At 55.4% G+C, this 52,650-nt stretch carries 72 protein-coding genes and 1 pseudogene (1 of these 73 only partly in view); 48 read left to right on the top strand and 25 right to left on the bottom strand.

What is annotated here, in order from left to right; genetic code table 11:
- The 3 genes from nusB to CAGGBEG34_RS04395 form a co-directional block, all read left to right on the top strand.
- On the top strand, positions 1-340 hold a 340-nt coding region (nusB, locus tag CAGGBEG34_RS04385; RefSeq protein ID WP_042688118.1), incomplete at its 5' end, for a transcription antitermination factor NusB.
- A 4-nt stretch (positions 341-344) separates the two neighbouring features.
- Positions 345-794, top strand: coding sequence for a DciA family protein (locus CAGGBEG34_RS04390; RefSeq protein ID WP_006682622.1), 450 nt, complete (start codon positions 345-347; stop codon positions 792-794).
- A complete protein-coding gene (locus tag CAGGBEG34_RS04395; RefSeq protein WP_006682623.1) occupies positions 791-1,438 on the top strand; it encodes a methylated-DNA--[protein]-cysteine S-methyltransferase in 648 nt (215 codons plus the stop codon). Before CAGGBEG34_RS04390 ends, CAGGBEG34_RS04395 begins: the two co-directional genes overlap by 4 nt.
- Positions 1,439-1,470: 32 nt before the next feature.
- Here CAGGBEG34_RS04395 and CAGGBEG34_RS04400 read toward each other — a convergent pair whose 3' ends face one another.
- Entirely contained in the window at positions 1,471-2,556 is a 1,086-nt protein-coding gene (locus CAGGBEG34_RS04400) for an EscU/YscU/HrcU family type III secretion system export apparatus switch protein (RefSeq protein WP_006682624.1), read from the bottom strand.
- 72 nt (positions 2,557-2,628) lie between these two features.
- Between CAGGBEG34_RS04400 and lptM the strand changes: the two genes are divergently transcribed.
- Positions 2,629-2,760, top strand: coding sequence for an LPS translocon maturation chaperone LptM (gene lptM, locus CAGGBEG34_RS12160; protein ID WP_102033274.1), 132 nt, complete (start codon positions 2,629-2,631; stop codon positions 2,758-2,760).
- Here lptM and galU read toward each other — a convergent pair.
- The 3 genes from galU to CAGGBEG34_RS04420 all read right to left on the bottom strand — a co-directional run bounded on the left by galU (position 2,711) and on the right by CAGGBEG34_RS04420 (position 7,849).
- Positions 2,711-3,586, bottom strand: a complete 876-nt coding sequence (gene galU / locus CAGGBEG34_RS04405) for a UTP--glucose-1-phosphate uridylyltransferase GalU (protein ID WP_006682625.1) — start codon at positions 3,584-3,586, stop codon at positions 2,711-2,713. The genes lptM and galU overlap by 50 nt on opposite strands.
- 304 nt (positions 3,587-3,890) lie before the next feature.
- Entirely contained in the window at positions 3,891-6,890 is a 3,000-nt protein-coding gene (locus CAGGBEG34_RS04415) for a valine--tRNA ligase (RefSeq protein ID WP_006682626.1), read from the bottom strand.
- 68 nt (positions 6,891-6,958) lie between these two features.
- Positions 6,959-7,849 carry a LuxR family transcriptional regulator gene (locus tag CAGGBEG34_RS04420; RefSeq protein ID WP_006682627.1) on the bottom strand — a complete coding sequence of 297 codons (891 nt, stop codon included), beginning with the start codon at positions 7,847-7,849 and terminating at the stop codon, positions 6,959-6,961.
- A 372-nt stretch (positions 7,850-8,221) separates the two neighbouring features.
- On the opposite strand from CAGGBEG34_RS04420, the gene rplC reads away from it, so the two are divergent.
- From rplC to rpsQ, 10 genes are all read left to right on the top strand, one after another.
- Entirely contained in the window at positions 8,222-8,896 is a 675-nt protein-coding gene (gene rplC / locus CAGGBEG34_RS04425; protein WP_006682628.1) for a 50S ribosomal protein L3, read from the top strand.
- Entirely contained in the window at positions 8,896-9,525 is a 630-nt protein-coding gene (rplD, locus tag CAGGBEG34_RS04430; RefSeq protein WP_006682629.1) for a 50S ribosomal protein L4, read from the top strand. The genes rplC and rplD overlap by 1 nt, the downstream gene beginning before the upstream one ends.
- Positions 9,522-9,833 (top strand): 50S ribosomal protein L23, encoded by a 312-nt coding sequence (rplW, locus tag CAGGBEG34_RS04435; RefSeq protein ID WP_006682630.1) that lies wholly within the window; start codon positions 9,522-9,524, stop codon positions 9,831-9,833. The genes rplD and rplW overlap by 4 nt, the downstream gene beginning before the upstream one ends.
- Positions 9,834-9,837: 4 nt before the next feature.
- A complete protein-coding gene (rplB, locus tag CAGGBEG34_RS04440; RefSeq protein ID WP_006682631.1) occupies positions 9,838-10,668 on the top strand; it encodes a 50S ribosomal protein L2 in 831 nt (276 codons plus the stop codon).
- Positions 10,669-10,690: 22 nt separating this feature from the next.
- A complete protein-coding gene (gene rpsS, locus CAGGBEG34_RS04445) occupies positions 10,691-10,966 on the top strand; it encodes a 30S ribosomal protein S19 (RefSeq protein WP_006682632.1) in 276 nt (91 codons plus the stop codon).
- Positions 10,967-10,974: 8 nt separating this feature from the next.
- Positions 10,975-11,304, top strand: a complete 330-nt coding sequence (gene rplV / locus CAGGBEG34_RS04450; RefSeq protein WP_006682633.1) for a 50S ribosomal protein L22 — start codon at positions 10,975-10,977, stop codon at positions 11,302-11,304.
- A gap of 9 nt (positions 11,305-11,313) precedes the next feature.
- Positions 11,314-12,129 (top strand): 30S ribosomal protein S3, encoded by an 816-nt coding sequence (gene rpsC, locus CAGGBEG34_RS04455; RefSeq protein WP_006682634.1) that lies wholly within the window; start codon positions 11,314-11,316, stop codon positions 12,127-12,129.
- A 22-nt stretch (positions 12,130-12,151) separates the two neighbouring features.
- On the top strand, positions 12,152-12,568 hold the full coding sequence (rplP, locus tag CAGGBEG34_RS04460) for a 50S ribosomal protein L16 (RefSeq protein WP_006682635.1): 417 nt from the start codon (positions 12,152-12,154) through the stop codon (positions 12,566-12,568).
- Between the two features lie 85 nt (positions 12,569-12,653).
- Positions 12,654-12,854 (top strand): 50S ribosomal protein L29, encoded by a 201-nt coding sequence (gene rpmC, locus CAGGBEG34_RS04465; RefSeq protein ID WP_042688134.1) that lies wholly within the window; start codon positions 12,654-12,656, stop codon positions 12,852-12,854.
- A gap of 10 nt (positions 12,855-12,864) precedes the next feature.
- Entirely contained in the window at positions 12,865-13,125 is a 261-nt protein-coding gene (rpsQ, locus tag CAGGBEG34_RS04470; protein WP_006682636.1) for a 30S ribosomal protein S17, read from the top strand.
- Positions 13,126-13,421: 296 nt separating this feature from the next.
- On the opposite strand, the gene CAGGBEG34_RS11940 is transcribed toward rpsQ, so the two are convergent.
- Positions 13,422-13,547, bottom strand: a complete 126-nt coding sequence (locus CAGGBEG34_RS11940; RefSeq protein WP_275226128.1) for a hypothetical protein — start codon at positions 13,545-13,547, stop codon at positions 13,422-13,424.
- A gap of 38 nt (positions 13,548-13,585) precedes the next feature.
- Between CAGGBEG34_RS11940 and rplN the strand changes: the two genes are divergently transcribed.
- The 22 genes from rplN (at position 13,586) to tilS (ending at position 26,549) form a co-directional block, all read left to right on the top strand.
- Complete coding sequence (gene rplN, locus CAGGBEG34_RS04475) at positions 13,586-13,951, top strand: 50S ribosomal protein L14 (RefSeq protein ID WP_006682637.1); 366 nt, start codon at positions 13,586-13,588, stop codon at positions 13,949-13,951.
- Between the two features lie 12 nt (positions 13,952-13,963).
- Positions 13,964-14,272: a 50S ribosomal protein L24 gene (gene rplX / locus CAGGBEG34_RS04480; protein WP_006682638.1), complete on the top strand. Its 309-nt coding sequence runs from the start codon at positions 13,964-13,966 to the stop codon at positions 14,270-14,272.
- 16 nt (positions 14,273-14,288) lie between these two features.
- Positions 14,289-14,831: a 50S ribosomal protein L5 gene (rplE, locus tag CAGGBEG34_RS04485; protein WP_006682639.1), complete on the top strand. Its 543-nt coding sequence runs from the start codon at positions 14,289-14,291 to the stop codon at positions 14,829-14,831.
- Entirely contained in the window at positions 14,831-15,136 is a 306-nt protein-coding gene (rpsN, locus tag CAGGBEG34_RS04490) for a 30S ribosomal protein S14 (RefSeq protein ID WP_006682640.1), read from the top strand. Before rplE ends, rpsN begins: the two co-directional genes overlap by 1 nt.
- 25 nt (positions 15,137-15,161) lie before the next feature.
- Complete coding sequence (gene rpsH / locus CAGGBEG34_RS04495; protein ID WP_006682641.1) at positions 15,162-15,557, top strand: 30S ribosomal protein S8; 396 nt, start codon at positions 15,162-15,164, stop codon at positions 15,555-15,557.
- Between the two features lie 12 nt (positions 15,558-15,569).
- Positions 15,570-16,106, top strand: a complete 537-nt coding sequence (gene rplF, locus CAGGBEG34_RS04500; RefSeq protein WP_006682642.1) for a 50S ribosomal protein L6 — start codon at positions 15,570-15,572, stop codon at positions 16,104-16,106.
- 7 nt (positions 16,107-16,113) lie between these two features.
- Positions 16,114-16,470: a 50S ribosomal protein L18 gene (gene rplR / locus CAGGBEG34_RS04505; RefSeq protein WP_006682643.1), complete on the top strand. Its 357-nt coding sequence runs from the start codon at positions 16,114-16,116 to the stop codon at positions 16,468-16,470.
- A gap of 14 nt (positions 16,471-16,484) precedes the next feature.
- On the top strand, positions 16,485-17,003 hold the full coding sequence (rpsE, locus tag CAGGBEG34_RS04510; RefSeq protein ID WP_006682644.1) for a 30S ribosomal protein S5: 519 nt from the start codon (positions 16,485-16,487) through the stop codon (positions 17,001-17,003).
- Between the two features lie 8 nt (positions 17,004-17,011).
- Positions 17,012-17,194, top strand: a complete 183-nt coding sequence (rpmD, locus tag CAGGBEG34_RS04515) for a 50S ribosomal protein L30 (protein WP_006682645.1) — start codon at positions 17,012-17,014, stop codon at positions 17,192-17,194.
- Between the two features lie 17 nt (positions 17,195-17,211).
- Positions 17,212-17,649, top strand: coding sequence for a 50S ribosomal protein L15 (rplO, locus tag CAGGBEG34_RS04520; RefSeq protein ID WP_006682646.1), 438 nt, complete (start codon positions 17,212-17,214; stop codon positions 17,647-17,649).
- 12 nt (positions 17,650-17,661) lie between these two features.
- On the top strand, positions 17,662-18,996 hold the full coding sequence (secY, locus tag CAGGBEG34_RS04525) for a preprotein translocase subunit SecY (protein ID WP_042688122.1): 1,335 nt from the start codon (positions 17,662-17,664) through the stop codon (positions 18,994-18,996).
- A 9-nt stretch (positions 18,997-19,005) separates the two neighbouring features.
- Positions 19,006-19,227: a translation initiation factor IF-1 gene (gene infA, locus CAGGBEG34_RS04530; RefSeq protein ID WP_006682648.1), complete on the top strand. Its 222-nt coding sequence runs from the start codon at positions 19,006-19,008 to the stop codon at positions 19,225-19,227.
- A 52-nt stretch (positions 19,228-19,279) separates the two neighbouring features.
- The gene (gene rpmJ / locus CAGGBEG34_RS10085) at positions 19,280-19,396 is read left to right on the top strand and encodes a 50S ribosomal protein L36 (RefSeq protein WP_006682649.1); all 117 of its coding nucleotides are present in this window, start codon (positions 19,280-19,282) and stop codon (positions 19,394-19,396) included.
- Positions 19,397-19,440: 44 nt separating this feature from the next.
- Positions 19,441-19,806, top strand: coding sequence for a 30S ribosomal protein S13 (rpsM, locus tag CAGGBEG34_RS04535; RefSeq protein WP_006682650.1), 366 nt, complete (start codon positions 19,441-19,443; stop codon positions 19,804-19,806).
- A 30-nt stretch (positions 19,807-19,836) separates the two neighbouring features.
- On the top strand, positions 19,837-20,238 hold the full coding sequence (gene rpsK / locus CAGGBEG34_RS04540; RefSeq protein WP_006682651.1) for a 30S ribosomal protein S11: 402 nt from the start codon (positions 19,837-19,839) through the stop codon (positions 20,236-20,238).
- Between the two features lie 15 nt (positions 20,239-20,253).
- A complete protein-coding gene (gene rpsD, locus CAGGBEG34_RS04545; RefSeq protein ID WP_006682652.1) occupies positions 20,254-20,877 on the top strand; it encodes a 30S ribosomal protein S4 in 624 nt (207 codons plus the stop codon).
- A 6-nt stretch (positions 20,878-20,883) separates the two neighbouring features.
- Positions 20,884-21,915 (top strand): DNA-directed RNA polymerase subunit alpha, encoded by a 1,032-nt coding sequence (locus tag CAGGBEG34_RS04550; RefSeq protein WP_006682653.1) that lies wholly within the window; start codon positions 20,884-20,886, stop codon positions 21,913-21,915.
- Between the two features lie 39 nt (positions 21,916-21,954).
- Positions 21,955-22,347 carry a 50S ribosomal protein L17 gene (gene rplQ / locus CAGGBEG34_RS04555; protein ID WP_006682654.1) on the top strand — a complete coding sequence of 131 codons (393 nt, stop codon included), beginning with the start codon at positions 21,955-21,957 and terminating at the stop codon, positions 22,345-22,347.
- Complete coding sequence (cysS, locus tag CAGGBEG34_RS04560) at positions 22,316-23,740, top strand: cysteine--tRNA ligase (RefSeq protein ID WP_006682655.1); 1,425 nt, start codon at positions 22,316-22,318, stop codon at positions 23,738-23,740. The genes rplQ and cysS overlap by 32 nt, the downstream gene beginning before the upstream one ends.
- Entirely contained in the window at positions 23,701-24,438 is a 738-nt protein-coding gene (locus CAGGBEG34_RS04565; protein WP_042688123.1) for a DNA-3-methyladenine glycosylase family protein, read from the top strand. Before cysS ends, CAGGBEG34_RS04565 begins: the two co-directional genes overlap by 40 nt.
- A gap of 151 nt (positions 24,439-24,589) precedes the next feature.
- A complete protein-coding gene (locus CAGGBEG34_RS04570; protein WP_006682657.1) occupies positions 24,590-25,573 on the top strand; it encodes an acetyl-CoA carboxylase carboxyltransferase subunit alpha in 984 nt (327 codons plus the stop codon).
- Positions 25,527-26,549 (top strand): tRNA lysidine(34) synthetase TilS, encoded by a 1,023-nt coding sequence (gene tilS / locus CAGGBEG34_RS04575; protein ID WP_042688136.1) that lies wholly within the window; start codon positions 25,527-25,529, stop codon positions 26,547-26,549. The genes CAGGBEG34_RS04570 and tilS overlap by 47 nt, the downstream gene beginning before the upstream one ends.
- A 189-nt stretch (positions 26,550-26,738) precedes the next feature.
- On the opposite strand, the gene CAGGBEG34_RS04580 is transcribed toward tilS, so the two are convergent.
- On the bottom strand, positions 26,739-27,989 hold the full coding sequence (locus CAGGBEG34_RS04580; protein WP_006682658.1) for an aspartate kinase: 1,251 nt from the start codon (positions 27,987-27,989) through the stop codon (positions 26,739-26,741).
- Between the two features lie 406 nt (positions 27,990-28,395).
- On the opposite strand from CAGGBEG34_RS04580, the gene CAGGBEG34_RS04585 reads away from it, so the two are divergent.
- Positions 28,396-29,184 carry a GNAT family N-acetyltransferase gene (locus CAGGBEG34_RS04585; protein WP_158641795.1) on the top strand — a complete coding sequence of 263 codons (789 nt, stop codon included), beginning with the start codon at positions 28,396-28,398 and terminating at the stop codon, positions 29,182-29,184.
- 91 nt (positions 29,185-29,275) lie between these two features.
- On the opposite strand, the gene CAGGBEG34_RS04590 is transcribed toward CAGGBEG34_RS04585, so the two are convergent.
- Positions 29,276-29,824 carry a peroxiredoxin gene (locus CAGGBEG34_RS04590; protein ID WP_006682660.1) on the bottom strand — a complete coding sequence of 183 codons (549 nt, stop codon included), beginning with the start codon at positions 29,822-29,824 and terminating at the stop codon, positions 29,276-29,278.
- Positions 29,825-29,828: 4 nt separating this feature from the next.
- Between CAGGBEG34_RS04590 and CAGGBEG34_RS11000 the strand changes: the two genes are divergently transcribed.
- From CAGGBEG34_RS11000 to CAGGBEG34_RS04620, 7 genes are all read left to right on the top strand, one after another.
- On the top strand, positions 29,829-30,002 hold the full coding sequence (locus CAGGBEG34_RS11000; protein ID WP_158641796.1) for a hypothetical protein: 174 nt from the start codon (positions 29,829-29,831) through the stop codon (positions 30,000-30,002).
- On the top strand, positions 29,978-30,565 hold the full coding sequence (gene rsmD, locus CAGGBEG34_RS04595) for a 16S rRNA (guanine(966)-N(2))-methyltransferase RsmD (protein ID WP_042688124.1): 588 nt from the start codon (positions 29,978-29,980) through the stop codon (positions 30,563-30,565). The genes CAGGBEG34_RS11000 and rsmD overlap by 25 nt, the downstream gene beginning before the upstream one ends.
- Positions 30,566-30,567: 2 nt before the next feature.
- On the top strand, positions 30,568-31,071 hold the full coding sequence (gene coaD / locus CAGGBEG34_RS04600) for a pantetheine-phosphate adenylyltransferase (protein ID WP_006682662.1): 504 nt from the start codon (positions 30,568-30,570) through the stop codon (positions 31,069-31,071).
- A 101-nt stretch (positions 31,072-31,172) separates the two neighbouring features.
- The gene (locus CAGGBEG34_RS10090) at positions 31,173-31,439 is read left to right on the top strand and encodes a YfhL family 4Fe-4S dicluster ferredoxin (protein ID WP_042688125.1); all 267 of its coding nucleotides are present in this window, start codon (positions 31,173-31,175) and stop codon (positions 31,437-31,439) included.
- A 192-nt stretch (positions 31,440-31,631) separates the two neighbouring features.
- Positions 31,632-33,410: a collagen-like triple helix repeat-containing protein gene (locus CAGGBEG34_RS09635; RefSeq protein ID WP_238984977.1), complete on the top strand. Its 1,779-nt coding sequence runs from the start codon at positions 31,632-31,634 to the stop codon at positions 33,408-33,410.
- 19 nt (positions 33,411-33,429) lie between these two features.
- On the top strand, positions 33,430-33,915 hold the full coding sequence (locus CAGGBEG34_RS04615) for a hypothetical protein (protein ID WP_006682664.1): 486 nt from the start codon (positions 33,430-33,432) through the stop codon (positions 33,913-33,915).
- A 5-nt stretch (positions 33,916-33,920) separates the two neighbouring features.
- Positions 33,921-34,718: a pyridoxine 5'-phosphate synthase gene (locus CAGGBEG34_RS04620; protein ID WP_275226131.1), complete on the top strand. Its 798-nt coding sequence runs from the start codon at positions 33,921-33,923 to the stop codon at positions 34,716-34,718.
- Between the two features lie 5 nt (positions 34,719-34,723).
- Here CAGGBEG34_RS04620 and phoU read toward each other — a convergent pair whose 3' ends face one another.
- From phoU to rpmB, 17 genes and pseudogenes are all read right to left on the bottom strand, one after another.
- A complete protein-coding gene (gene phoU / locus CAGGBEG34_RS04625; RefSeq protein ID WP_006682666.1) occupies positions 34,724-35,431 on the bottom strand; it encodes a phosphate signaling complex protein PhoU in 708 nt (235 codons plus the stop codon).
- Between the two features lie 10 nt (positions 35,432-35,441).
- Positions 35,442-36,227 (bottom strand): phosphate ABC transporter ATP-binding protein PstB, encoded by a 786-nt coding sequence (gene pstB / locus CAGGBEG34_RS04630; RefSeq protein ID WP_006682667.1) that lies wholly within the window; start codon positions 36,225-36,227, stop codon positions 35,442-35,444.
- 1 nt (position 36,228) lies between these two features.
- Positions 36,229-37,095, bottom strand: a complete 867-nt coding sequence (gene pstA / locus CAGGBEG34_RS04635; protein ID WP_006682668.1) for a phosphate ABC transporter permease PstA — start codon at positions 37,093-37,095, stop codon at positions 36,229-36,231.
- Between the two features lie 89 nt (positions 37,096-37,184).
- Entirely contained in the window at positions 37,185-38,156 is a 972-nt protein-coding gene (pstC, locus tag CAGGBEG34_RS04640; RefSeq protein WP_006682669.1) for a phosphate ABC transporter permease PstC, read from the bottom strand.
- Between the two features lie 3 nt (positions 38,157-38,159).
- Complete coding sequence (pstS, locus tag CAGGBEG34_RS04645; RefSeq protein ID WP_006682670.1) at positions 38,160-39,176, bottom strand: phosphate ABC transporter substrate-binding protein PstS; 1,017 nt, start codon at positions 39,174-39,176, stop codon at positions 38,160-38,162.
- A 30-nt stretch (positions 39,177-39,206) separates the two neighbouring features.
- Positions 39,207-40,550 carry a phosphoglucosamine mutase gene (gene glmM, locus CAGGBEG34_RS04650; protein WP_006682671.1) on the bottom strand — a complete coding sequence of 448 codons (1,344 nt, stop codon included), beginning with the start codon at positions 40,548-40,550 and terminating at the stop codon, positions 39,207-39,209.
- Complete coding sequence (gene folP / locus CAGGBEG34_RS04655; RefSeq protein WP_081463745.1) at positions 40,547-41,329, bottom strand: dihydropteroate synthase; 783 nt, start codon at positions 41,327-41,329, stop codon at positions 40,547-40,549. Before folP ends, glmM begins: the two co-directional genes overlap by 4 nt.
- A 161-nt stretch (positions 41,330-41,490) precedes the next feature.
- A complete protein-coding gene (gene ftsH / locus CAGGBEG34_RS04660; protein WP_006682673.1) occupies positions 41,491-43,407 on the bottom strand; it encodes an ATP-dependent zinc metalloprotease FtsH in 1,917 nt (638 codons plus the stop codon).
- A gap of 92 nt (positions 43,408-43,499) precedes the next feature.
- Positions 43,500-44,129 (bottom strand): RlmE family RNA methyltransferase, encoded by a 630-nt coding sequence (locus CAGGBEG34_RS04665; RefSeq protein WP_238984975.1) that lies wholly within the window; start codon positions 44,127-44,129, stop codon positions 43,500-43,502.
- Between the two features lie 94 nt (positions 44,130-44,223).
- Positions 44,224-45,084, bottom strand: a complete 861-nt coding sequence (locus tag CAGGBEG34_RS04670; RefSeq protein WP_006682675.1) for a peptidoglycan DD-metalloendopeptidase family protein — start codon at positions 45,082-45,084, stop codon at positions 44,224-44,226.
- A gap of 6 nt (positions 45,085-45,090) precedes the next feature.
- A pseudogene (locus tag CAGGBEG34_RS04675) lies at positions 45,091-45,747 on the bottom strand (protein-L-isoaspartate(D-aspartate) O-methyltransferase); the annotation flags it as partial.
- A gap of 45 nt (positions 45,748-45,792) precedes the next feature.
- Positions 45,793-46,551: a 5'/3'-nucleotidase SurE gene (surE, locus tag CAGGBEG34_RS04680; protein ID WP_006682677.1), complete on the bottom strand. Its 759-nt coding sequence runs from the start codon at positions 46,549-46,551 to the stop codon at positions 45,793-45,795.
- A gap of 6 nt (positions 46,552-46,557) precedes the next feature.
- Positions 46,558-46,911: a c-type cytochrome gene (locus CAGGBEG34_RS04685; RefSeq protein WP_006682678.1), complete on the bottom strand. Its 354-nt coding sequence runs from the start codon at positions 46,909-46,911 to the stop codon at positions 46,558-46,560.
- Positions 46,912-46,920: 9 nt separating this feature from the next.
- A complete protein-coding gene (locus CAGGBEG34_RS04690) occupies positions 46,921-47,301 on the bottom strand; it encodes a c-type cytochrome (protein WP_081463746.1) in 381 nt (126 codons plus the stop codon).
- Positions 47,302-47,349: 48 nt separating this feature from the next.
- Positions 47,350-47,868 carry a DNA-deoxyinosine glycosylase gene (locus CAGGBEG34_RS04695; protein WP_006682680.1) on the bottom strand — a complete coding sequence of 173 codons (519 nt, stop codon included), beginning with the start codon at positions 47,866-47,868 and terminating at the stop codon, positions 47,350-47,352.
- Positions 47,869-47,907: 39 nt separating this feature from the next.
- Positions 47,908-48,081: a 50S ribosomal protein L33 gene (gene rpmG, locus CAGGBEG34_RS04700; RefSeq protein WP_006682681.1), complete on the bottom strand. Its 174-nt coding sequence runs from the start codon at positions 48,079-48,081 to the stop codon at positions 47,908-47,910.
- Between the two features lie 10 nt (positions 48,082-48,091).
- The gene (gene rpmB / locus CAGGBEG34_RS04705) at positions 48,092-48,325 is read right to left on the bottom strand and encodes a 50S ribosomal protein L28 (RefSeq protein ID WP_006682682.1); all 234 of its coding nucleotides are present in this window, start codon (positions 48,323-48,325) and stop codon (positions 48,092-48,094) included.
- 212 nt (positions 48,326-48,537) lie between these two features.
- Here rpmB and tatC point away from each other — a divergent pair, with 212 nt between their 5' ends.
- Entirely contained in the window at positions 48,538-49,272 is a 735-nt protein-coding gene (gene tatC / locus CAGGBEG34_RS04710) for a twin-arginine translocase subunit TatC (RefSeq protein ID WP_006682683.1), read from the top strand.
- Positions 49,273-49,281: 9 nt separating this feature from the next.
- On the opposite strand, the gene CAGGBEG34_RS04715 is transcribed toward tatC, so the two are convergent.
- Positions 49,282-50,490, bottom strand: a complete 1,209-nt coding sequence (locus CAGGBEG34_RS04715; RefSeq protein WP_006682684.1) for a trypsin-like peptidase domain-containing protein — start codon at positions 50,488-50,490, stop codon at positions 49,282-49,284.
- Between the two features lie 48 nt (positions 50,491-50,538).
- On the opposite strand from CAGGBEG34_RS04715, the gene CAGGBEG34_RS04720 reads away from it, so the two are divergent.
- The 3 genes from CAGGBEG34_RS04720 to CAGGBEG34_RS04730 all read left to right on the top strand — a co-directional run.
- Entirely contained in the window at positions 50,539-51,285 is a 747-nt protein-coding gene (locus CAGGBEG34_RS04720) for a Nif3-like dinuclear metal center hexameric protein (RefSeq protein WP_006682685.1), read from the top strand.
- Positions 51,286-51,532: 247 nt separating this feature from the next.
- Entirely contained in the window at positions 51,533-52,153 is a 621-nt protein-coding gene (petA, locus tag CAGGBEG34_RS04725; RefSeq protein WP_006682686.1) for a ubiquinol-cytochrome c reductase iron-sulfur subunit, read from the top strand.
- On the top strand, positions 52,154-52,650 hold the 5' end (the start) of the coding sequence (locus CAGGBEG34_RS04730) for a cytochrome b (RefSeq protein WP_006682687.1). 895 nt of this gene lie beyond the right edge of the window; only the first 497 of its 1,392 coding nucleotides appear in the window; its start codon is at positions 52,154-52,156; its stop codon lies beyond the right edge, outside the window.

Genomic DNA, 52,650 nt, shown 5'->3' on the forward strand with positions numbered 1-52,650 from the left:
TGAAATCAGCCGGTGCATGCAGAATGCCCCTGGCTTTGGCAAAGCGGACGGAGCGCACTTTAATGCCCTGCTCTCTGGCATTCTCCAGAATGGCCAATCCCTGGACAGGCAAATCGCGCCAAATCTGGATCGGGCCATTGATGCGCTCTCGCCCGTCGAGCACGCAATATTGTTGATTGGCGCCTATGAACTGATACACTACCCGGATATTCCCTACCGGGTCGTCATTAATGAGGCGGTTGAACTGGGCAAAACCTTTGGCAGCGCGGAGGGATATAAATACGTGAATGGGGTGCTGGATAAGCTGGCTGCGCGCGTGCGCGGCTGCGAAAAGCGATGACTGTATGCAATCTCTGACCGCCCTGCTTGAGCGCGATACCGCATTTGCCCGGCTCGCGCCGGGCGTTGAACAAATGGCGCAGCTGGCAGCGGATGTGTCCCGTCTGCTTCCAGACGGCCTTGCGCCCCATATTTTTGCTGGTCCGGTTCGGGAAGGGACGCTAACTCTGTTTGCAGCGCATGGCGCGCTTGCCGCGCGGCTGCGCCATCTTGAGCCTCATCTGGCGCAGAACCTGCAACGGCGCGGCTGGGCCATTCACGCGCTCAGAATCCGGATTCGCCAGCGCGCGCCCGTGGTTCCACCCGCGCCTAAAACAGCGCGCATTTCGCCCGCCGGCCTCTCTTGTCTGGATCAACTGCGCCGGCAACTCGCGCCTTCGCCGCTGCAGATGGCGTTGGCCCGCTTTATTGACCGTCATCTTCCACTCCTTACTCACTCATCCCCAGAATCATGACCGCTTCCATACATTCTGCGCCGCTTGTTTTTTCCGCTGAATTCACGCCATTGGGTTGGATAGGGGCGGTTGCAACGGGACAAGGCCTATGCTGGGTTGCCTTCGGCGCGGATCCACTTTCGCTGCGCGCGCACGCGCGACGCACATTTCAGCCCACGGCTTTAATAGAGGACGCTCAGGCGATTGAGTCATTGATGACGCCAATCCGTTCGTATCTGCATATGCAATCCAGAACGCTGGAAGTGCCTTTCGATACCCGTGCGAGCGCTTTTTGCGAGACAGTCTGGGGGGCGCTGCGCCGTATTCCCTATGGACAGACGCGCAGCTATACGGAGATTGCCGCAGCGATAGGCGCGCCGCGGGCCGTGCGCGCGGTCGCGAACGCCTGCGCGAAAAATCCGCTCGCGCTGATTACGCCCTGCCATCGCGTGATTCAGAAGAATGGCCGACTGGGCGGCTATCGTTGGGGCGTGGCGCGCAAAGCCGCGCTTCTAGCGCTTGAGAACAGGGGCAACACTCACGCGCGCGCTCAGAACCTGTTTACGATCTTACTGCGCACCCGTGATACAGGGTCGGGCGGTGCTCGGAATCCTCACATATATCAAATATGCTCCGCTTCCTGCGCTCCGTCCTTCCCTGTCTGACGGGCGCTCGTGACAGATCGTAAACAGGTTCTTCAGGCGCTCGCATCTTTGGCCGCTTCTTCTTCCACATCAGCCTCTTCTTCCTCTTCGTCCAGCATAATCAGATTGAGCACCTCGGCCACCGGCTCAAACAGTGGCTCAGGAATGGTCTCATCGACTTTGGCATCCCGCATCAGCTGCTGCGCGAGCGGGATATTGGCGACAATCGGTACCTGATACTGCTGTGCAATGCCGATCATGCGCAGCGCGTGATGGCCGGCGCCTTTTTCGGTCACAATGGGCAATGGGGTTTCATCCTGTTTGTAATACAGGCAAACGGCAATATGCGCCGGATTGCGGACAAGCACGCTTGAGCGCGCGACGCGCGAGGGCATATCGCTGCGCTGGACTTCTTCGTGCATCGCGCGCATCCGCTGTTTGATGGCCGGATTGCGTTCAATATTCTTGAATTCCTGTTTAATCTCTTCCTTGGACATCATCAATTGCTTCATCAATTGACGATGTTCAAACAGATAATCGATTGCGCCAAGCACCGTATAAAAAGCAATTAAACTGCCGAGCAGCCAGCCGCAGAGTTTGGCTAATACGGGAATGGCGCACTGCACGCCGCAATTGGGAAGAAAGACCAGCGATCTGCCGTAACGGCTCAGAATATAAAAAAACACCAGCGAGAGCAGCACCACCTTGAACAGAATCAGGAGCAGCGAATACAGCTTTTTCATTGAAAAAAGATTCTTCGCATTGCTGGCCGGGCTCAACGCGCTGAGCTGCGGCATGAGTTTTTTGGGGATGAATACCACGCCCGTTTGCACAAAGCTGGCGAGCATGGACACCAGCACCAATGCGATGGCCAGAGAACCGATAAAGCGGATCAATAATTGAATGCACAGAAGCGCGGTCTGTGTCAGGATTTGATCAAAGGGTAGAGAAATGGAGGCGGTGGCGTGTTTGAAGATGTTTTGTACGTCTGCCATCAACTTGGGGCCTTCAAGCCGGAACCACAATGCCGATACGATCAATTGGGCGCCATCAACAATCTCGCTGCTGCGCGCAATTTGCCCTTCTTTACGCGCATCCTGGCGTTTCTTGGGGGTGGGCTGCTCGGTTTTTGCTTCCATGCTTTACTGCTTTATTATTTGAGCTGACACACTTGCACGTCTCTCCCTATGTTTACCTCCGCCGTTTTTCAGATGCGCCGCCTGTTGCTTGCGACTTCGCTTCTGCTCACCGCGTGCGGGCAGCGCGGGCCTTTGTTTTTGCCGCAGGCGCTGCCTACCCCGCAGGGAAGCGCGCCTGCAAATACGCAGCAAACTCATCCTTGACTTCCGGATGACGCAACGCGAATTCGACCGTTGCCTTTAAATAGCCGAGTTTGCTGCCGCAGTCGAAACGCATGCCTTGATAGCGATAGGCGAGCGCCTGTTCGTCGTTCATCAGAGATCGGATCGCATCGGTCAATTGCAACTCGCCGCCCGCGCCTGGGCGCAGGGTACGCAGGTGATCAAAAATGCGCGGCTTCAGAATATAGCGCCCGACCACGCCTAAATTCGACGGCGCTTCTTCCGGCGCGGGTTTTTCAATAATGCCGGACAGATTGATAATATTGTGTTCCCACTCCCGGCCTTCAATGATGCCGTATGAACGTGAATGTTCAGGCGGAATTTCCTCAACGCCAATCAGCGAGCTGTGGTAGCGGTCAAAGTGCTCAACCATCTGCTTGAGCACTGGCGGTTCTCCATCCAGCAGATCGTCGGCAAGCACAACCGCAAACGGATGATCGCCGATTAATTTCTCCGTGCACAGAACCGCATGACCGAGTCCAAGCGCTTCCGGCTGGCGGATATAGAAGCAATCAATTTCAGGCGGTTTGATATTGCGCACCAGTTTCAGGAGGTGCTCTTTACCGCGCGCTTCGAGTTCGGCCTCCACCTCATACGATTTATCAAAGTGATCTTCAATCGCGCGCTTGCTGCGACCGGTCACAAAAATCATTTCCGTAATGCCGGCTGCAATCGCTTCTTCAACCGCATATTGAATCAGCGGCTTATCGACAATCGGCAGCATTTCTTTGGGACTGGCCTTGGTCACCGGCAAAAAGCGCGTGCCAAGCCCGGCGACAGGAAAAATGGCTTTGGTTAGTTTGAACATATCGATCCGTTTCCTAAGAACCTGTTCACGATCTTACTGCGCGCCCGTGAGCCGGCGTCGGGCGGTGCTCGGAATCCTCACATATGATGTATATGCTCCGGTTCCTGCGCTGCGCCGCGCAGGGCGGAGCAGGTCTGCCTCGCTTTGCGATGGAGGCGACCCCGGAGCGGCGCACTGCCCGCCGGGTTGCCGCGCGGCCTGTGGCCCGCCTTCACGGCCCGATCCCGCTTCGCGGGTCCCTCGGGCAGCGTTCCGGCGGGCCCTCCTTGGCTGACCGGCGCTCGTCACAGATCGTGAACAGGTTCTAAATCCGCGCGCGTTGCGCAATCAGCGCATCCCGAACCGCCTCATATTCCGAGGCGCGCTTGCGTTCCTGCCCAACAATCACTTCAGGCGCTTTGGACACAAAGGCTTCATTGCTGAGTTTGACGCGGCATTTGGAAAGCTCCGCCTCGATGCGCCGGATTTCCTTGTCCAGCCGCGCGCGCTCGGCAACCGGATCAGTGTCTGCTTTCAGCGCCATCTTCAGCGCGCCGGCGAATGCAACAGGCGCGCCGGACGCGGCTTGATTCAGCGCGCTTTCATCCGCGCAGTGCCTCACATCCGAAAGACGCGCGAGCGCGCGCATATAGGGCGCGAATGCAGTCAGCAGAGCCTCGTCGCCGCTCGCAAAAAGCGGTGCGCGAGCGCCCGGCGGCAATTGTATCTCGCCTCTGAGCGTCCGGCATGCCTCAATGGCGGTTTTAAGCTGCGCGACCCATCGCTCGGCGTCCGGATCGATTTTTTCCGGCTGCGCGCGCGGATAGGGCTGCACCATAATCGAATCTAGAGCTTTTTTCAGTGGCTTGCCCTGTGTCGCTTCTGCGTTTTCGGTATTCGGGATCGCTGCGGGGTCGCATCCATCGCGCTGCACGCGACGGAACCTGCTCCGCCCGCAGCGATCCCCATACTGTCTTCGCGCTTGCTCCTTGTGCAAGCTCGTCGCAAAAAGCTCTGGACGCTCTCTACAGCGCCCCACTAGCGGCGCAACGCTTTGCCATAAGGCTTCCGTGATAAAGGGCATCAGCGGATGCGCCAAGCGCAGCGATGTTTCAAGCGCATGCAGCAAAGTATGGCGGGTGACGCGCTGCTGCGTCTGTGTTCCCGTTTGTAGTTGCACTTTGGCAAATTCAATATACCAATCGCAGTATTCATCCCAGATAAACTGATAAATCGACTGTGCAATCAGATCAAAGCGGAAATCGGCAAAGTGTTTTTCAACCGCCGCACTGACTCGTTGCAGCGTGGAGAGTATCCAGCGGTCTGCGCGGGATTGAGCGTTTTGAATGTCGCGCTCATCTTCAGAATTGCGCTCGTCGTCCGAACAATGTATGAATACAAAGCGCGCCGCATTCCAAAGTTTGTTGCAGAAATTGCGATATCCCTCGCAGCGCGCCAGATCGAAATTGATATTGCGCCCGGGCGTCGCGAGCGATGCACAAGTGAAGCGCACTGCATCGGCGCCGAACGCCGGGATGCCATTGGGGAATGTAGTGCGCGTTTCTTTGGCAATCGCCTCGCTCTGCTTCGGGTTGAATAAACCCTGGGTGCGTTTCTCAACCAGAGCATCGCGCGCAATCCCGTCGATCAAATCAATCGGATCAAGTGTATTGCCCTTCGACTTGGACATTTTCTGGCCATGCGCATCGCGCACCAGTCCATGCACATAGACAGTTCCGAAGGGGATGCGGCCCGTAAGGTGCAGGCTCATCATCGCCATCCGAGCCACCCAGAAAAAGAGAATATCGAAACCGGTGATGAGTACCGATGAAGGCAGAAAGCGCGCCAACTCAGGGGATTCGGAAGGCCAGCCCAGCGATGAAAACGGCGCCAGCGCCGATGAAAACCAGGTATCAAGCACATCTTCATCGCGCCTTAATGCGCCGGCGTATCCGTTCGCGCGCGCCTGTGCATCCGCTTCACCTTCGCTGCGCGCTACATAAATACGTCCCGCGTCGTCATACCAGGCGGGAATTTGATGGCCCCACCATAATTGTCTGGAAATGCACCAATCCTGAAGATTGTCCAGCCATTGGCAGTAAATGCGGGCCCAGTTGTCGGGAACGAACCGAATCTCGCCGCGGCGCGCCGCGTCCAACGCGACCTCCGCCATTGTTTGGCCCGGATAATGCGCGCCCGCTGGCGCGGGCGTATTGACCGCGACGAACCACTGTTGAGTCAGCATCGGCTCAATCACCGCGCCGGAACGCTCGCCGCGCGGGACGCTCAGCGTATGCGGTTGCGAGGATTCCAGCAGCCCCTGTGCGCTCAGATCGGCAAGCACCGCGCGGCGCGCGCTCGCGCAATCCAGTCCGCGATAGCGCGCGGGAGCGTTGTCGTTCAGGGTGGCGTCGGGCCTTAGAATTTCAATGCACGGCAGCGCGTGCCGCTGGCCGATCTGGTAATCGTTGAAATCGTGCGCGGGCGTGACTTTAACCGCGCCCGTCCCGAATGTGCGATCTACACAGGCGTCGGCAATGACCGGAATTTCGCGTCCGCATAACGGCAATTGCACTTTTTTTCCGATCCACCTCTGGTAACGTTCATCTTCAGGATGCACCATGACCGCGACATCGCCGAGCAACGTTTCCGGTCGTGTTGTTGCCGCCACCAAAGCTGCGCCGCCGCCATCGACGAGCGGATAACGGATATTCCAAAGCATGCCCGCTTCTTCCTGATTAACCACTTCAAGATCGGATACCGCTGTACCGAGTTTCGGGTCCCAGTTCACTAAGCGCTTGCCGCGATAAATCAAGCCCTGTTCGTACAAGCGCACAAAAGCCTCGGTTACCGCTTGCGAGCGCGGCGCATCCATTGTGAAGTATTCGCGGTTCCAGTCAATCGACAGGCCCAGACGCCGCATCTGTTGCGTAATCGTCGAACCCGATGCCTTTTTCCACGCCCAGACGCGCTTGATAAACCCCTCGCGACCGAGCGCGCGGCGCGTGAGTTGCTGCACCTCCAGTTGGCGCTCGACGATCAGCTGCGTGGCAATGCCGGCATGGTCAGTGCCCGGTATCCAGAGCGTGTTTGCACCACGCATCCGGTGATAGCGCGCCAAACTGTCCATCAGCGTTTGCTCAAATGCATGCCCGATATGCAATGTCCCCGTGACATTCGGCGGCGGCAGTTGCATCGAAAAATCAGGCGCGCCGCGGGCGAAGGTTGGCCGCGCATCACCCCGCTTTTCCCTCTCGCCGCGCCATGCGTTTTCAATGGCATGCGGATCAAAGCTTTTATCGAGCGGCGCATTGGAATGAGTCATTAGAACCTTTATATTTTTTGAGCAGAGATGGCAAAGCGTTGAAATGCCCTGAATTATAGAGTCTGGCTTTAATCCTTCTCCTTTTCAGGCGCTTCAGCCGGAGTTTCTGTACGCGCCGGATGCGCAGGTTCTGTACGCTGATACGGGGCGGACGGTTGCGCGGCCATCAGTTGTGCATACCTATTGGCAGACGCGAGCATGGGCACGGTTTTTTTAGCTTTGAGCGGAACGGGCGCGCGCATGCCGTGGATGGGTCTGGGCGTAAAAGGCTGCACTTCATTGCAAAGCACAGAGAGCTTGCTGAACTGCCAGCCATTGTAGAGTGCGACGGCGGCGGCGCGATTGGTCGCGCCAAGCAATCTGAATACGCTCGCGAGATGGATTTTGACCGTGCCTTCGCTGATATTAAGCGCCCGCGCAATCATTTTGTTGGTATTGCCCATATGGACTAAACGCATAATCTGATGCTGGCGCGGTGAGAGCTGCGCCTGGGCCGCATCGGGATGACGCTCCAGTTCATCTGCAAAACGGGCGCGCCGTTCCGGCACCCGCGCCGTTTTTAAAAAGGCTGGATTCAGGATACAGGCGGGTACATAATGGCCGCCCATCAATACGAGCTCCAGCGCTCGCAGAATCACGCGCGGATCAAGACTGCGCGGGATGACGCCAAGAACGCCGGCGCAGAGCAGAGCATCGACGGTCGGTCGGGTGGCGTCGTCCGTCAGCACCGCAACCGACAGCGCAGGATATTCGCGCAACAGCGGCGACAGATCCGCGGTTTTCATCCAGTGATGTTGCCAGTCAATGACCAGCAGATCCGGCAGATCGCGCTTTAATGTGAAGTGTATTTGGCGCCAGTCTTTTGCTTCGGAGAATTTCGCACGGCGATCAATTTGACGCAACAGCGCTTTCAGTCCCTCACGCCGCTCGGATTGATCGTTCAATACAAAACACTTCACCTGAGAGCCCCCCATCATGCTGTATGCCGATAAAAAACGAGCCGCGCACACTTGAGCGCATCGGCCATGATTTATCTTGGCAAATTCATTGATCTTTTTCGCCTTCGCCAGAAGCAGTAAGAGAAACAATGGATGAATTAGGGCGCAACGTAGAAATAGAGGGGGTAAGTGCGTGAAAATGTAAACGCCGTCGAAAGACAAAGGCTTACGTCAATCGATGGGAATCAAAATGGCGCGCGGGACACAAAATTCCTGGTAGGCGCCGTCGCTCAGAATGCTTGCGATCAATAAAATATCTAGCTTATAATTTGCGGTTTTTGCATATTCCTGTACAGATAGATGGATGCTCGGCCAATCGTAGTCGAGATTGCAATGGAGAAGAACATGAGCCTTGGGCTGATAGCTCACAAAGTGGGCATGATGCGGCTTTTTACGGCGGAAGGGGAAGCCGTTCCCGTCACTGTGCTGAGCGTATCGAATAACCGCGTGACACAGATCAAGACGATCGCTTCCGACGGTTATAGCGCTGTACAGGTTGCGTTTGGAAAACGCCGCCCGTCACGTGTGACAAAGGCGCTGAAAGGTCATGTTGCGAAAGCGGGGGTCAACGCAGGCCAAGTCCTGCGGGAATTCCGCGTTGACCCTGAGCAAGTGGCCGGGTTGTCAAATGGCGCTGTGTTAGGCGCTGAGCTTTTCGAGCGTGGGCAAAAAATCGATGTACAAGGCGTGTCCATTGGAAAGGGATACGCGGGTACGATCAAGCGCCATCACTTTAACTCAGGGCGCACTTCACATGGTAACTCGCGCTCGCATCGCGTGCCCGGCTCGATTGGGCAATGTCAGGATCCAGGGCGTGTGTTCCGCGGAAAACGCATGACGGGCCATATGGGCGATAGAACAGTGACGGTTCAAAACCTTGTGATTGCAGGGATTGACGTCAAGCGTCAGTTGATTTCGGTCAAGGGCGCAGTGCCCGGCGCCAAGCAGGCTTTGGTGCGCATTACGCCAGCGGTCAAAGCGCGGCGGGCCAAGAAGGGAGTGCAATGATGCGGCTGAAGCGCTTGAGTCCGTCGGGCCTGGAAGGGAATATAACGGATCATATTGAGGTATCTGACGCGGTTTTTGATCGTGCTTATAATGAGGCGTTGATTCACCAGATTGTCGTTGCCTATCAAGCGAATGCGCGCTCTGGTACGCGCGCTCAGAAGGATCGCGGACAGGTGCGGCACTCCACAAAAAAACCGTGGCGGCAAAAAGGCACGGGCCGTGCACGCGCGGGTATGGTATCGAGTCCGCTTTGGCGCGGCGGAGGGCGTATTTTCCCAAACTCTCCAGAAGAGAATTTCTCTCAGAAAATCAACAGGAAAGTGTTCCGGGCTGGATTATGCTCAATACTTTCTCAGTTGGTCCGTGAGGATCGGCTGTTCCTGATTGAGCCGATTCAATTGGAAGCGCCTAAAACGCAGCTTCTTGCGCGGAAATTTAAAGAGATGGGACTGGATTCAGTGCTGATGATTATGGACCGTGTGGATGACAATCTGTTGCTTGCCTCGCGTAATTTGCCCCGCGTGGAAGTGGTCGAGCCGCATCATGCGGATCCGTTGTCCCTCATTCATTTCAAAAAGACGGTGATGACTCAGGCGGCGCTTGCCCGGATGGAAGGGTGGTTGTCATGAGTGCGCAAGTCAAGCACGGTCATCGTTTGCTGCAAATACTCCATTCCCCGGTGATTTCCGAAAAAGCAACATTATTGGCAGATAAGCGTTCGCAAGTCGTGTTCCGGGTGGCGCCGGATGCGAATAAACAAGAAGTGAAAGCCGCGGTTGAATGGCTGTTTAAAGTTGAAGTCAACGCGGTTCAGATTTTAAACAACAAAGGCAAAGCAAAGCGCGTCGGGCGTCTGATGGGACGCCGGAAAGATGTTAAAAAGGCCTACGTGTGCCTGAAGCCGGGGCAAGAAATTCATTTTGAGGCGGAGGCTTAACAAGATGACGCTTGTTTACGTTAAACCGACTTCTTCAGGCCGGCGCGGAATGGTGAAAGTCGTCAGCAAGAATTTGCACAAAGGCAAGCCATTCACTCCATTGTTGGGCGTGCGCCATAAAACTGCGGGACGCAACCATCATGGACGCATCACAACCCGTCACCGGGGCGGCGGGCACAAGAGGCGTTATCGCATCATCGATTTCCGGCGCAACAAGGATCATATCCCGGCCATCGTTGAGCGTCTTGAATATGATCCGAACCGGAGCGCGCATATTGCATTGCTGCGTTATGCCGATGGCGAACGGCGTTACATCATTGCGCCGAAAGGACTTGAGGCGGGCCAGTCGGTTTTATCGGGTTTGGAAGCGCCTATTCAAGTGGGGAATACGTTGCCGGTTCGTAATATTCCGGTCGGTACAACGATTCACTGTATTGAAATGCTGCCGGGCAAAGGCGCGCAAATCGCCCGTTCAGCGGGCGCATCGGCGATGCTGCTAGCCAGAGAAGGGCGTTATGCGCAATTGCGTTTGCGTTCAGGCGAGATCCGCCGCGTGCATATTGAATGCCGGGCAACCATTGGCGAAGTAGGCAATGATGAGCATAATTTACGTCAGATTGGCAAGGCGGGCGCGAATCGCTGGCGCGGTATCCGTCCGACAGTGCGGGGCGTTGCAATGAATCCAGTGGATCATCCGCATGGCGGCGGAGAAGGCAAAACAGCGGCTGGACGCGATCCGGTCAGCCCTTGGGGGACACCGACCAAAGGTTATCGTACACGCCGCAACAAATGCACAGCGGCGATGATTGTGCAACGCCGCAATAAAAAACGTTAAGGAAAACAGGCAAGGATAGTGAATGTCGCGTTCTATTAAAAAGGGTCCGTTTTGCGATCTCCATTTGTTGAAAAAAGTCGAAGCAGCGACCGCAAAGAATGATAAAAGACCCATCAAAACTTGGTCGCGCCGGTCAACGATTTTTCCAGATTTTATCGGTCTCACCATTGCGGTACATAATGGCCGTCAGCACATTCCCGTCTATATTTCAGAAAATATGGTGGGCCGTAAACTCGGCGAGTTTGTGTTGACCCGCACCTTCAAAGGTCATACTGCGGATAAAAAAGCTAAAAAATAGAGAGAACCATGAAAGTGAATGCCATTCACCGCAGCGCCCGCATTTCGGCGCAGAAAACGCGGCTTGTCGCGGATCAGATCCGGGGTTTATCAGTAGACCGCGCTTTGAATATGCTCGCGTTCTCCCCCCAAAAGGCGGCTGGAATTGTGAAGAAAGTGGTTGAATCTGCAATTGCAAACGCGGAACATAATCAGGGTGCGGACATTGATGACTTGAAAATCCAGTGTATTTGTGTCGATAAAGCAAAATCATTCAAGCGTTCGAGGGCGCGCGCCAAAGGGCGCGGTCATAGAATCGAGAAGCAGACATGTCACATTGCTGTGACGGTTGGAGATTAAAAGGTTCACATGGGACAAAAAATACATCCAACAGGTTTCCGTCTGGCGGTCAGACACAACTGGGTCTCGCGCTGGTATGCAGCAAATACGCAGTTTGCGCAGATGCTGAAAGAAGATATCAATGTGCGTGATTATCTGAGGCAGAAGCTGAAAGCGGCGTCTGTGGGTCGGATTGTGATTGAACGTCCCGCAAAAAATGCCCGGATTACGATTCATAGCGCGCGGCCAGGCATTGTCATCGGTAAAAAAGGCGAAGACATCGAGCTGCTGAAAACTGAGCTGCAGCGCAGAATGGGCATCCCGGTGCATATCAATATCGAGGAAGTGCGCAAGCCAGAAATCGATGCGCAATTGATTGCGGATTCCATTGCTCAGCAGCTTGAGCGGCGCATCATGTTTCGCCGGGCGATGAAGCGCGCGATGCAAAATGCAATGCGCCTGGGTGCGCAAGGCATCAAGATCAAGAGTTCAGGCCGGCTAAACGGCATTGAAATTGCGCGTACCGAATGGTACCGCGAAGGGCGCGTTCCTCTGCATACATTACGTTCCGATATTGATTATGCAATTTCGGAAGCCGAAACCACGTATGGCATTATTGGGATAAAGGTCTGGGTCTATAAAGGGGATGTACAGACGCAATATCGTGTGCCCCAGGCAGACAGAATGCCCGATGAGAAGCGCTCGCGGCGCGTGCCTCCAGCAGAGCGCCGTGGAAGACGCCGCAGTGAGGGCGGGGTGAATCATCGCTTGTCCTCGGCGCGCCGTCCAGCGGCGCGTAATGCAGCGGATTCCACCGCTGAAGGCGCTTCTAAATCAGCAGAATAAATACTCTTGCAAGTGAAAAGATATGCTACAACCCAAACGGAGAAAATTCCGCAAAGAACACAAAGGGCGTAACACGGGCGTTGCAAGCCGTGGTACGGCAGTGTCCTTTGGCGAATATGGCTTGAAGTCGATTGGCCGCGGCCGTTTAACCTCGCGTCAAATCGAAGCGGCGCGCCGCGCGATGACTCGCCATATTAAGCGGGGGGGGCGTATCTGGATCCGTATCTTTCCGGATAAGCCGATTTCCCGTAAGCCAGCCGAAGTGAGAATGGGAAATGGTAAGGGCAACCCAGAGTATTATGTGGCTGAAATCCAGCCCGGAAAAATGTTATATGAAATGGATGGCGTTCAGGAAACGCTGGCGCGCGAGGCATTCCGCCTGGCGGCGGCAAAGTTGCCTTTAAGAACAGTGTTTATTGCCCGGCAGTTAGGGACTTAGAGCATTTTTCAGCGGCTTGCCCTGTGTCGCTTCGCGCTCCTTGGGTAATCTCACTGAAAAATGCTCTAACTGGATACGTAATATGATGAAAACGACAGAATTGCGCGCGAAAGATCGCGCTGCGCTGAACGCCGAGTTATCGGCCCTGTTAAAAGCAAGTGTGGGCTTGCGTATGCAATTGGCGACTCAACAACTGACAAATACCAGTCAGTTGAAAAAAACGCGCCGTGCGATTGCAAGGGTGAAGACGATATTGACCGAGAAGGCAATCAGCAATGGACAGTAATATAAAAGATATGCCGCCGTCGATCAAACGGACCTTGGTTGGTGAAGTCGTCAGCAACAAAAGAAACAAGACAGTGGCCGTACTTGTGAAGCGTCGTGTAAAGCATCCTCTGTATGGAAAATACGTGGTGCGTGCGAAAAAGTACCACGCGCATGATGAGGCCAATGCATACAATGAAGGAGATCGCGTTGAGATTCAGGAAACGCGGCCATTCTCGAAGACAAAATCCTGGGTAGTGTCGCGCTTGATAGAGACAATACGGGTTGTTTGAATATGATGCAGCTTGAGAAGCGCTACTTTTCGTTTCCGACTTTCTTGCAAAAATTCAAGGGTTGTTTATAATGTTCAGTTTTTTTCATTCGCGCGCGTTTTGTGTCCCTGGAACCTGTTCACAAATTGTAGCGAGCGGGCAGCAGGCAAGGAGGGCCCGCCGGAACGCTGCCCGAGGGACCCGCGAAGCGGGATCGGTTTGTTGCGGCGGGCCAAGCCGCGCGGTAGATTCGTGAACAGGTTTTTATACCGGTTGGCAGCCGGTCAGCTAGCTAGAGCATTTTTCACTGATTTTTCCTATGTCGCTTCTGCGTTTTCGGCATTCGGGATCGCTTCGGGGTCGCATCCATCGCGCTGCGCGCGACGGAACCTGCTCCGCCCGCATCGATCCCCATACTGTCTTCGCGTTCGCTCCTCGGGCAAATCGACTGAAAAATGCTCTAGATTAACCAAACACCTTTATGATTCAAACCGAAACTGAGCTTCAAGTGGCTGATAATACCGGGGCGCGCCGCATTTTGTGTATCAAGGTTTTAGGCGGCTCAAAACGGCGCTACGCTGGGATAGGGGACGTGGTGAAAGTCACGGTCAAGGAAACTGCGCCGCGCGGGCGCGTGAAAAAAGGGGAAATTTATAATGCCTTGGTGGTACGGACGGCCAAAGGCATACGCCGCATGGATGGTTCCCTGATTAAGTTTGATCATAACGCCGCCGTATTGCTCAGTGCCAAGCTTGAGCCAGTCGGAACCCGTATTTTCGGTCCGGTGACGCGCGAGTTGCGCAATAAATATATGAAAATCGTATCACTCGCGCCTGAAGTCTTATAAAACGGTGGATTGATGAAAAGAATACGTAAAGGGGATCAGGTCATCGCGATTGCTGGCCGTGATAAATCTAAGCGCGGGGTTGTGCTGAAAGTGATGGGCGAAAGAGTCATTGTGGAAGGGCTGAATCTCGTCAAAAAGCATGTGAAACCCAATCCTGCCAAGGGAACAATCGGCGGGATAGAGCATAAGACGATGCCTATCCATATCTCCAATATTGCGCTCTTGGATGCAAATGGCAAAGCGTCGCGCGTGGGATTCAAGATTGAAGAGGGTAAAAAGCTCAGGTTTTTGAAAACAACGGGCGCGGCGCTCAATACCTGATATCGCGAGGATAGGAATGACGCGTTTGCAGCAGTTTTATAAAGAGAAAGTGGTGCCCGAACTGATTCAGAGGTTTGGTTACCGGTCTGTAATGGAAGTGCCCAGGCTGCGTAAAATCACATTGAATATGGGTTTGGGGGATGCGGTTACTGACAAGAAGATCATTGAAAATGCGGTAGCGGATTTAACGCGGATCGCCGGACAAAAACCTGTCGTGACACGTGCGCGGCGCGCGATTTCAGGTTTCAAGATTCGTCAAGGTTATCCCATCGGCGCGATGGTGACCTTGCGGGGCCGAAGGATGTTTGAATTTCTGGATCGCTTAATTAATGTTGCGCTGCCGCGTGTGCGTGATTTCCGGGGCGTGTCGCCGCGAGCGTTCGATGCGCATGGCAACTATAACTTGGGCATCCGGGAGCAGATTATTTTCCCTGAGATTGACTACGACAAAATTGATCAATTACGCGGCATGGATATCAATATCAGTATCGACACGAAAAGCGTCGAAGAAGCGGAAGCGCTTCTGAGTTGTTTTAAAGTTCCATTCAGGGCAAAGTGATGGCTAAACGCGCCCTGATTGAACGTGAAAAGAAGCGCGCCCGCCTGGTGCAAAAATATGCCGCAAAGCGCGCCGCTCTTAAAAAGATGATAGATGACCAAAGCCAGACACAGGAAGCGCGCTATCACGCGCGTCTGAAATTACAGCAATTGCCGCGCAACGCGAATCCCACCCGGCAACGTAACCGCTGCGCGCTTACGGGCCGTCCGCGCGGGACATTCCGGAAATTTGGCTTGGCGCGCAGCAAAATCCGTGAGATTGCATTCCGCGGAGAAATTCCTGGCGTAATCAAAGCGAGTTGGTAGTGCAGGCGACAAAGGAAAAATATCGATGAGTATGAGTGATCCAATTTCCGATATGTTGACACGCGTGCGCAATGCACAGATGGTCAACAAGGTATCGGTTGTGATGCCCTCTTCCAGAGTCAAGGCTGCGATTGCGCAGGTTTTAAAAGATGAGGGCTATATTGAGGATTTCTCAGTCCATACAGAGCGTTCCCATACGCAATTACAGCTATCGCTTAAATATTATGCGGGCCGGCCCGTGATTTCGCGTATCAAGCGTATCTCCCGTCCCAGCCGGCCGATCTACAAAAGCGCCCGTAATATTCCACAGCTCATGAATGGTCTGGGTACTGTGATTGTGTCGACCACAAAAGGGGTGATGACGGATCGGCACGCTCGCTCGCTTGGTATCGGCGGAGAAATCATGTGTATGGTCGAATAAAGGTTCAGGCATATGTCTCGTATAGGTAAAAAGCCGATTGCCTTGCCAAAGGATGTCGAGGTTTTAATCAAAGAAGGCGCGATTACCGTTAAGGGCGTGTTAGGCGCGCTTTCTTTGGATATCCATCCCCTGATTCAGATTGTTCATGATGATGAAGGCGCGCTGAAATTTGAAATGGCCCGCGAAGGGCGGCAGGCAAAAGCGATGTTAGGCACAACGCGAGCGCTGGTTGCAAACATGGTGCAAGGCGTGAAGCATGGATTTGAGCGCAAATTAACGCTTTCTGGGGTGGGTTTTCGTGCGCAGGTACAGGATAACCAGTTGAGTTTATCTGTGGGTTATTCTAATCCTGTGTTGCATCGGATGCCGGAGGGTATCAAAGTAGAAACGCCGGCCCAGACTGAAATCGTGGTTAAAGGCATCGATAAGCAGCAAGTCGGACAAGTCGCTGCGAATGTGCGCCGTTCCCGCCCGCCAGGACGGTATAAGGGCGAGGGCGTGCGTTACGCCAATGAGAAGGTGATTCTGAAAGAAACGAAGAAGAAATAGGGGCGTGATGGATAAAAAGCAAACTCGCATCCGGCGCGCTGCCCGTACGCGCGCCAGAATTGCCCGGTTGAATGTGCATCGGCTGTCGGTGCATCGTACAAATGCGCATCTCTATGCGCAAATATTTTCGCCCTGCGGTACTCAAGTTCTTGCCAGCGCTTCCACGCTGGAAGCAGAGGTGCGTCAGCAATTGTCTTCCAAAGGCAGCAATATAGCCGCCGCAACCTTTATTGGGCATCGCATCGCCCAGAAGGCGAAGGCCGCCGGCATTGAATCGCTTGCATTTGACCGTTCCGGTTTCCGTTATCATGGCCGTGTGCGCGCTTTGGCCGAAGCGGCGCGTGAAGCCGGTCTTAAATTTTAGGGAAAAAGTCCGTTATGGCAAGGATGCAGGCGAAAGCGCCGCTCGAAGAGCGTAATGATGGCCTTCGGGAAAAAATGATTTCAGTCAAGCGCGTGACCAAAGTGGTCAAAGGCGGGCGTATTTTAGGCTTTGCGGCGCTGACGGTCGTGGGCGATGGGGACGGGCGCATTGGTATGGGTAAAGGCAAGGCGAAAGAAGTCCCATCGGCTGTTCAGAAAGCGATGGAGCAAGCGCGCCGGAATATGTTCAAAGTGTCGTTAAGGAATGGCACATTACAGCATGAAACCCCAGGTAAACATGGGGCGACGACAGTGTTAATGGCGCCTGCCAAAGAAGGCTCCGGAATCAAAAGCGGCGGGCCGATGCGCGCTGTGTTCCACGTGATGGGATTGCGGAATGTCACGGCCAAGATTCATGGCTCAACGAACGCATATAACGTAGTTCGGGCAGCGCTGAATGGCTTGCGCAAGCAGATGACGCCTGCTGAAATTGCCGCTAAGCGTGGAAAATCCGTTGAAGAGCTTAGGGCTTAAGGTTTTTTATGTCGAATAAAACAATCCGAATCCAGCTTGTGAAAAGCCTGATTGGCACCCGCCAATCGCATCGAGCCACTGTACGGGGTCTCGGTCTGCGCCGTTTAAATTCTCAGTGTGAATTACAGGATACGGCTGAAGCGCGCGGGATGATCAATAGAGTGTCCTATTTAGTTAAAATTGTCAGCTAGAGCATTTTTATCGAAAAATGGAATTGAATACGCTAAAACCCGCGAGTGGTTCGAAATCTCCGAGGCGCCGCGTGGGGCGGGGAATAGGGAGCGGTCTTGGAAAAACAGCGGGCCGTGGCCATAAAGGGCAAAAATCGCGCGCCGGCGGTTTTCACAAGATCGGCTTTGAAGGCGGTCAAATGCCTCTGCAAAGGCGTTTGCCAAAACGGGGTTTCACTTCCCTGACAAAAAAATTTATTCAAGAAGTCCGTCTTTCCGAGCTCCAGAAATTAACAGCGGATGAAGTTGACCTCTCCCTATTAAAACAAGCGGGTATCGTCAGCGTATTAGCGCGTCAAGCCAAGATTATCGCGACGGGTGAGTTAAAGCGTAAAGTAAGCCTGAGAGGTTTGAGAATGACAAAAGGCGCGCGCATCGCAATAGAAGCGGCGGGCGGTTCAATTTCTGATTTGTAGCCGGAGAGTTTTTTGGCGACCCGTCCAAATCCTGCAAAAACAGGGCAATCCGCCCCAAAATATGGCGACCTGTTGAAGCGGGGAATATTCTTATTGCTTGCGCTGGTCGTCTACCGGATTGGCGCGCATATTCCTGTGCCAGGAATTGACCCTGATCAACTCTCCAAGCTCTTCCAGAGTCAGGCCGGTGGGATTCTGGGTATGTTTAACCTGTTTTCAGGAGGCGCCCTATCACGTTTTACGGTATTTGCATTAGGCATCATGCCCTATATCTCGGCATCGATCGTGATGCAATTGCTGACGATGGTCTCTGCGCAATTGGAAGCGCTAAAAAAGGAAGGGCAGGCGGGTCAGAGAAAGATTACGCAATATACGCGTTATTTTACGTTGGCATTGGCGACATTTCAGGCCTTCGGCATCGCTATGGCGCTGGAAAAACAGGCTGGACTCGTGATTGATCCGGGGATCATGTTCCGTTTGATGACCGTATTGACGCTTGTCACTGGCACCATGTTTTTGATGTGGCTGGGCGAGCAGATTACCGAGCGGGGCCTAGGCAATGGTATTTCAATCATTATCTTTGCGGGTATTGCGGCTGGCTTGCCCAATGCAATCGGTGGACTTTTCGAGCTGGTCCGTACCCATTCGATGAGCATTATCTCAGCTCTGTTGATTATCGTTCTGGTTGCGGCAGTCACGTATCTGGTAGTATTTATTGAGCGCGGCCAAAGAAAGATTCTTGTAAATTATGCTAAAAGACAAGTGGGCAACAAGATGTATGGCGGACAATCTTCCCATCTGCCATTGAAATTGAATATGGCGGGCGTTATCCCGCCGATTTTTGCATCATCGATTATTTTATTTCCAGCGACGATTGCGAGCTGGTTCAGCGCCGGCGCAGGCACCCGCTGGTTGCAGCATATCGCAACCCTTCTTGCGCCAGGCCAGCCTCCTTATGTGATTTTATACGCATTAGCGATTGTTTTCTTCTGTTTTTTCTATACGGCGCTGGTATTTAACAGCCGGGAAACGGCGGATAATCTGAAAAAGAGCGGCGCTTTTGTGCCAGGCATCCGGCCAGGAGAGCAGACCGCGCGCTATATCGATAAGATTTTGACACGGCTCACGCTTGCGGGCGCTATTTATATTGTGTTCGTCTGTTTGTTGCCGGAATTTCTGGTGTTGCGCTGGAATGTGCCCTTTTATTTTGGAGGCACTTCTCTGCTGATTATCGTTGTAGTGACGATGGATTTTATGGAACAGGCGCGCTCTTATCTGATGTCGCAACAATATGAATCACTGCTTCGCAAAGCGAATTTCAAGGGCGGGAAATTTCCTGTCCGTTAACTGAAGAATATGGCCAAAGACGATGTGATTCAGATGGAAGGAGAAGTGATGGCAAGCCTTCCTAATGCGATGTTCCGCGTAAAACTGGAAAATGGACATACCGTACTTGCACATATCTCAGGAAAAATGCGTATGCATTACATCCGTATTTTGGAAGGGGATAAGGTGAAAGTTGAGATGACCCCCTACGATTTGAATCGTGCCCGGATTGTGTTCCGGGCGAGAGCTTAATGCGGTTTGCCCTAGAGCGTTTTTCAGTCGATTTTTGAATGAGGAATTTAAAATGAAAGTTATGGCATCGGTAAAGCGAATTTGCCGTCATTGCAAAATTATTAAACGCAAACGTGTGGTGCGGGTGATCTGCCGTTCAGATCAGCGTCATAAACAACGTCAAGGTTGAAGTCCAGATTTTGACAGGCTCCAAGATCGCGAAGGAACCATAAAATGGCCCGTATTGCTGGCATCAATCTCCCCAACCACAAGCATACCGTCATTGGACTCACGGCCATTTACGGTATTGGCCGCCCGCGCGCCCAGAAGATTTGTATTGCTGTAGGCGTGCCTTTGACAAAAAAAATCAGAGACCTGGACGATACCGAGCTTGAAAAACTGCGTGAACAGGTTGGACGGTATCAGGTCGAAGGCGATTTGCGCCGAGTAGTGACAATGAATATTAAACGCTTGATGGATATGGGCTGTTATCGCGGCGTCAGGCACCGTCAAGGCTTGCCGGTGCGCGGACAGCGGACGCACACAAACGCGCGCACGCGCAAAGGGCCGCGGCGCGCAGCGCAAGCGCTCAAGAAATAAACAGCCATTGTTATCATCATAGGAACCATTATGGCCAGGACTTCAAATACCGCTGCTCAGCGCGCGCGCAAGAAAGTCAAGAAAAATGTTGCCGAAGGCGTGGTTCATGTCCACGCATCTTTTAACAATACCATCATTACCATCACTGACCGGTCTGGAAATGTGCTTGTATGGGCGACCTCTGGGGGGCAAGGCTTTAAAGGATCACGTAAATCAACGCCGTTCGCCGCTCAGGTCGCCGCGGAATCCGCGGGGCGCGCGGCGCTTGAGTGCGGCGTCAAGAGCCTTGAAGTCAGAATCAAAGGCCCTGGTCCGGGTCGCGAGTCTTCAGTGCGCGCATTGCATGGTTTAGGGCTGAAGATTACGACTATTTCTGATGTGACGCCGGTACCGCATAACGGATGCCGGCCGCCAAAACGCCGGCGTATTTAAAGGAGGAAAGAGGAAGTGGCACGCTATCTCGGCCCCAAAGCCAAGCTATCCCGCCGCGAGGGCACGGATCTTTTTCTGAAAAGCGCGCGCCGTCCGCTGGCGGACAAATGCAGGCTCGATAGTAAACCGGGCCCTCATGGCCGCGCATCGGGAAGCCGTTCTTCCGACTACGGCAGTCAGCTTCGTGAGAAGCAAAAGGTTAAACGGCTCTATGGCCTGCTTGAACGTCAGTTCCGCCGTTACTTTGCGCACGCAAAGCGCCGGCGCGGCAACACCGGCGAACTGCTGCTGCAGTTACTCGAATCGCGTCTTGATAATGTGGTCTATCGAATGGGTTTCGGGTCAACGCGCGCAGAAGCGCGGCAGCTTGTAAGCCATCGCGCTATTTTAGTGAATGGCCGGATTGCCAATATTGCCTCTCTCCAGGTGAAGCCAGGCGATACAGTTACGATACATGATAAGGCAAAACAGCAAACCCGTATTCAAGAAGCGGTTTCGTTGGCTGAACAGATGAATTTTCCGGGCTGGGTCACGGTCGATGCCAAGCAACTGGAAGGCATATTCAAGCAGCCCCCGCAGCGGGACGAAATTGCGGGCGATATCAATGAAAGTTTAATTGTTGAACTCTATTCACGGTAAAAATCGATGCAGAACAGTTTGCTCAAACCCAAGATTATCGCGGTTGAGTCGGTGGAAAATCACCGCGCGAAAGTGGTGATGGAACCATTTGAACGCGGTTATGGCCTGACGCTGGGGAATGCGCTGCGGCGAGTACTGTTGGCGTCAATCACAGGGTATGCGCCAACAGAAGTGATCGTAGGCGGCGTTGATCATGAATATTCAACCCTGGACAGGGTGCGGGAAGACATCATTCATTTGCTGCTGAACCTGAAAGGGGTTGTCTTCAAACTGCATGGCCGCGATGAAACCACCGTCACCCTGCGCAAGGAAGGCGAAGGCGTGGTCACGGCGCAAGATATTCAGGTCGCGCAGGACTGCGAAGTGATCAATCCCCCGCATGTGATTGCGCATCTGTCAAAAGATGGCCGGTTGGAATTGCAGATCAAGGTGGAAAAAGGGCGCGGTTACGCCGCAGGCAATATGTGTGCATACGGTCAGGAGATCAAGAAAACTGTCGGCCGGATTATACTCGACGCCTCCTTCTCGCCCGTAAAACGGGTGAATTATACGGTTGAAAATGCGCGCGTCGCGCAGCGGACCGATCTTGATAAGCTGGTGATGGATATCGAGACGAACGGCGCGATTACGCCGGAGGAAGCAATCCGCAGCGCAGCAGGCATTTTGGTCGAGCAGCTCTCTGTGTTTGCCGAGTTGGAAACGCCCGCCTCCGCGATGGAGGCGCCAGCGTATTCGCCTCAAATCAATGCGTTGTTGATGCAGCCGGTGGACGATCTTGATTTGACCATGCGGGCGGCGAACTGCCTGAAAGCCGAAAATATCTATAGCATTGGCGATTTGATCAGACGGACCGAGCATGAATTGCTGAGAACGCCAAACCTCGGCCGTAAGTCGCTGAATGAGATTAAGGAAGTATTGATGGCGCGCCATCTGAGATTGGGAATGAAACTTGAGAACTTTTCTCTGGAACAACAGGATATGGAAACAGATCAATCCCAACTTTTTTCCTCTTCCAACGATACGGCACCCATGTCGTAAGAACTGGTTATTCAACAAACGGCCCTAAGGAAGTTCATTATGCGTCACCGTCATGGTTTGCGAAAGTTGAATCGCACCAGTAGCCACCGTCTGGCCATGTTGCGTAATTTGTCCGTTTCTTTGATTGAGCATGAAGTGATTCGAACCACGTTGCCTAAAGCAAAGGAACTGCGCAGAGTGGTGGAGCCCCTGATTACGCGCGGCAAGCGTGCAACGCTCGCCAACCGCCGCCTTGCATTCGCCCGTTTGCGTCATCGTGAAGCGATGAGCAAACTGTTCAATGTATTAGGGCCGCGTTACCAGAATCGTCCGGGCGGCTATCTGCGGATTTTAAAGTGTGGTTTCCGGGCCGGTGATCACGCGCCGATGGCGCGGGTAGAACTGATGGATCGCCCCGAAGTTGAAGTCAAACCAGAAGATCAACATCTATAACACCCTGGCGCGCGAGAAGCAGCCCTTTGTTCCGTTCAGGCCGGGCGAAGTTCGCCTGTATGTCTGCGGGATCACCGTGTATGACTATTGCCATATCGGACATGGGCGTATGCTGGTCGCGTTCGATGTGGTGCAGCGCTGGCTGCGCGCGCTCGGTTATCGCGTCCTTTACGTGCGCAATATTACCGATATCGATGACAAGATTATCCGCCGCGCAGTGGAGAATGGGGAAAGGATTGCGGCGCTCACCGAACGTTTTATCCGCGCGATGCACGAAGACGCGGATGCGCTCGGCGTCGAGCGTCCTGATATCGAACCGCGCGCAACGGCCTATGTGCCGCAGATGCTCGATCTGATTGCCGCGCTGGAAAAGAACGGCTATGCCTATCAGGCAGCGGATGGCGATGTGAATTACGCGGTGCGCAAATTCGCCTCTTATGGACGCCTGTCCGGCAAAACGCTCGATGATTTGCGCCGGGCGGAACGCATCGCCGGGAATGAGGCGAAAGGCGATCCGCTCGATTTTGCATTGTGGAAGCGCGCGAAGCCGGGCGAGCCTCCGGAGGCGGTTTGGGAATCCCGCTGGGGGCGCGGGCGGCCGGGCTGGCATATTGAATGCTCGGCGATGAGCACCGCGCTGCTCGGCGAACGCTTTGATATTCACGGCGGCGGTCTGGATCTGCAATTTCCGCATCATGAAAATGAAATTGCACAGAGCGAAGGCGCAACCGGGCAGCCCTTTGTTCATCACTGGATGCATAACGGCCATGTGCACGTCGGCGATGAAAAAATGTCAAAATCGCTCGGCAACTTTTGCACAATCCGCGACGCGTTCGCCCGATTCGATGCTGAGACCGTGCGTTTTTTTATCGTGCGCGCGCATTACCGCAGCCCGCTCCATTACAGCCCCGCGCATCTCGAAGACGCGCATCGCGCGCTCACGCGTTTGTACACAGCGCTTAAAGAATCGCCGCCGGATGCAGAAGCGCTCGACTGGCAGGAACCGCACGCGCAGCGTTTTCGGGATGCGATGAACGATGATTTCAATACGCCTGAAGCCGTTGCCGTGCTGTTTGATCTGGCGGGTGCGGTGAACCGGAGCCGCAACGCGCTGCTTGCCCGTCAGTTGAAAGGGCTGGCGGGAACGCTCGGCCTGCTGACGCGCAGCCCGCACGCTTTTTTGCGCGGAGATCAATCCGGCGGCGCGGAACTGAACATCCATATGATCAACGCGCGCATCGAGGCGCGTCGGCTTGCCAAGCGCGCCAAAAACTATATTGAGGCGGACCGGATTCGCGCTGAACTGCTGGAACAGGGCGTGATTCTTGAAGACCGGCCAGACGGTTCAACCGAATGGCGGCGCGCGCCGTCTGCGCGGCAGCATACGGAATGACGAGGTTGCAAAGAGGCCATCATAGCTTTCTGGCCGCTATACCCGTTGCGGCGCGCGCGCCAAAGACCGCGCCCGCAGGCGCTCCCCCCGCCTATTGGGCGCAGGCGTGCGCAGAACTGAGTGAAAGCGACCGGATTCTGAAAAAACTGATTCCGTTGTTTGAGCCGGCGGCGGCGCATCAGCGGCGCGATCCATTTATCACGCTGGCGCGCGCGATTGTCGGTCAGCAAATATCGGTCAAGGCGGCGCACGCGATCTGGATGCGCATTGAACGCGCGTATCCGGCGCTTACCCCCGCGCAGTTGGCGCAATGCGAGCATGACAGCTTACTGCGCTGCGGTTTATCAAAGCGAAAAACGGAATATATACTCGATCTGGCGCATCATTTTTCAACCCGCGCGGTACAGGCCGATGCGTGGGAGGCGCTCGACGACGAAGCGATTATCGCCTCCCTGATGCGAATCCGCGGCATTGGCCGCTGGACGGCGGAAATGTTTTTGATTTTCAATCTGATGAGACCGGATGTGCTGCCGCTCGACGATCTTGGCCTGCTGCGCGCAATCAGTCTGAATTATTTTAGCGGCGAGCCGGTCTCGCGTAGCGAAGCGCGCGAAGTCGCTGCCAACTGGCAGCCGTGGCGGTCGGTTGCGGTGTGGTATTTATGGCGGAGTTTGGATCCGATCCCCGTCAATTATTAAAGCCTGTTCACGATCTGACTGTGCGCCCGTGATCCTGCGTCGGGCGGTGCTCGGAATCCTCACATATATCAAATATGCTCCGGTTCCTGCGCTCCGTCCTCCTTGGCTGACAGGCGCTCGTCACAGATCGTGAACAGGCTCTTAGAGCGTAATGAAAACTACCTTTCTGGATTTTGAACAGCCGGTTGCCGAGCTGGAAGCGCGCATCGACGAGCTGCGCTTTGTGCAGGATGATTCTGCCGTCGATATTTCGGACGAAATCGAGCGCTTGTCGAAAAAAAGCGCGCAGTTGACCAAAGAACTGTACGCTCGCCTTTCTCCCTGGCAGGCCGCGCAGGTGGCGCGGCATCCGCAGCGCCCCTATACGCTGGATTATATTCAAGCCATCTTTACTGACTTTCATGAACTGCACGGCGACCGCGCCTTTGCCGACGACGCTTCAATTGTTGGCGGACTGGCGCGCTTGAACGCTCAGCCGTGCATGCTGATCGGACATCAAAAGGGGCGCGATACCAAAGAGCGCGCGCAGCGCAACTTCGGTATGCCGCGCCCGGAAGGGTATCGCAAGGCCGAGCGTTTAATGCGTCTGGCTGAAAAATTCAGTCTGCCGATGTTCACGTTTATCGATACGCCGGGCGCATATCCCGGCATTGGGGCCGAAGAGCGCGGCCAATCGGAGGCGATTGGCCGCAATTTATATGTGATGACCGGGCTGAGAACGCCGATCATTGCCACTGTGATTGGCGAAGGCGGCTCTGGCGGCGCATTGGCGATTGCGGTTGCGGATAGTGTGTTGATGTTGCATTTTTCCACCTATTCGGTGATTTCTCCGGAGGGCTGCGCCTCGATTCTCTGGAAAAGCGCCGCGCAGGCGCCTCAGGCGGCGGAAGCGCTGGGATTGACAGCGCAGCGGCTGAAGACGCTGGGGCTGATCGACAAAATTGTCAGTGAACCCCTCGGCGGCGCGCATCGCGCACCCGAAGAAATGGCCGCGACTCTGCGCCGGGCGCTGACCGAGGCATTGCGTTCCCTGCAGGCTATGTCAATGGCTGATGTACTCGAACGCCGCATTGAACGCTTGATGAAGTATGGCAAGTTCAGGGAAGCGGCGCCTGGCGAGCCCTCCAGACGCTGAGCGGATTCCCGCCGCAATCCAGACGGCGCTGGATACGCTCGATGCTTCATATGCGGATTCCCCCTGCGCGATTGCTTTCAGCGGCGGACTGGATTCGACGGTGTTATTGCACGCGGCGATCTCCGCTCTTGGCCGGGCGCGCTGTATTGCATTGCATATCCATCACGGCCTGAATCCCCGCGCGGATTCTTGGTTAGCGCACTGCCGCGCGCTTGCGCAGGACTGGGGCGTGCATTATGCGGCGCGCCGCATCGATGTGGATGCATGCATCCGGCAACAGCGCGGGACGGAAGCGGCGGCGCGCGAAGCGCGCTATCCGGCATTGGCGGGACTGTGCGCGGAGCATGGCGCGCGTCTGGCGTTGCTCGGCCATCAGGCGGACGACCAGGCTGAAACAGTGCTTTTGCAATTGCTGCGCGGCGCCGGATTGCCCGGTCTGGCGGCGATGCCGCTCCAGAAAACCGAGCCAGCCAGCGGTCTGCGCTATCTCCGTCCTCTGCTCACTATTCCGCGCGCGCTGATTGAGCGCTATGCAACCCAACACCATTTGCGCTGGATTGAAGACGATTCCAATACGAGCGCGCGTTACACGCGCAATCGCGCGCGCCAATTTTTGATTCCGCCGCTCGCTGCGCACTTTCCCGCGTATCGCGCCACGCTTGCGCGCGCCGCCCGCCATGCGCAACAGGCGCAGAGACTGCTCGATGAACTGGCCCAGCTGGATTTGCAGCGGGTGACGCAGGATGATGGGGATCGCCAGACGCTCTCGCGCGCGGCGTTCAGCGCGCTGAACGCCGCGCGCGCTGTCAATTTGCTGCGCTACTGGATGCGCGCGCTCGGTTTACCGGCGGCTTCAAGCGCCAGACTTGAAGCGATGCTCAGGCAATTGCGCGATGCGCGCGCCAGCAGAATCACCGCGATGAATCATGCGGGCCGTCAGTTGCGTGTATATAAGGGGCAGATATGGTGGGAGTAATGAAGTATAGCCAAGCGCATTTAATCCGATACGGCGTCATCGCCGCTTGCCGTATTTGTATACTGTCTTCGCGGCTGCTTCCTTGTCTCAAATTAAATGCGCTTGGCTATAAACTTCTAGAGCATTTTTCAGCGGCTTGCACGGCGCAGCGATGCGCTCGCGAAAGTAGCAATCTCGCTGAAAAACGCTCTAGCCTCTTTCCAATTCAAACGCCTTATGCAACGCGCGCACCGCCAGCTCCATATATTTCTCATCAATCAGCACGGAAATCTTGATTTCAGAGGTTGAAATCATCTGGATATTGATGCCTTCTTCCGCCAATGTGCGGAACATTGTGCGGGCAACGCCTACATGCGAGCGCATGCCGACGCCGATCACGGAGACTTTTGAAACTTGCGGATCGCCGATGACCTGCCGCGCGCCGATCTGCGCTTTGACGGACGCATTCAGGATATCCATCGCGCGCGCATAATCGCTGCGCGCAACGGTAAAGGTAAAGTCCGTGCGTCCTTCAACGCTCTGGTTTTGCACAATCATATCGATGTCGATATGCGCGCGCGCCACCGGGCCGAGGATTTGGTACGCAATTCCGGGCGTATCGGGTACGCTCAGCACCGCAATACGCGCTTCATCGCGCTGGTGCGCAATGCCGGACACCACCACTTGTTCCATCGTTTGATCTTCCTCAAAAGTCATCAAGGTGCCCGAACGCATTTCGTCTTCGAGCGGCATTAAGGGGTCGCTCAGACTTGAGAGCACGCGCGTTTTCACCCGGTATTTGCCGGCGAATTCGACCGAGCGGGTTTGCAGCACTTTCGAGCCCAGGCTCGCCATTTCAAGCATTTCTTCACAAGTGATACATTCCAGCCGGCGCGCCTGATCGACGATACGCGGGTCGGCGGTGTACACGCCATCAACATCGGTATAGATCAAACACTCATCCGCCGCGAACGCCGCGGCGAGCGCGAGCGCGGAAGTGTCCGAGCCGCCGCGTCCGAGCGTCGTAATATTGTTTGCGTCATCCACGCCCTGAAACCCGGCAATCACCGCAATCCGGCCCGCTTCAAGGTCGCGCCGCACGCGCGCGCCGTCGATCTCAATAATGCGCGCTTTACTAAAGGTGCCGTCGGTTTTGATCGGCACTTGCCAGCCAGCATAACTGCATGCGCAAACGCCCAGTGCTTTCAGCGCCAGACTTAATAAGCCAATGCTGACCTGTTCGCCAGTCGCGGCGATCATATCGAGTTCGCGCGGTTCGGGCTGGGCGGAGATAGAGAATGCCAGTTCGAGCAGGCGATTCGTCTCGCCGGCCATCGCGGAGGGCACGACCATCATCTGGTGACCTGCCCGATGCCATTTGGCAATGCGCCGCGCAACATTCCGAATGCGCTCAACAGAACCCATCGAAGTGCCGCCGTATTTATGAACAATCAGCGCCATGCGGGGGATTGAAAAGAATGAAAAAATACGCAATCGGCACAATGGCACAGATATATATTATCAAGCGTGGAATCAACAGGGGTAAATAAAGGGATAGTAAGCTCAGGAAAATCACTCATAATGATTGATCTGCTCACAGGACTGTTGGCAAGCGAGATTTCTGATTCTGAATCATGGATAATTTTTAAGGAGATAGGATGTTCTCTATAAATGCAGTGTGCGACACTGGAAACAGTAACAATTTAAGGAGATCGTGATGTTGTCATCTTGTTCTTGTATCACCGATGGAGTTCGGTTTATCTATAATGAAATTCAGCATGGGGTGCAAAATTTTCGGGCTCAGAATTCAGTAAACGAAGCTCAGGAAATAGAGGCGGTTGCCACTGAGCGCTTTTATAACAAACCCATGATTACGTGGAAGGTTGTTGAAAATGCACGTGGATTTACACAGTTGCGCCCTGAAATTGAGGTTCAAATTCCAGAGGGAGAGAAATTATGGATTAAAGGATATCTTCCGGAAGATGAAGCCGACTTTGTGAAGCTCTATACGGATCAAGAGAGTATGAAGGATTACCAGAATGGCGCCTGGACGCCTCAGCGGGCGAGTGACCGATTCGATCAGTTCCTGGCACGTTTTGAAGGCCGCCGTGATACTGAAAGTGGTCAATACAATGCCTTAAGCGGATATGGCGTTTACAAAGAAGACGGCGCCTATATAGGGCATGTGAATCTGGGTGATCAGAACATACCGGACACATGGGAAGGAGAAGGGCTGGATGCGTATAGAGAACAGACATTTCTTGGCACGGGCGCAGCCGGTTTTAAAGCATACTGGGATCATGGTTACGGACAGGCGGCCGGACATGCCGTTGAGATTTGTCTGGTCTATGAGCTACTCAGCGGAAAAGCGCAGCGGGAACAGCCGAATACTCTGAAGCCGCAATACGACCGGATTCTTCTCACAGCGCACAAAGACAGTCCTGGGCGGAAAATTCTGGAAGCATTAAAGTTCGAATGTATTTCGGAGAATGCACAGGTGGGTTATCAGGAACCTCGCCATGTGTATCTTTCTCCAAAAATTGACCAGGCTTTATATGACACGCCCATTCCAGTTGCAAAATCCGGCGCGGAAAGGCAGGCAGCCAGCACTCAGACGTACTCGTATCAGTCGTTGGATAGCCTCCGCGTAGTTTGAACAGCGTATATTCTTACACTGCTGGCCGGCCTGGCGCGGCTTGGGGGAGGGGGGATTGATTGACGCCCTCACTCCCAACTTTCAATCGTCGTCACAGAGTCGCGCCGCCAATATTCCGATTGCACGGGCACAATTCGCCCGTTTGCAGACCGTCGAGAATTCGCAATATTTCTTCAGGATTGCGTCCCACATTCAGGTTGTTCACCGACACATGTTGAATAACGTTGTCGGGATCGACAATAAACGTCGCGCGCAACGCAACCCGCGCTTTTTGATCGCGCACGCCGAGCTGGTCAATCAGGCTGCCTTGACCATCGCCGAACGCGTAATGATTCAGTTTGTCCAGATCTTTATGCGCGCGCCGCCATGCCAGTTTAACGAATTCATTATCGCTGCTGCCGCCGAGCAGAACGGCGCCACGCTCGGCAAAGGCGTTCGCCAGACGGCTGAATTCAACAATTTCAGTTGGGCAGACAAAGGTAAAATCCTTGGGGTAAAAATAAATAATCTTCCACTTTCCGGGAAAAGAGTGTTCCGTAATCGTTTCAAATGCAGACTGGCCGTTCTCTTCCGGTTGGTTAAACCCCGGCTTGGCTGCAGTGACGGTAAAGGCTTCCAGCGTATCTCCGACGGTTTTCATTTTGATGACTCCAGACAATATTAAACTTAAACACAGACTGTGCTTAGTATATGCGGATTCTGAAGATGAGATCGGTTTAACGGTCAAAGGCGCGGTGCGGACGGATGATGTCCGGGGCTTAGGGGCGGAGGCCGGGATGCGCGCTGGACGGATATGGGCGCTGCTGCTGCGCAGATGAAATCATGCGTGCACATCATCGGCGGTCACTGGAAGCGGTCATTGCTGCCGGCGCCCTCGCTCTCCGGCGTGCGCCCGACTCCCGCGCGGGTGCGCGAGACCGTGTTCAACTGGCTCGGACAGCGGCTGGAAGGATATACATGCGTTGATTTATTCGCCGGCAGCGGCGCGCTGGGATTTGAAGCCGCCTCGCGCGGCGCGGCGCGCGTCACGCTCGTCGAACGGCATCCGCGCCTCGTGCGGCAACTGCGCCAAACTCAGGCAAAGCTGGATGCCCGCGCCATTGAAATTGTACGCTCTGACGCGATGCAGTTTTTAACAGCGTGCGCGCCACAGCGTTTTGATATTGTCTTTGTTGATCCCCCCTTCAATTCAGCGCTGATTGAACGCGTATTGCCGCTTTGCCGCGCACGGGCGCGGCCGGAGGGCGTGATCTATATTGAATCGCCCAAGGCGCTCCGCCTGTTTGACGCCCACTGCTTCGGAGATTGGCGCATTGACCGGCAAGGCAGGGCGGGGGCGGTGCATTATGCTTTGTTACGGCAAGAAGTGCGAAACTCCTAGAGATGATTACCGCAGTCTATCCAGGCACATTCGATCCACTCACGCGCGGTCATGAAGACCTGGTCCGGCGCGCGGCTGGAATCTTTGAGACTTTGATTGTCGGAGTGGCGGATAGCCGCAGCAAAGGGCCTTTTTTTACGCTGGATGAACGCTTGGCCATCGCGCGCGAAGCGCTCGGGCACTATCCGAATGTCAGAATTGAAAGTTTTACCGGATTGCTCAGGGATTTTGTGCGCCGTCATCGGGCGCGCGTGGTGGTGCGCGGGTTGCGCGCCGTCTCGGATTTTGAGTATGAGTTTCAGATGGCGGGGATGAACCGTTCGCTGATGCCGGATATCGAGATGATGTTTATGACGCCTTCCGATCAGTATCAGTTCATCTCTGGCGCGATCGTGCGGGAAATCGCGCAAATGGGCGGCGATGTCAGCCCATTTGTATTGCCGGCGGTCGAGCGCTGGCTGGTTGAGAAAGTGGCGCGCACACGCCAGGAGCGCGCATGCAATTAAAACGCGCAGAGGCTCTAGAGCATTTTTCAGTGAGATTGCATAAGGAGCGAGCGCAAAGCGACGCCGTGCAAGCCACTGAAAAATGCTCTAAATGGCACTAAATGGCACTAAAAATTACCGATGAATGTATCAATTGCGATGTCTGCGAGCCGGTTTGCCCCAATCAAGCCATCTCGATGGGTATCGACATTTATGTGATTGATCCGATGCGCTGCACCGAATGCGCGGGCCATTTTGATCAGCCACAGTGCCAGCAGGTCTGTCCGGTTGAGTGCATCCCGCTGGACCCGGATCATCTGGAGTCCAGCGAACAGCTCTGGAAAAAATACCGGCGCTTGAGCGCTTCCAAAGAGAAGAAAATGCCATAACGCCCTTTTGTGCGCATTCCTGCGCTTGCCCGGCGCTGTTTTTCCTTCACCCTATTTTTCAGTTCATTACCTGATGTCAAGCGGATTTGATTAGCACATAATGCAAGCGGTTTTTCTACGCCTTTATGGATAAAGCTTATGTTGATCACACGATTCGGTGGCTGCTTGCGCAAGTGCTTGATTGCGCTACTCATGATGACTATGGCGGGCTGCGACACTGGCGCGCAAGGCCCGGCGGGCGCTCAAGGTCCTAAAGGCGCTCAAGGCGCAACCGGCCCGCAAGGCCCTAAGGGAAATAAAGGAGATCAGGGAAATAAGGGAGATCAGGGGCCTGAAGGCCCCCAAGGCCCCGGGGGAGCGCCCGGGCCGGGTCAGCCTGCGCCTGGTACGCCGCCGCCTGCGCAGGTCAGCGTTTCAGGCCGTATTACCTATGATCGGGTGCCAGAAGTTGAGCGGCCCGAGGTCAAGCTCGACTATACACGAACAACGCGCCAGCCAGCGCGCGGGGTGCCGGTCGAGGCGGTTGGTGCGGGAGATAGTCTGAAGGATACGGTGCTCGTGCAGACGGTCACCGACGAGGACGGCAACTACATGCTGCAAGTGCCTTCGATGACATCGATGAAGCTGCGTGTTCCCGCGCAATTAAAAGGCACGACTCAAGAGGGCGCAAGCTGGGATTTTGCGGTGCGCAATAATGTGACGGAGGAATATAAAGCCGATCCAAAAACCGCGCCTTTATATGGGATGGAAGGCCGTGTATTCAATAGCGGCGCAGCGGATAGCGTCCGGGATTTGAATGCCGCCTCCGGCTGGGGCGGCGCGCACTATTCCGCACCGCGTACCGCGGCGCCGTTTGCGATTCTGGATACGATCTATAAGGGAATGCAGCGCATTCTCAGAATCGATCCAAAATTTAAATTCGAGCCGCTGCCTATTTTTTGGAGTACGGACAACCGGCCTACAGACGGCGACAAGGCAATAGGCGAAATTGGCACCAGCCATGTCGCGGGAGGCAAGGAAATGTATATCCTTGGCAAGGAAGATGTCGATATCGATGAATATGATGAAGGTGTAATGCTGCATGAATGGGGACACTATTTCGAGCATTTTGCGGGGCGTGCCGATAGCATTGGCGGGTCTCATGGGGGTGGAGACAATTTGGACATGCGCCTCGCATTTGGCGAAGGATTTGGAAACGCCTTTTCAAGCATGTTGAGAGATGATCCGCGGTATTTTGATATTAGCGGCCCGCGGCAAGCCCAAGGCATGGTATTTGATGTATCGAAGCTGAAGGAGCCAAATGCTTGGTATGGTGAAGCGGCAGTGCAATATGCCCTTTATCAGCTTTATTTGGCGCGTAGCATTGGCTTGCCCAAAATCTATGAAACGCTGGTGAGCGATGAATATAAGAAGGGGTCGGCATTTACCAGCATGTTTTCATTCGCGACTGAGTTACGCAAACGGCTTGATGCAACAGGCCGAGCCAGTCTGGACCAGGTTCTGTCTCAACTCAATATGGTCAGAGGCGGTCATCTGGATGCGTATGGGACGAATCAAACGACCCTGCCGCCCGGTATCGATGAAGCCGATAGAGACTTGGTCTTACCCATTTATACCTCTTTGGCACTCAATGCAGCACGCCCCCGCACCGTTTGCGCAACTAAAAAGCTGGACAAGGACAAGGACAGTTTAAATAAATTATCCAACCGCCGGCATCTGCGTTTTACTATTCCGAACCCCGGTAATTATGTGTTCACGTTTACAAATAATGCAGACAATACAGTGCGGCCCCGGTTTTCGGCATATAAGCAAGGCAAATCCCTTATAGAAGGAGTATGGATACCGCCGCTGGGCAGACCTTTGCCAGTCGAGATCAAGGAGGCTGGAGACTACGTTGCCGAAGTGACGCAATATCAGTGGGCGGAAACGGATAACCAAGACAAATGCTTCGGCATTACCTTAACCCAATGAGATGGATATGAGGCGCTCTATGAAACGGAAACTGAAAGCGGTGGCCATGTTGATTGCATGTATCAGCGGGTATACGCCGTTGACGATGGCTACCAAAATGCATGCGCCGGTGGACGTTCGCGCCCTGTCCGGCGGCCGTCTGCAGAAGGCAGGGACAACCGCGCTTGAGCTGGAATTTAAAGCGCCGCGCGGCGCGCAGGCGCTGGACGTGATGTACACTGTGGATGAAGGTGAGGGTTTAGCTCTGGAGTCTTCGGACAAGGTGAAGTTGGTGACGCAAGGAAGCGGCAGAGTGAAAGATACGGTCCGGCTGCGCGCGCTGCGTCCTGGGCGGCTTTATCTGAATGTCTTCATGACGATGAACGATCAAGGTCGCGTCGTATCGATTCCAGTTCAGATTGGTCCGGAGACGCAGCAGGTACAGCGCTCGGCGATGGGCGTTCGGGCCGCCGATTCAAAAGGTCGAGCGATAGAGATTCTGCCCGCGCAGGAGACTTCACGCTGACAAAGCTGTCTGTCAACATCAACAAGATTGCCCTGCTGCGCAATTCGCGGGGGCAGAATTTCCCGGATGTTTGTGCATTCGCCGTGCGTTGCCTGAGCCTGGGCGCGCATGGGATCACGCTGCATCCGCGTCAGGATCAAAGGCATGCCCGTTACCGGGATGTGGAGGCGCTGCAGGCGGTGTGTGAGGAGCAGGGCGGCGAATTGAATGTGGAAGGCTATCCTTCGCCGGAGTTTCTGGCAGTGGTCAAGCGCGTGCGCCCTAGCCAATGCACCTTGGTGCCAGACCGTCCGGACCAACTGACCTCAGATCATGGATGGAATCTAAGAAAGGAATCAGAGCGCCTGCGGAAAGTCATTGGAGAATTAAAGGCGTGCGGCATTCGGGTGAGTCTGTTCATCGATCATGATGAACCGGAAATTGGAATTGCCAGGGAAATGGGCGCGGACAGGATCGAGCTCTATACAGGGCCCTATGCCCAATATGATGGGACTGCGCACGGTGACGCGCTTTTCAATGGTTTTCTCCAGGCTGCAAAGACGGCCCGTCAAGCCGGCCTTGGAGTCAACGCCGGACATGATTTAAATTTACAAAATCTTTCGCGCTTTCTGGAAATTCCAGGCATTCTAGAGGTGTCGATTGGTCATGCCCTGATTGTTGAATGTATTTACTTCGGGGTTGAGCATGTCATTCGTCAATATCTCGATATAGTCTCCGTGCACAAACGGAACCACATGTGTAGTACAGTCGCGCATCCGTCTGAATTGAATGGACGGATGCGCGATTTTTGTTTGCGCCAGTGACCGCGCTAGCACAACGCTTCTTGTGCCAATTGCTCCGGGGAAATGTGGCGTACATCGGTTCCCTTGACGATATAAATCGTAAATTCAGCCAGATTCGTTGCGTGGTCGCCAATCCGTTCAATCGCTTTTGCGGCGGATAGATAATCCAGACCCGTCGAAATCATTTGCGTATCTTCTTTCATATAAGTGATGAGCGTGCGCACAAAGGCGTGAAATGCCTCATTGATCACACAATCGTCGCGCACAATCTGCGCTGTCGCCGCTGTGTCCAGATGCATAAAGGATTCCAGCGCGCGATGCAGCATCGATATGGCCATTGCACCCGCCTGTTTTAATGCGGAGCCATCCATGAGATGCGGCTGGGCACCCGCCTGTGTCAGCCGTTGCGTGCATACGGCGATTTTCTCGGCTTCGTCTCCGACGCGCTCAAGATCGGTGATGATTTTGGAAATCGCCATCAGCAACCGCAGATCCCGCGCTGCGGGCTGACGCCGGACAATGATATTGCTGCATTCCTGATCGATGTCAATTTCCAGTGTATTGATGCGTTGTTCATTCCTCATTACGCGCTGCGCAGCCTGTGCATCCAGATGGTTCAGTGCATCCATTGCATCTGTGACCTGCATTTTGACCAGACGGCCCATTTCAAGCATCTGCGCGCAGACGGATTCCAGATCGGCGTCGAATTGGCTGGAGAGGTGTTTGTCGATCATGGCAGGATTTCTAGCCGAAGCGGCCGGTAATATAATTCTCAGTTTCCTGATGCGCCGGCTTCATAAAAAGCTGCTGGGTTTCGCCAAACTCAACCAGTTCGCCAAGATATAGATAAGCCGTATAGTCTGAGCAGCGGGCCGCCTGCTGCAAATTGTGGGTCACGATCACGACGGTGTACTCATGCCCCAGTTCAGAGATTAACTCTTCTATCCGTCCGGTAGAAATCGGGTCAAGCGCTGAGCATGGCTCATCCAGCAGGAGCACTTCCGGACGAATCGCGATGGCGCGCGCAATACATAGCCGCTGTTGCTGGCCGCCCGACAGACAGATACCGCTCTGACGCAGTGTGTTCTTCACCTCATTCCACAATGCCGCCTTGGTGAGCGCCCATTCGACGCGCGCGTCCATCTCCGCGCCTGAGAGGCGTTCAAACAATTTCATGCCAAACGCGATATTGTCGTACACCGACATCGGAAACGGGGTTGGCTTCTGAAAAACCATCCCAATCCGCGCCCGCAACAAGGCAATATCCTGTTTGGGGTCTAGCAGGTTTTCCCCATCCATCCAGATCTCGCCTTCGGCGCGCTGTTCGGGGTAGAGCGTATACATTTTGTTGAAGGTGCGCAGCAGCGTGGATTTACCGCATCCTGAAGGGCCGATAAAAGCAGTGATTTTGCGCTCTGGAATGCTCAACTCGATATTCTTGAGCGCCTGCGTGCGCCCATAATAAAAATTGAGACGCCGCACCTGCAGCTTTGCTTTGACGGATGAAATCGCATGATCTTGAGCGCGCATTTCAAGTATCCGTTTTCTTTCTAAATGCTAAGCGGGCGAGCGTATTCAAGCCCAGAATGAAGAGCGTCATCAGTAGTACGCCGGCCCACGCAAGCTTTTGCCATTGCGCGTAGGGACTCATCGCAAACTGGAAGATCGTCACGGGCAGCGTTGCCATCGGCTGGCGCAGATCGGCGCTGAAAAAATGGTTGGATAACACTGTGAACAACAGCGGCGCGGTTTCTCCGGAAATGCGCGCAACTGATAGCAAGCATCCGGTCACAATGCCGCTGGCTGCGGCTTTAAGCGCAATTGCGCCGATCATTTTCCACTTCGGCGCGCCCAGTGCAAACGCGGCTTCGCGCAATGCGTCGGGCACCAGCCTGAGCATATTTTCGGTAGTGCGCACAATCATCGGGATTTGCAGAATCGCAAGCGCGATTGCGCCCGCCCAGCCGCTGAAATGTTGAAATGGCGCAACAAAGAGCGCGTACACAAACAGACCGATCACAATCGACGGCGCGCTGAGCAGAATATCGTTGATAAAGCGCACGCTTTCCGCCAGCCGGCTGCGGCGCCCATATTCAGCCAGATAAACGCTCGCCAGAATACCCAGCGGCGCGCTGATCGCTGTTGCCAGTCCGGTGAGCATCAGACTTCCGGCGATGGCATTGACCAGTCCGCCCCCGTCTGCATTTGGAGGCGGCGTGCTTGCGGTCAACAATGACGCAGACCATCCGCTGATCCCCTGTTGGATCGCGGTGATCAATATCCACGCGAGCCATAGCAGGCCGAATGCCATCGCTGCCCAAGACAGGGCGAGCGCAATGGTATTGCGCCAGCGCCGCGCGCGCACGCGCGCATTAGAGCATTTTTCAGCGGTTTGCACTGTGTCGCTTCGCGCTCGCCGTATTGCGCATACTGTCTTCGCGCTTGCTCCTTGTGCAAGCTCGCTGCAAAATGCTCTAGGGCCTGTGCTCATCGCGCATTGCGGCGCGCCATCCGCGCCGTCATCATTTTCGAGAAAGCCAGCACGGCCAGGGTAATTAAAAAGAGCATCAGCCCAAGCGTCATCAATGCCGAGGTATGGAGTCCAGAACCCGCTTCAGCGAATTCATTGGCCAGCATCGATGTGATGCTATTTCCGGGGGAGAAAAGCGAGAGATCGTTCAGTGCATTGCTATTGCCAATCACAAAGGTCACGGCCATGGTTTCGCCTAGCGCGCGTCCGAGTCCGAGAATAACGCCTCCCATTACGCCGGACTGGGTATAGGGCAGGACGACATAGCGCATCACTTCCCAGGTGGTGCAGCCGATCCCATACGCCGATTCCTTAAGCATGACTGGCGTGAGTGCAAATACTTCACACATCACGGATGCGATATAGGGGATGATCATGATCGCCAGAATGATGCCAGCGCACAGCAAACCGATGCCAATTGGCGGTCCCTGAAACAGGAGACCGATCAATGGGAGCGGCCCCAGAAATTGGCCAAGTGGCTGTTGAATATACTCGGCAAAGACGGGGGCAAATACCATCAAACCCCACATCCCGTAGACAATCGATGGAATGGCCGCCAGCAGTTCAATGGCAGCGCCCAGCGGACGGCGCAGCCATGCAGGCGAGAGTTCAGTCAAGAAAAATGCGATGCCAAAACTGATGGGCGCTGCAATCCATAAAGCAATGAGGGCGGTAATGAGGGTGCCGTAAATCGGCGCCAGTGCGCCGAAAGCATCAGAAGGCGGATCCCAGCGATGACTCCATAAAAATTCCGCGCCAAAAGCGTGGATCACCGGCCATGACTCCGCCAGCAACGAGACGATCAGCCCGCCGAATAAAAACAGAATGATCGATGCCGCCAGTCGCGCTGCAGCGGCAAGGACAAGGTCGCCGATAGGATGGGATGAGGAGCGCAATGCGCTGAATGCCGTGCGGCCAGGTTCTGGCATGCTCTAATTTTCAAGGCGTATTGGCCATCGTATACGCACCTGATCGATGGCTGTTGCGGGCAGCATTATATAACCGAGATCGCTTGCGAGCTGTGCGCCGTTTCTGAAAGACCAGTCAAAAAATTTCAAAGCCTGCGCGGCGTTCTGGGAGACCGGCTGCGTCGCATGCAGGAGCGCAAAAGTAAGGCCCACAATCGGCCAGGCGTTTTGTCGCGGAATCGGGGCCATAGGTTCAGAGGATTTTGTCCAGTCTATGCGCTCCAAGGCCGCTTTAAAGGTATGCACGTTGGGCGCCACGATCGCGCCCTCCGGATTGCGCAGCCTGACATAGGATATCTTGTTTTGCTTGGCATAGGACCACTCGATATAACCGATTGCGCCTTTCAGACGCCCAACGAAGGCGGCGACGCCGTCATTTCCTTTTCCCCCGATGCCCGCCGGCCAGCTGACGGTTGCGCCTTCGCCAACGGTCTTTTTCCATTGCGCGTTGGTCTGCGATAAATAATGGGTCCAGAGCGCGCTGGTGCCCGAGCCGTCCGCGCGCCGCACCACGGCAATCGTGAGATCGGGCAGCCGGGCGCGTGTGTGCAGCGCCGGATTGAGTTTGATGATTTCAGGGTCGTTCCATTTTGTGATTTTGCCCAGATAAATATCGCCTAATACCTGACCGCTCAGAACCATTTCGCCTGGCTGGATACCAGGAACATTCACCACCGGTACAACGCCGCCGGCGATGGTCGGAAACTGAAGCAGACCGGCCTTGGATAATGCATTCGCCGTCAAGGGCGTATCGCTCGCCGCAAAATCAACGGTTTTTGCGATGATTTGCTTGAGGCCAGCGGATGAGCCGATTCCCTGATAATTCACTTTGACGCCGCTGGCTTTCCGGTATGCGTGCGCCCATTGCGCATAGACCGGGGCGGCGAAAGTACTGCCCGCGCCAGTAATCTCAGCCGTGTGCACGGGCAGGGTATAGCAGGAAGCGGCAAAGCCGATGGCCAGCGTTTTGAACAGATTCATCGGGGAATTCCAAGCTCACTGTAAAATGCTCTAAATAGCGGCAGCGATTGACTGCGCTATCCGCGCTGCCGTCCGCATATCCGCGGCTTCTACCATAATCCGCAATACGGGTTCAGTGCCTGAGGCTCGAATCAAAACGCGGCCTTCTTCTCCAAGGGCGGCGCGCGCCTGGTCTACCGCCGAGTGCAGCGAAGCGCTATGACGCCAATCCAGGCCGGGCGGCAGAGGCGCATTCACCAGTTTTTGCGGAAGGAGTTGCACATCCTGAAGGATTTCGGCGAGCGTTCTGCCGCTGCGCTTTAAGGCCGCCAGAACCAGCAAGGCGGAAATAATACCGTCCCCCGTCGTATGATGGTCCAGCGATACAATATGCCCGGAACCTTCGCCGCCCAGCGGCCAGTTGCGTTCGCGCAGTTTTTCGAGCACATAACGGTCGCCGACCGCAGCGCGCTCAAACTCAAGACCCAGCGCCTTCAGCGCGATTTCCACGGCTAGATTGGTCATCCATGTGCCGACTACGCCCGCGATCTGACCGCGCGCTGAAATCCAGTTCGCCGCAAGGACATACAGCAATTCATCGCCGTTATAAAGCCGCGCGGCGCCGTCGGCCATCTGAACGCGGTCTGCGTCTCCGTCAAGCGCGATTCCAAAATCGGCGCGATGTTCGCGCACTGCCTGCGCCAGCATTTCCGGCGCGATCGCGCCGCAGCCCTCATTGATATTGAAACCGTCCGGCTGCACGCCGAGCGCAATCACTTCTGCGCCGAGTTCATGGAAGACGTGCGGCGCAATATGATAGGCCGCGCCATGCGCGCAATCGACCACCAATCTGAGGCCATGCAAATGACACTGGGCCGGAAAGGCGCTTTTGCAGAATTCGATGTAACGGCCAGCCGCGTCATCGAGCCGGCGCGCTTTCCCCAACTGTCTGGAGGGCGCGCAATCGAGCGCGCGTTGCAACTGCGTTTCAATGGCGCGTTCGACTTCATCCGGCAGCTTATTGCCATCCGCCGAGAAAAATTTGATTCCATTGTCATCGTATGGATTATGCGAAGCGCTGATGACCACGCCGGCTGAGAGACGCAGCGTGCGCGTCAGATAGGCGACGCCCGGGGTGGGTATTGGACCCGCCAGCGTTACATCAACGCCCGCGGCGGAGAATCCGGCCTCAAGCGCCGCTTCCAGCATATAACCGGAGATGCGCGTGTCTTTTCCAATCAATACGGTCGGATGGCCACCGCTTTGCGTGTGCTGTTCGCCATGCGCAAGCACCTTGCCCGCTGCATATCCCAGACGCAAAACGAAATCGGGCGTCACCGGCGCAACGCCGACCCTGCCGCGAATTCCGTCAGTGCCGAAATAGGTGCGGGTCATGGATGTTCTTTTTTCTGGACTTCATACCCTATTTTCAGCGCATCGACGGTTGGCCCGACATCGTGTACGCGAATAATGCGAGCGCCGCGCTGCGCGGCACATACGGCCGCCGCAATACTCGCCGCAAGCCGTTCCCTGGGCGCGCGGCCCGTCACCGCGCCCAAGGTTGATTTGCGGGAAAGGCCAGCGAGCAGCGGAATATCCGGTAACGCGAGCTCAGGCAGCCTTGCAAGAAGCGTCAGATTATGTTCGATGGTTTTTCCGAACCCAAAGCCGGGGTCAATCGCGATGCGCGCGCGCGCAATGCCTGAGGCTTCAAGCGTCTTGACCCGTTCACGCAGAAAACCCGCCACTTCAGTCACCACATCCTGATACGAGGGCGCGCGCTGCATCGTCTGCGGCGCGCCCAGCATATGCATCACGCATACCCCGCAGTGGCTGGCGCGCACCGCGTCAAGCGCGCCGGGCTGGCGAAATCCCTGGACATCGTTGATCAAATCCGCGCCCGCATCCAGCGCGGCGCGCATGACCTCCGGCTTATACGTATCGACTGAAAGGGGAATGCCGAGATTGCGCAGGACGCGCACCGCCGGTATCACGCGCCCAATTTCTTCAGGGGCGGATACCGGAATTGCGCCGGGGCGCGTGGATTCGCCGCCGATATCGATCAAATCGGCGCCTTCTTCGACCATGCGCTGCGCGCGCATGCACGCAGCCTCAAGCGTTGGATAACGCGCCCCGTCGAAAAAAGAATCCGGCGTGAGGTTGAGAATGCCCATCACCAACGGGCGCGTGAACGGGAGACGGAAGCGTCCGCATTGAAAATACACGGAGTTTTTAGAGCCTTTTTCAGTGAGATTGCACAAGGAACGAACGCGAAGACAGTATGAATAATACGGCGAGCGTGAAGTTGACGCAGTGCAAGCCGCTGAAAAAGGCTCTAGGCGGCTTGGGTAATGCCCCCGCTCTCAGGTTCCGCAGGCGATGCGCTGTCATTGCTCTGGCGACCGCTTGCGCCGCCGTCCGATGTATCGTCCTCTGGGGGCTTGACTTTAGGCGGGCGCGGCGGACGGCCTGACATGATGTCATTGACCTGATAGGCGTCCACGGTTTCCCATTCAAGCAATGTCTTGACCATCGCCTCCACTTTGTCACGGTTTTTTTCAAGCAGCGCGCGCGCCCGCGCATACTGCGCATCCAGGATAAGGCGGATTTCGGCATCGACTTTTTGCTGCGTCGTTTCGGAGACCGTCGAGGCCATCCTGCCCAAGAGGGTGTCCTGTTCCGTGTTGACGTACACCATTGTTCCGAGAGAATCCGACATTCCATAACGCGTGACCATATCGCGCGCCATTTTGGTCGCGCGTTCAAAATCATTGGAAGCGCCGGTTGACATTGAATTCAGGAATAATTCCTCGGCAACGCGGCCGCCAAAAAGAATCGCAATCTCTTCCAGCATCTTGTCCCGGTACAGATTGACGCGGTCGTATTCGGGCAATTGCCAGGTCAGGCCCAGCGCCGCGCCGCGCGGCATGATTGTGACTTTGTGCACGGGGTCCGCATGCGGCAACAGTTTGGCAACCACGGCGTGACCGGATTCGTGATACGCGGTATTGCGCCGCTCTTCTTCGCGCATCAACGCGGACTTGCGTTCCGGCCCCATATAGATTTTGTCCTTTGCGTCCTCGAATTCATGCATATCGACGACGCGCTTGTTCCTGCGGGCGGCAAATAGCGCCGCTTCATTGACCAGATTGGCCAAATCAGCGCCGGAAAATCCAGGCGTGCCGCGCGCGATGACGGACGCATCGACATCGTCTGCAATCGGCACTTTGCGCAGATGGACTTTGAGAATCTGTTCGCGGCCCCGGATATCCGGCAGGTTGACATGGACGCGCCGGTCGAAACGGCCTGGCCGCAGCAGCGCCTGATCCAGTACATCCGCGCGGTTGGTGGCGGCAATCACAATCACGCCGGAATTGGGTTCAAAACCGTCCATCTCGACCAGCATCTGATTGAGCGTCTGCTCGCGCTCATCGTTTGCGCCGCCTGCGCCCGCGCCGCGCTGACGGTGGCGGCCCACCGCATCAATTTCGTCGATAAAAATAATGCACGGCGCATGCTTTTTCGCCTGGCTAAACATATCGCGCACGCGCGCCGCGCCGACGCCTACAAACATTTCAACAAAATCCGAGCCTGAAATGCTGAAGAAGGGCACTTTCGCTTCCCCTGCGATGGCGCGCGCCAGCAATGTTTTTCCGGTGCCTGGCGGCCCGATCAACAACACGCCGCGCGGAATCTGACCGCCGAGCTTCTGGAATTTCTGAGGATCGCGCAAGAATTCAACCAGTTCAAAAACTTCTTCTTTTGCTTCATCGCAACCGGCCACCTCGCTAAAATTCACTGCATTATTATTTTCGTCAATCAAGCGCGCGCGCGATTTTCCAAATGAGAAAACGCCGCCCCTGCCGCCGCCCTGCATTTGCCGCATGATGTAGAGCAAAAAGATGGGCAACAACAGCACAGGCCCAAAGACATAGAACATTTGCAAAAGCGGACTTGGCTTTTCTTCAGGCTTGGCGCTGACCGCCACGCCGTATTTCATCAAGTCATCCACCATCCAGGGGGTTCGGGGCGCGGTCAACTGATATGGATTGCCCACAGCCGGCGTGACGGTCAGATGATTGCCCTGAATGACGACGCTTTTAATATTTCCGGCGCGCGCCTCATCCATGAATTGTGAATAGGTCACGCTTTCCTGGGCTTCAGGTTTTTCAAACTGTTTGAAGAGAAAAAAGAGCGCAAGCGCGAGCACAATCCACACGGCTGCTTTGGAAAAGGCTGAATGATTTTGCATCTGGACGCGCCTCGATAGGGTATCTAGAGCATTTTTCAGCGAGCTCATACGGCAAGCGCATCGTTGCGCAGTGCAAGCCGCTGAAAAATGCTCTAAGCGGATTTTAATGATTTTCCAAGAATAAATACTTCGGATGAGCCGCTGCGCGAGGCTTTAGGCTTGCGCACTGCGACGGACTGAAAGCGCCGACGGAATCGCTCGACCATTTGACTATAACCGCTGCCATGAAAGTATTTGGCCAATAGCGCCCCTTGCGCATGCAAGGCGCGCTGTGCAAACTCCAGCGTCAATTCGCCTAAATGTTCAATACGCGCAGCATCTGCAGCGGCGATGCCTGATAAATTGGGCGCCATATCGGAAAGTACAAGGTCCGCCCTGCGCGCGCCAAGCGCTTTCTCAAGTTGCGCCCCAACCGCCGCTTCCCGAAAATCGCCCTGGATGAACAGAACGCCCGCAATCTCTTCCATTGGCAGCAGATCAAGCGCAATCATGGCGCCATTGAGACCGCCGCCAGCGATCCCCCGCGCGAGCCTGTTGCGCACGTATTGACTCCAACTGCCGGGCGCAGCGCCCAAATCGATTACGCGCAATCCTGGGCGGATCAGTTTGTCCCGCTGATCAATTTCCTGAAGCTTATAGACGGCGCGGGACCGGTACCCTTCGCGCTGCGCGCGTTTGACGTAAGGATCGGAAAGATGGCCGCGTAGCCAGGCGTGCGTCACGGGAATGCTCCAGAACAGGCATTATAAAGCTTTTCCTCGCAGAATATGGCGAACGCATCGTTGCGCCGCGCAGGCCGCTGGAAAATGCTCTAAATTATGGTTTTGGCAAATACAGTAATGGATCCACCGGCTTGCCCTGTTTGCGCACTTCAAAATGCAGCATGACGCGATTGGCATCACTATCGCCCATTTCCGCAATTTTCTGGCCTTGCGCCACGGTCTCGTTTTCTCTTGCAAACAGCTTGCGGTTATGCGCGTATGCAGTTAGAAAAGTGGCATTGTGCTTCACGATGATGAGATGACCGTAGCCCCGCAGTCCGTTGCCTGCATAGACCACCCGACCGGCCGCGGACGCCTGGATGGGCGCGCCCGCCTCGCCGCCAATATTGATCCCCTTGTTTTTTGTTTGGTCAAAGGACTCCAGAACAGGGCCGCGCACCGGCCATGCAAGCGCGATGCCACCTGGAGCGGCAGGCGCCGACGGCTGAGTCTGCGGACGCTCGGCGGGCGCGTCCGCGCGCGCCGCCTCCGGGCCGGGCTGAGCCGGGCTGGATAGCGTCAGCGGCGTTCCTGGCGCCGCGGATACGCCATTTAGCGGCTGAGTCTGCGCCGCGGCGCGATCTGCATCTGCGATGCTGGTTTGCGCCGGCGCATTGGCTTCGTCTGCTGGAGGCACAACCCGCAGGAGTTGATTGACTTCAATTTGGTCGGGATTTGGCAAATGATTCCAGCGCGCCACATCAAGGTAATGCTGGCCATGATCCAAGGCAATCCGGTACAGGGTATCGCCAGGTTGCACCCGATAATAGCCAGGCGGGACGGTCTGTAAGACAGGCGGGTGAAGCAGGGCGCCTGACGGGCGGGAACGATCCACAACCGGCGCGTTGGAAAGCCGCGTCGAGCACGCGCCCAGCGCAACGGATAGCACAATACACAAGCTGCGCAACGTATTCATCCTTTCTTATATCACTCCAGATTCCAAAGGAACAAAGAAAACTCGGTCAAGGCGGGACTCGCGCCACTGTTTTGCCGCGGTGCGCTCAATCAACGTCAATACCTGCGTGTCTCCGCCAACGGGCGCTACCAAATGCCCGCCGATGTCGAGTTGATCCAGCAGCGCATCTGGAATTTTCATGCCCGCAGCCGCAATGACAATGGCATCGAAAGGCGCCGCCGCTGCCAGACCCAAGCGGCCATCACCGTAGTGTAGTCTCAGATTCAGAAGAGGTAACCGTTTTTCAGTATGCGCAACCTGGCGCAGATTGTTTTTCGCCTGTTCACACAATGCTTTAATGCGCTCGACTGAATACACTTCATCCGCCAATTGGCTTAACACCGCCGCCTGATAACCGCAGCCGGTGCCAATTTCAAGCGCTTTGCGCAGCCTGCGCCCTGAGGCAACCAGTTCAATCATCCGTGCCACGACAAAGGGCTTGGAAATCGTCTGGCGATCACCAATCGGCAGCGCGTCTTCCTGATACGCGCGCGCCGCAAATCCGGCATCGACAAATAAATGCCGCGGAATGGCCCGCATCGCGTCCAGTACGCGCGCATCACGCACCCCATTGGCATTCAGACGCTCGACCATGCGCGCGCGAACGCGCGCCGAAGCCAATGCGGCGTCCGGATGTGAGCCGGAATTTCCTTGCAATTCCAGCCTACATCAAAAGAGCAGGGCAGCGGCGTGCGCCCACTCGCTCACCGTGGCCAGCATTGGCTGATCTGTCAGGTCGAGCTGCAACGGCGTAATCGACACTTCACCGCGTTCAACCGCATGAAAATCCGTTCCGTCGCTCCGGTCCCGGACATCGCCTGACGCGCCAATCCAGTAAATGGGCTGGCCGCGCGGATTTGTCTGAGGAATCACGGGCTGCGAGGGATGACGCTTGCCCAGACGGGTGACCCGCCAGCGACCCATTTCATGGTAAGGCCGGTTGGGGATGTTAATGTTGAGCAGGAACGGCGCAGGCAGCGGCATTTTAAGATAATGCGCGATGATATCGGCTGCCGTGCGCGCAGCCGCATCCAGATGCGCCCAGCCTTTATCGGCCAGCGAGAACGCGAACGCCGGAACGCCAAACATAAAGCCTTCGGTTGCCGCAGCCACTGTGCCTGAATAGAGCGTATCTTCTCCCATATTCTGCCCGTCGTTGATTCCGGAAATCACCAGATCAGGCTGGGTATCGAGCACGCCTGTTAATGCAATATGCACGCAATCGGTGGGCGTACCGTTTAGATAGCGGAAACCGTTTTCCGCCGTCCAGATGGAAAGCGGACGCGATAAGGTCAGCGAGTTTGACGCGCCGCTGCAATTGCGTTCCGGCGCAAACACCAGAACCTCGCCCAAGGGTTGCAGGAGTTGATAGAGCGCAGCCAGGCCGGGGGCAAGATAGCCATCATCATTGCTTAATAGAATTCGCATCGGGCCCTATTTTTTCAATACCAGATCGCCCGGCAGCGATTCAATATACGCGGCGATATCGCGCAAATCCCGTTGTGAAAAATTCTGCATTTGCGCGGCCATAATCGGGTTTTTACGGCCAATGATTGAATTGCCGCCGTTTTGATAGGCACGCATCGTGATATATAGATAATCCGCGTGCTGGCCCGCGAGTTTTGGATAGTCCGCGCTGATCGGTGTGTTTAAATCCTTGCCGTGACAGGCGGCGCAGGTGCTGCGCTCAACCAGCGCGCGGCCGCGGGCGGGATGAGCGGCATGGACTGGATGGGCGGAAAGTGCGCTCAGCGCTGCAGCGGCGAATACAAATGAACCGGTACGCATCTAGATCATTTATTTATCGGGATTATTCCGGCTTGAGGGCGCTTGCGCAGCGTAATACGCGGCAATATCCGCGATATCCTGATCGCTGAGCGAGGTGGCAATAGCGCGCATCGTGGCATATTTACGGTTCCCCTTTTTGTAATCGTGCAATGCGATTTCAATATATTTTGCATTCTGCCCGCCGATCATGGGCACCCGGTACACTTCCGGAAAAGCCGCGCGGTAACCTTCAATGCCGTGACATCCGATACACATCGCAACCTTGCCCGCGCCTGCCTGCGCATTGCCCGCCGCATCCGCGACGCCCACGGCATGCGCGGTAACGGACAATTGTGATGCGGCTAGCCATATGAGACCCAGCGCGGCTGTGCGAAACTCCGGTCTCTTCATCATGCAAGGCGCTTGCTTCTGTCTGATTGAATAAAAATTCAGCGTATTTTAAATGGGAATCTCGCGCCATCGCTCCAGTTTTTGCTCAAATGAGCGGGCCGCATGCGCCGGACTGGACGATGGCAGAATCAAGGTTTGATACCCGGCGGCGCGCATCATCGGTGCGAGCCGCCCGGCTGTAGCGCCATTAAAACAGATTTTTCCAAGTCCAGGCGCGCATTGCCGTAACTGATCCAGTCCATTGAGCGTTGCATTGCGGATCGCCGTATCAAGACTGCCTTGCCGTTCACATGCGGCAACGATATCCCAGAGTCCAATCCGATGCGCAAGCATACGTTCGAGGCGCGCAGCGTAATCCAGTTGCGCCAGCGGCACATTCAACGCGGCGCCAAGCAGCCGCCAGAACTGATTGCGCGGATGCGCGTAATACTGCGCCGCAGCAAGCGATGCTTCGCTTGGGAAGCTGCCGAGAATCAGTACCCGTGAATCGGACGTGATGACGGGCGGAAAACCATGTAATCTCTGCATCTCTTTGAACTGCGCATCTATCTTTTGCAAATGGCGCATGCGCTCGGAGTGCGCGGATTTCGATCAAAACGCTCCGGGCTATTTCAGCTTCGTTTCCGTGTACAGCACATGCTTGCGTACATCAGGGCTTGGATCGAACTTCATCAGTTTTAATTTATCCGGCTTGATGCGCTTGTTTTTTGTCGTGGTATAGAAATGACCACTGCCGGCGCTGGATTCCAGCTTGATTTTTTCGCGTCTGCCTTTTGCCATGCATGACTCCTCAGATTTCGCCGCGCGCGCGCAGACTGGCCAGTACAGCATCGGCGCCTTTCTTGTCAATCAAACGGAGTGCAGCATTTGAAATACGCACTCGAATCGCACGGTTTTCACTCTCGATCCAAATGCGGCGGACATGTAAATTGGGCAAATAACGGCGCCTGGTTTTATTGTTTGCATGGGAAACATGATGGCCAACCATAGGCCGTTTTCCAGTCACTGGACATCTGCGCGCCATGACGCACTCCTGAATTTTTAAGATCTAAAAACTAAAACCGACAATTCTAGCAAAAGTAACTGCGAGAATACGGATCATATCGTCGAGGTGATCTTCATGCACCTCGAAGCCGAATGCTTTGCGATCCGGTTTATAGACCCCGCGCAGTCTCTTTGGCGCCAGTGCATCAAAAATCCTGTATCACTGTTTGAAAGGCTCGACCAGGTTTCTGCATGAATGATCAACACACAACATCCGCGGACTCTTTTATTTCTCATCTGGTCGAACTGCGCCGGCGTGTAATTCGCGCCTTGCTCGCGGTGGCGCTGGTATTTCTTGGCTTGGTCGGATGGGCGGCGGATATTTTCCGCTGGCTGGCGCGCCCGCTGCTGATGAATTTGCCGAAGGATGGCAAGATGATTGTGACCGATGTGACTGGCTCGTTCTTCGTTCCGGTCAAAGTCACGCTGCTGCTGGCGCTGGTGATTGCGCTGCCATTTGTGCTGTACCAACTGTGGGCCTTTGTCGCGCCGGGCTTGTACCGGCATGAGAGAAAGTGGATTGCGCCGCTGGTCGGGAGCAGCTATGCCCTGTTTCTGGCGGGCATGGCGTTTGCGTATTTTGTCGTGTTTCCGACGGTGTTTCGCATCATGGCGCATTACAACGCGCCGCTGAATGTGCAGATGACAACGGACATCAGCCATTATCTGAGCTTTGTATTGACTTTATTCGTTGCGTTTGGAATGGCGTTTGAAGTGCCGGTCGCGGTGGTGCTGCTGGTTCACACCGGCGCATTGACCGTTGAAAAGTTGAAGAAAAGCCGGCCATATGCGGTTGTCGGCGCTTTTATCGTCGCGGCCATCGTGACGCCGCCAGACGTGATCTCGCAACTGATGCTCGCGGTGCCGCTGGTCGCGCTGTATGAAGCGGGCTTGTGGGCGGCGCGAGTCATCACGCGCCGTTTATAACAGACAAAATCATTCGTTCAGTTCGGCATCGTCACGATTGATCGGCGCCTGCGGCGCTGGACGCTTGGCGATTTTGACGGGCAGCTTCAGCGTTTTGTTTTTACGCACAATATGCAGCATGGCGCGTGCGCCTGGCTTGAGTTGCGCAATCACATTCATCAGTTGCGTTGTATCGTGAATCTCCTCATTGTTCACGCGGATCAGAATATCGCCCGGCTGCACGCCGGCGCGCTGCGCCGGACTGTTGCGCAATACGCCCGCCACAATCGCTCCGGAAGTGCGTTTCAGATCAAAGGATTCGGCAATTTCAGGCGTCAGCTCCTGCGGCTGGATGCCGATCCAACCGCGGGTGACTGTGCCGGTGGCGATAATGCTCTCAAATACGGCGCGCACAGTCGAGACGGGAATCGCAAAACCGATGCCCAACGAGCCGCCATTGCTGAGCGATGAATAGATCGCCGTATTGATGCCCAGTAAATGACCCTCGATGTCTACCAGCGCGCCGCCCGAATTGCCGGGGTGAATCGAGGCATCCGTCTGGATAAAATTTTCAAATTTGCTGATCCCCAGATGATTGCGTCCGAGCGCGCTGATAATACCCATCGTGACGGTTTGCCCGACCGCATACGGATTGCCAATTGCCAGCACCACATCGCCGACGCGCGCCTGTTCGATATGGCCCAGGGCGATGCTGGGCAAATTGTTCAGTTGAACTTTCAGAACGGCGAGGTCGGTTTCGGGATCGGCGCCGATCACCTTGGCGGAAGCGGTGCGCCCATCGGCGAGTGCAACCTCGATTTCATCGGCGCTATTAATCACATGTTCGTTGGTCAGAATATAGCCTTGCGAACTGACAATGACGCCGGAACCCAGCGTAGAGGCGGGCTGTTCGCGCGGCAACTGGTCGCCGAAGAAAAAGCGGAATAGAGGATCGTCCGTATCCAGGCCGTGCGGACGCGCAACAGACGCGCTTGAAAATATATTGACCACCGCAGGCATGGCCTTGTGCGCGGCCTCCGCATAGGAAAGGCCCGGCGGCGCGCGGGGGGTATCGGTTCCGGGCGGCGCTTCATGCAGCGCAATGCCCGGCGCAAACAGGCGCAGATTCGATAATCCGTGCTTCTGTAACCATTGCGGCTTGAGCGCCGCGATGATGAACAGAAGCGCGAGGAGCACAGTCACCGATTGCGCGAACAGCAGCCAGAAACGTTTGAGCATAGAGGACAGGCGCTTGAGGAAAAGTAAAGAAAAAGGAAAGGGAAAAGGATGAGGCACACAAAGCTTGAATTGTACGTAAACCCTCTCCTTGAGGTAGACCGTTTCCGGGATTATTGCCCGAATGGTTTGCAGGTGGAAGGACAGCGGGACATCAGAAAGCTCGCGACCGGCGTAACGGCGTCAAGGGCGCTGCTTGAAGCCGCGCTTGCCTGGGGCGCGGATGCAGCGCTGGTACATCACGGTTTCTTCTGGAAAAATGAGCCTTTGCCGATCCGCGGCTGGAAATATCAGCGTCTTCGCTTATTGCTGGCGAATGGCATGCACCTGTTTGCCTACCATCTGCCGCTCGATGCGCATCCAGAGCTCGGCAATAACGCGCAGCTTGGGCAACGGTTGGGCGTGTGCGCGGAAGGCCGTTTTGGCGATCAGGAACTGGGATGGATTGGAACCTTGCCTGAGCCAGTCACGCTCGCGGCCTTCTCGGCGCAGGTGAACGACGCGCTTGGCCGCGCGCCGCTCGCGCTTGGCGATGCAAAGCGCTCGATTCGCCGCGTGGCGTGGTGCACGGGCGCGGCGCAGAGTTTTTTCAGCGACGCCATTCAGGCGGGAGCTGATCTGTACTTAAGCGGCGAAGTCAGCGAGTCCACCACGCATCTGGCGCGCGAGTCGGGCGTTGCCTATCTGGCGGCCGGGCATCATGCCACCGAACGCTACGGCGTGCAGGCGCTCGGCCAGCATCTGGCCGATCGATTTGGTTTTGAGCATCGCTTTATTGATATCGACAATCCAGTGTAGGGCCGATATAGCCAAGCGCATTTAGAGCATTTTTCACTGATTTTCCCTATCTCGCTTCTTTGCTTTCCGTTATTTGGGCTCGCTGCGGGGTCGCCTCCATCGCTTCGCGATGGAGCCTGCTCCGCCTGCATCAAGCCCTATACTGTCTTCGCGGCTGCGTCCTTGTTTCAAATTAAATGCGCTTGGCTATATGATGTGCTGACGGGCGCTCGTCACAGATCGTAAACAGATTTTGAACGGAGGGGCAATGCAGGGCAAACAGAAAAATGGCATTGACCGCAGCCGCCGGAGGTGGCTGATTGCCACTTCAGTCGCAGGCGGGATGGGCGGCGTTGCGGCGGCGATGCCCTTCGTCGGCTCTTTAGCGCCGTCCGAACGCGCGCGCGCCGCGGGCGCGCCGGTCGAAGCCGATATTGGCGCGCTCAAAGCCGGCGAGATGATGACAGTGGCGTGGCGCGGCAAACCGGTCTGGGTGATTCGGCGGACTGATCAAATGCTGGCCGAGGTGCGCAGGGCGGATGCGCAGGTCGCCGATCCACAGTCTCAGCATCCGTTTTCCATCCCGCTGCCCGAATATTGCCGTAACCCCTATCGCGCGCGGACTGAACATCCCTATCTGCTTGTGTTGATCGGCATCTGTACGCATCTGGGCTGCTCGCCGGTCGCGCGCTTTCAGCCCGGCCCCCAACCCAATCTGCCCAATGACTGGCCGGGCGGCTGGCTGTGCCCATGTCATGGTTCCACATTTGATTTGGCGGGCCGCGTCTTTAAAAACAAACCGGCGCCGCAAAATCTCGACGTGCCCCGCTATATGTTTCTGTCGCCCACGCGGATTGTGATTGGCAAGGATGAACAGGGAGAAGCGTAAATGGCGAATGGAAAACCACTGAATGCACCCGCGCACACAACGGGATTTGCAGCCTGGATTGACCGCCGCTTTCCAATCGCCTCTTTCTGGAAAACGCATATCACCGGCTATTACGCCCCCAAAAATTTCAACTTCTGGTATTTCTTCGGCTCGCTCGCATTGCTGGTGCTGGCGATTCAAATCGTGACCGGCATTTTTCTGGCGATGAATTACAAGCCGGACGCGGCGCAGGCTTTTTCCTCGGTCGAGCGCATCATGCGCGATGTGCCGTGGGGCTGGTTGCTCCGTTATCTCCATTCAACCGGCGCGTCGATGTTTTTCGTCGTGGTCTATCTCCATATTTTCCGTGGGTTTTTATACGGCTCCTATCGCGCGCCGCGCGAACTGGTCTGGATATTCGGCTGCATGATTTTTCTGTGCCTGATGGCCGAGGCGTTTTTTGGCTATCTGCTGCCGTGGGGACAAATGTCGTACTGGGGCGCGCAGGTGATCACGAA

It is taken from the genome of Candidatus Glomeribacter gigasporarum BEG34, assembly GCF_000227585.1.
GTDB lineage: Bacteria > Pseudomonadota > Gammaproteobacteria > Burkholderiales > Burkholderiaceae > Glomeribacter > Glomeribacter gigasporarum_B.

Bases quoted from the DNA above. Each gene is read 5' to 3' on its own strand.
- pstB (WP_006682667.1), bottom strand. From the start codon at position 36,227: ATGCGCGCTCAAGATCATGCGATTTCATCCGTCAAAGCAAAGCTGCAG.
- CAGGBEG34_RS04395 (WP_006682623.1), top strand. From the start codon at position 791: ATGACCGCTTCCATACATTCTGCGCCGCTTGTTTTTTCCGCTGAATTC.
- CAGGBEG34_RS11000 (WP_158641796.1), top strand. From the start codon at position 29,829: ATGACTCCAGACAATATTAAACTTAAACACAGACTGTGCTTAGTATAT.
- surE (WP_006682677.1), bottom strand. From the start codon at position 46,551: ATGCGAATTCTATTAAGCAATGATGATGGCTATCTTGCCCCCGGCCTG.
- rpmJ (WP_006682649.1), top strand. From the start codon at position 19,280: ATGAAAGTTATGGCATCGGTAAAGCGAATTTGCCGTCATTGCAAAATT.
- CAGGBEG34_RS04720 (WP_006682685.1), top strand. From the start codon at position 50,539: ATGAGGCACACAAAGCTTGAATTGTACGTAAACCCTCTCCTTGAGGTA.
- rplC (WP_006682628.1), top strand. From the start codon at position 8,222: ATGGAGAAGAACATGAGCCTTGGGCTGATAGCTCACAAAGTGGGCATG.
- CAGGBEG34_RS04615 (WP_006682664.1), top strand. From the start codon at position 33,430: ATGAAACGGAAACTGAAAGCGGTGGCCATGTTGATTGCATGTATCAGC.
- rplQ (WP_006682654.1), top strand. From the start codon at position 21,955: ATGCGTCACCGTCATGGTTTGCGAAAGTTGAATCGCACCAGTAGCCAC.
- tilS (WP_042688136.1), top strand. From the start codon at position 25,527: ATGGCAAGTTCAGGGAAGCGGCGCCTGGCGAGCCCTCCAGACGCTGAG.
- rpmD (WP_006682645.1), top strand. From the start codon at position 17,012: ATGTCGAATAAAACAATCCGAATCCAGCTTGTGAAAAGCCTGATTGGC.
- CAGGBEG34_RS04570 (WP_006682657.1), top strand. From the start codon at position 24,590: ATGAAAACTACCTTTCTGGATTTTGAACAGCCGGTTGCCGAGCTGGAA.
- rplP (WP_006682635.1), top strand. From the start codon at position 12,152: ATGCTACAACCCAAACGGAGAAAATTCCGCAAAGAACACAAAGGGCGT.
- rplD (WP_006682629.1), top strand. From the start codon at position 8,896: ATGCGGCTGAAGCGCTTGAGTCCGTCGGGCCTGGAAGGGAATATAACG.
- folP (WP_081463745.1), bottom strand. From the start codon at position 41,329: ATGGGCATTCTCAACCTCACGCCGGATTCTTTTTTCGACGGGGCGCGT.
- glmM (WP_006682671.1), bottom strand. From the start codon at position 40,550: ATGACCCGCACCTATTTCGGCACTGACGGAATTCGCGGCAGGGTCGGC.
- CAGGBEG34_RS04715 (WP_006682684.1), bottom strand. From the start codon at position 50,490: ATGCTCAAACGTTTCTGGCTGCTGTTCGCGCAATCGGTGACTGTGCTC.
- pstC (WP_006682669.1), bottom strand. From the start codon at position 38,156: ATGCCAGAACCTGGCCGCACGGCATTCAGCGCATTGCGCTCCTCATCC.
- CAGGBEG34_RS04585 (WP_158641795.1), top strand. From the start codon at position 28,396: ATGATTACGTGGAAGGTTGTTGAAAATGCACGTGGATTTACACAGTTG.
- tatC (WP_006682683.1), top strand. From the start codon at position 48,538: ATGAATGATCAACACACAACATCCGCGGACTCTTTTATTTCTCATCTG.
- rplN (WP_006682637.1), top strand. From the start codon at position 13,586: ATGATTCAAACCGAAACTGAGCTTCAAGTGGCTGATAATACCGGGGCG.
- rplF (WP_006682642.1), top strand. From the start codon at position 15,570: ATGTCTCGTATAGGTAAAAAGCCGATTGCCTTGCCAAAGGATGTCGAG.
- rpsN (WP_006682640.1), top strand. From the start codon at position 14,831: ATGGCTAAACGCGCCCTGATTGAACGTGAAAAGAAGCGCGCCCGCCTG.
- rplE (WP_006682639.1), top strand. From the start codon at position 14,289: ATGACGCGTTTGCAGCAGTTTTATAAAGAGAAAGTGGTGCCCGAACTG.
- CAGGBEG34_RS04590 (WP_006682660.1), bottom strand. From the start codon at position 29,824: ATGAAAACCGTCGGAGATACGCTGGAAGCCTTTACCGTCACTGCAGCC.
- rpmC (WP_042688134.1), top strand. From the start codon at position 12,654: ATGAAAACGACAGAATTGCGCGCGAAAGATCGCGCTGCGCTGAACGCC.
- ftsH (WP_006682673.1), bottom strand. From the start codon at position 43,407: ATGCAAAATCATTCAGCCTTTTCCAAAGCAGCCGTGTGGATTGTGCTC.
- rplO (WP_006682646.1), top strand. From the start codon at position 17,212: ATGGAATTGAATACGCTAAAACCCGCGAGTGGTTCGAAATCTCCGAGG.
- rpmG (WP_006682681.1), bottom strand. From the start codon at position 48,081: ATGGCAAAAGGCAGACGCGAAAAAATCAAGCTGGAATCCAGCGCCGGC.
- rplX (WP_006682638.1), top strand. From the start codon at position 13,964: ATGAAAAGAATACGTAAAGGGGATCAGGTCATCGCGATTGCTGGCCGT.
- rpmB (WP_006682682.1), bottom strand. From the start codon at position 48,325: ATGGCGCGCAGATGTCCAGTGACTGGAAAACGGCCTATGGTTGGCCAT.
- rsmD (WP_042688124.1), top strand. From the start codon at position 29,978: ATGGGCGCTGCTGCTGCGCAGATGAAATCATGCGTGCACATCATCGGC.
- CAGGBEG34_RS10090 (WP_042688125.1), top strand. From the start codon at position 31,173: ATGGCACTAAAAATTACCGATGAATGTATCAATTGCGATGTCTGCGAG.
- CAGGBEG34_RS04690 (WP_081463746.1), bottom strand. From the start codon at position 47,301: ATGAAGAGACCGGAGTTTCGCACAGCCGCGCTGGGTCTCATATGGCTA.
- rplW (WP_006682630.1), top strand. From the start codon at position 9,522: ATGAGTGCGCAAGTCAAGCACGGTCATCGTTTGCTGCAAATACTCCAT.
- CAGGBEG34_RS09635 (WP_238984977.1), top strand. From the start codon at position 31,632: ATGATGACTATGGCGGGCTGCGACACTGGCGCGCAAGGCCCGGCGGGC.
- rplV (WP_006682633.1), top strand. From the start codon at position 10,975: ATGAAAGTGAATGCCATTCACCGCAGCGCCCGCATTTCGGCGCAGAAA.
- CAGGBEG34_RS04400 (WP_006682624.1), bottom strand. From the start codon at position 2,556: ATGGAAGCAAAAACCGAGCAGCCCACCCCCAAGAAACGCCAGGATGCG.
- rpsK (WP_006682651.1), top strand. From the start codon at position 19,837: ATGGCCAGGACTTCAAATACCGCTGCTCAGCGCGCGCGCAAGAAAGTC.
- rpsC (WP_006682634.1), top strand. From the start codon at position 11,314: ATGGGACAAAAAATACATCCAACAGGTTTCCGTCTGGCGGTCAGACAC.
- CAGGBEG34_RS04580 (WP_006682658.1), bottom strand. From the start codon at position 27,989: ATGGCGCTGATTGTTCATAAATACGGCGGCACTTCGATGGGTTCTGTT.
- rpsE (WP_006682644.1), top strand. From the start codon at position 16,485: ATGGCAAGGATGCAGGCGAAAGCGCCGCTCGAAGAGCGTAATGATGGC.
- rpsQ (WP_006682636.1), top strand. From the start codon at position 12,865: ATGCCGCCGTCGATCAAACGGACCTTGGTTGGTGAAGTCGTCAGCAAC.
- CAGGBEG34_RS04550 (WP_006682653.1), top strand. From the start codon at position 20,884: ATGCAGAACAGTTTGCTCAAACCCAAGATTATCGCGGTTGAGTCGGTG.
- CAGGBEG34_RS04685 (WP_006682678.1), bottom strand. From the start codon at position 46,911: ATGCGTACCGGTTCATTTGTATTCGCCGCTGCAGCGCTGAGCGCACTT.
- CAGGBEG34_RS04565 (WP_042688123.1), top strand. From the start codon at position 23,701: ATGGCGGCGCGCGCCGTCTGCGCGGCAGCATACGGAATGACGAGGTTG.
- rpsM (WP_006682650.1), top strand. From the start codon at position 19,441: ATGGCCCGTATTGCTGGCATCAATCTCCCCAACCACAAGCATACCGTC.
- CAGGBEG34_RS04415 (WP_006682626.1), bottom strand. From the start codon at position 6,890: ATGACTCATTCCAATGCGCCGCTCGATAAAAGCTTTGATCCGCATGCC.
- CAGGBEG34_RS04670 (WP_006682675.1), bottom strand. From the start codon at position 45,084: ATGAATACGTTGCGCAGCTTGTGTATTGTGCTATCCGTTGCGCTGGGC.
- petA (WP_006682686.1), top strand. From the start codon at position 51,533: ATGCAGGGCAAACAGAAAAATGGCATTGACCGCAGCCGCCGGAGGTGG.
- rplB (WP_006682631.1), top strand. From the start codon at position 9,838: ATGACGCTTGTTTACGTTAAACCGACTTCTTCAGGCCGGCGCGGAATG.
- pstS (WP_006682670.1), bottom strand. From the start codon at position 39,176: ATGAATCTGTTCAAAACGCTGGCCATCGGCTTTGCCGCTTCCTGCTAT.
- galU (WP_006682625.1), bottom strand. From the start codon at position 3,586: ATGTTCAAACTAACCAAAGCCATTTTTCCTGTCGCCGGGCTTGGCACG.
- CAGGBEG34_RS04695 (WP_006682680.1), bottom strand. From the start codon at position 47,868: ATGCGCCATTTGCAAAAGATAGATGCGCAGTTCAAAGAGATGCAGAGA.
- coaD (WP_006682662.1), top strand. From the start codon at position 30,568: ATGATTACCGCAGTCTATCCAGGCACATTCGATCCACTCACGCGCGGT.
- infA (WP_006682648.1), top strand. From the start codon at position 19,006: ATGGCCAAAGACGATGTGATTCAGATGGAAGGAGAAGTGATGGCAAGC.
- phoU (WP_006682666.1), bottom strand. From the start codon at position 35,431: ATGATCGACAAACACCTCTCCAGCCAATTCGACGCCGATCTGGAATCC.
- rpsS (WP_006682632.1), top strand. From the start codon at position 10,691: ATGTCGCGTTCTATTAAAAAGGGTCCGTTTTGCGATCTCCATTTGTTG.
- lptM (WP_102033274.1), top strand. From the start codon at position 2,629: ATGCGCCGCCTGTTGCTTGCGACTTCGCTTCTGCTCACCGCGTGCGGG.
- rpsH (WP_006682641.1), top strand. From the start codon at position 15,162: ATGAGTATGAGTGATCCAATTTCCGATATGTTGACACGCGTGCGCAAT.
- CAGGBEG34_RS04390 (WP_006682622.1), top strand. From the start codon at position 345: ATGCAATCTCTGACCGCCCTGCTTGAGCGCGATACCGCATTTGCCCGG.
- rplR (WP_006682643.1), top strand. From the start codon at position 16,114: ATGGATAAAAAGCAAACTCGCATCCGGCGCGCTGCCCGTACGCGCGCC.